This is a genomic window from uncultured Paracoccus sp. (assembly GCF_947487305.1).
Lineage (GTDB): Bacteria > Pseudomonadota > Alphaproteobacteria > Rhodobacterales > Rhodobacteraceae > Paracoccus.
Window position 1 is genome coordinate 1 of the sequence record NZ_CANKWH010000001.1, and the last position, 53,027, is coordinate 53,027.

Below are 53,027 nucleotides of genomic sequence, written 5' to 3' on the forward strand. Positions count from 1 at the left end.
GGGTTGAGTTCCGCGACGGCGTCCGCCACATTCAAGCTGCCGCCTGATCAAGCGTCACCAACTTTCGAGCATATCTCACCGGCGAATTCGACTGACCCGAAGGCGGCCTAAGCCGCCTTGTCCTCGGCCCGGGTCAGCATCCCGAAGAGGTCGCGCGGATCATCGGGGTCGGCCAAGAGGTCCAGCTCCTGGTAAAGCCCGGTCCCCTGCAACTGATCGCGGATATATCGCAGGGCCGAAAAATCCTCGGTGGCAAAGCCCACGCCGTCGAAAAGTGTGATCTGGCGTGCATCGCGGCGGCCTTGGGCGGTGCCGCTGACGACCTGCCAGAATTCGGTCACAGGGAAATCCTCGGGCATCTGCTGGATCTCGCCCTCGATCCGGGTCTGCGGCGGATATTCGACGAACACATCCGAACGGGTCAGAATACCCGGATGCAGTTCCGTCTTGCCCGGGCAGTCGCCGCCGATGGCGTTGATATGGACGCCTGCCCCGACCATGTTGTCGCTGAGGATCGTGGCATATTGCTTGTCGGCGGTGCAGGTGGTGATGATCTGCGCGCCCAGGATGGCCTCTTCCGCGGTCTTGCAGGCGGTCAGTTCAAAGCCCCGACCGGCCAGGTTGCGCATCGCCTTGGCGGTGGCGCGCGGGTCGATGTCGTAAAGCCGCAGCTTGGTCACGCCGCAGATCGCCTGCATCGCCAGCGCCTGGAACTCGGATTGCGCGCCATTGCCGATCAGCGCCATGGTATCGGCCCCTTCGGGCGCCAGGTATTTGGCCACCAGCGCCGAGGTCGCGGCCGTGCGCAAGGCGGTCAGCAGCGTCATCTCGGTCAGAAGCACCGGGTAGCCGGTCGCCACATCGGCCAGTAGGCCGAAGGCAGTGACGGTCTGCAGCCCCTCGCGGGTGTTCTTGGGATGGCCGTTCACGTATTTGAAGCCATAGGTCTCGCCATCCGAGGTGGGCATCAGTTCGATCACGCCTTCCTTGGAATGGGCGGCGACGCGGGGGGTCTTGTCGAACAGCTCCCACCGGCGGAAATCATCCTCGATATAGCCGGCCAGACCGGAGAGCATCTCGGCCACGCCGATCCGGTTCACCAGCCGCATCATGTTCTCGACGCTGACGAAGGGCACGAAGGCCAGTTCAGAGGGTTTGGGGGCGGTCATCTTGGGTCTCTTTCTCGGGTTACGCCTATCATCCACCACGCAGATTGCAGGCGACATATCGAACCTGATGGATTTTCGCGGGTTTGCTGTGCATATTGCGGGCGTTGTCTGTACAAATTGCAGGAAACCCGCATGCACCGCAGCGCTGCCAAGCCGATTTTCGACGATCTCGACCGCCAGTTGATCGCGCTGTTACGCAAGGACGGCCGCGCCCCGGTGGCCAAGCTGGCCGAGATCATGGATGTCTCGCGCGGGACGGTGCAGACCCGGCTGGACCGCCTGTTATCCTCGGGCGCGCTTCTCGGGTTCACCGCCCGCGTGCGCGAGGATTACGACGACAATGCCGTGCGCGCGGTGATGATGATCGAGGTGGCGGGCCGCAACACCAGCCATGTCATCAACCGTCTGCGCGGCCTGCCCGAGCTGCACACGCTGCACACCACCAGCGGCAAATGGGATCTGGTGGCCGAGATCGTGGTCGAGAACCTGACCGAATTCGACCGCATCCTGCGCGAGGTGCGGCTGGTCGACGGGGTGATGAACAGCGAGACCAGCATCCTGCTGTCGAGTATCTGAGAGAAAATTCTTCTCTTTTGCGTCGATATCCCCGGGAATCGCCGCCCCTCATTGCGATTTATCAACCGAACCGCCACCTCTCCTGCTGCGTTTCCTCGGTGGAGGTCACCATGCGTTACCATCAGGGCCGGTTGATCGACCATGTTCATCTGCGGGTCAGCGATTTCGACAGGTCGGTTGAATTTTACACAGCGATTTTCGAAGCACTGGGCGTGGCGGACCATGCCCATGTCGGGCGCGACTGGATGGAGCTCGACGAGCTTTACATCGATGTCGCCGGCTCGCGGCAGATCGTCTCGCAGGTCCATATCGCCCTGCAGGCCGCAGACCGCGCGGCAGTGGATCGCTTCCACGCCGCAGGTCTGGCAAACGGCGGGCGCGACAATGGCCCGCCGGGGCTGCGCGACTATCACCCCGATTACTACGCCGCGTACCTGCTGGACCCCGACGGCAACAATATCGAGGCCAAGGTGGATGGCCGGGTGCGCCGACGCTCGGCCGGCTCGGTCGATGTCGAGACCGACTGATCCTCAGCCCAGATCGGCGCCGAGGCCCTGCATCAGCGGGATGAAATCGGGGAACGAGGTCATGATCGGGCTGCCGTCATCGACGCTGACCGGCTGATCGGTGGCGAGGCCCAGAACAAGGAAGGACATGGCGATGCGGTGATCCAGATGCGTGACCGCGCTGGCGCCGCCCGGCACGCGCGGCGCGCCATGGACGGTCATGCTGTCCGGGGTTTCCTCGACGGTGACGCCATTGGCTTCAAGACCCCGCGCCATCGCATCGATCCGGTCGCTTTCCTTGACCCGCAACTCCGCCACCCCGTTCATCACCGACTTGCCTTCGGCAAAACTGGCGATGACCGAGAGGATCGGGAATTCGTCGATCATGCTGGCGGCGCGATCGGCGGGCACCTCGACGCCCTTCAGCGGGCCGTGGCGCACCAGCAGATCGGCCACCGGCTCGCCGCCTTCCTCGCGCGGGTTCTCGAAGGTGATGTCCGCGCCCATCTCGAGCAGCGTGACGTAAAGCCCGTCCCGCGTCGGATTGCGGCTGACGCCCGGCACGCGGATTTCAGACCCCGGCACAATCAGCGCCGCCGCCACCGGGAAGGCCGCGCTGGAGGGGTCGCGCGGCACCGCGACAGGCTGACCCTTGAGTTCCGGCCGCCCGGTCAGGGTGATGACATGGCCTTCCTCGGTCTTCTCGGTACGGATGGTCGCGCCAAAGCCGGCCAGCATCCGCTCGGAATGGTCGCGGGTCGGCTCCGCCTCGATCACCACGGTCTCGCCCGGGGCGTTCAGCCCGGCCAGAAGCACCGCAGACTTGATCTGGGCCGATGCGACCGGGGTCTTGTAGCGGACCGGCAGCGGATCGAGCGCGCCGGTGATGGTCACGGGCAACCGCCCGCCCTCGCGCGCGGTGATCTGGCTGCCGAACAGCGCCAGCGGATCGGTGACGCGGCCCATCGGGCGCTTGGACAGGCTGACATCGCCGGTGAACGTGGCGGTGATCGGCGTGGTCGCCATCGCCCCCATGATCAGCCGGACGCCGGTTCCCGAGTTGCCGCAATCGATCACCCCCTCGGGCTCGGCAAAGCCGCCGACGCCGACGCCGTGGACGACCCACTCGCCCTCGCCCACGCGCTGAACGTCAGCACCGAAAGCGCGCATGGCCTTGGCGGTGTCCAGCACGTCCTCGCCTTCCAAGAGGCCGGTGATCCGGGTCTCGCCCACCGACAGCGCGCCAAGGATCAGCGCGCGGTGGCTGATCGACTTGTCGCCCGGCACCTGTGCTTCGCCGGTCAGCGGGCCCGAGCGGCGGGCGGTCATCGGGCGGGGGTCGGTTCCGTGGGACATGGGGATTCCTCGTGATTGCGCGGCTCTTTTACCGCTAGCACCCGGCACCCGCCACCACCTTCTTGCGGCGGGGTGACGCAGTTCCTAGAACCGGGCGAAGAAGGAGATCCCGATGGACGAGTTGAACGCGCTGACCGCGCTGGCCGATCCGCAGAAGGCCGCCGAGATGGCCGCCTATCACAAGGCCGAGCGCCCCTATCTCGGCGTGCCGGTGCCAGCGGTCGAGGTGCTGGTGGCCGAATGGCGGGCGGCGCGCGACCTGGCGGGCCGCGTGGCGCTGGCCGATGCGCTGTGGAAAAGCAATGTCCACGAGGCGCGGGTGGCGGCGGCAAAACTGCTGACGCAGGCGCGGCTGCCCGATGACGGCGCGGTCTGGGAACTGCTCGCCAGTTGGGTGCCCGATTTCGATGGCTGGGCGCTGGCCGATCACGCCATGTCGGCGGCCTCGCGCCGGCTGGTCGCCCATCCCGAACGGCTGGATCAGGTCGAGGGCTGGACCCGCTCGGACCACATCTGGACCCGTCGGGCGGCGCTGGTCGGCACCCTGCCCTGGGCGAAGATGAACAACCCCAAGCCCGATGACCTGACCCGGCGCGAGCGGGTGCTGGGCTGGGCGGGGGGGATGGTGGATGACCGCGAGTGGTTCATCCAGAAGGCCATCGCCTGGTGGCTGCGGGACCTGTCGAAACGCGACGCGCCGCGCGTGCGGGCGTTTCTGGACGAACACGGGGCGCAGATGAAACCCTTCGCCCGGCGCGAGGCCGGGCGGCTGGTTCCGGGCGAGGCGTCCTAGGACTTGAACACCTCGAGCGTCGGCAGGTCGGTCAGCGACACGCCTAGCAATTGCAGCGCGGGCAGCGAGACCTGAGAGCCGGCGCTGGCCGGGCCATCCAGCGGGATCAGATCGACCTTGGCGGATTTGCCATTGGCCGGGTTGACGATCCGCCCGACGCCGCGCGACTTGACCAGCGGGGTCTTGATCCAGAAGCCGGGCTCGGTCGCATCGCCAAGCGAGGCCACGGTGCTGCCCAGCTTGGTTTCCGCTTCGGCTGACGGCGCGGCGGCGGCGGCGCGCTGTTCGGTGGTGGTGGTGTTCAGCGAGGCGGCACTGGCCCGCGCGGCCGGGCGCGGGGCGGGCGCGCGGGTGATGGCGGCGGCGGCCTCGATCTTGGCGGCGGTGGCGGCATCGACCGGGGCGTCGGTCTTTGCCGTGGTGGTCGCGGTGCCGACCGGGCGGGATGCGGTGGTGCTTTGCAGACCGGTGCAACCGGCCAGCGCGATCGCCGGCGTCAGCAGCAGCAGGGTGCGGAACGGGGTCATCTGTAACCTCCTCCAGAGTGTTTTGCCGGCAGCCTAGATGTGCCGCGGCAAAGCGTCCACTGGCGGCTGCGTCATCGGCGGAACCTTGTGCCAAGCCTGCCACGCGACTACATGTCAGCTTATGGACATGATGCCGCTGATCGATCCCTTTGCCCGCCCGATCACCTATCTTCGGGTGTCGGTCACCGATCGCTGCGATTTCCGCTGCACCTATTGCATGACCGAGCACATGCAGTTCCTGCCGAAAAAGGAACTGCTGACGCTGGAAGAGCTGGACCGGCTCTGTTCGGCCTTCATCGGCTTGGGTGTCCGCAAGCTGCGCATCACCGGCGGAGAACCGCTGGTCCGGCGCGGCATCATGGATTTCTTCCGCCAAGCCTCGCGCCACCTGGGCGAGGGTCTGGACGAGCTGACCCTGACCACCAACGGCAGCCAGCTGGCGCGTTTCGCGGGTGAGCTGGTCGATTGCGGCGTGCGGCGGATCAATGTCTCGCTGGATACGCTCGACCCCGACAAGTTCGCCGCCATCACCCGCTGGGGCCGGCTGGCGCAGGTTCTGGACGGCATCGAGGCGGCCAAGCGCGCCGGGATGCGGGTCAAGATCAATGCCGTGGCGCTGAAGGGTTTCAACGAACCGGAACTGTTCGATCTGGTCGCATGGTGCGCCGAGAACGACCACGACCTGACCTTCATCGAGGTCATGCCGATGGGCGAGATGGGCGAGGAACAGCGGCTGGACCAATATTGGCCGCTGTCGGACCTGCGGACCCGGCTGGCCGAACGCTTTACCCTGATCGATCTGGCCGAGCGGACCGGCGGGCCGGCCCGCTATGTCCGGCTGCAGGAGAGCGGGCAGAAGATCGGCTTCATCACGCCGCTGACGCATAATTTCTGCGAAAGCTGCAACCGGGTGCGAGTGACCTGCACCGGCGAGCTTTACATGTGCCTCGGACAGGAAGACCGCGCCGACCTGCGCGCGCCCCTGCGCGCCAGCAACGATGACGCGGCGCTGGTTGCGGCGATCCGCGAGGCGATCACTCGCAAGCCCAAGGGCCATGATTTCGACTATTCCCGCCAGACCGTCGCCGGCCAGGTCAGCCGCCACATGAGCCATACCGGCGGCTGAAGCCACGCAGAAGAAAGGTCACCCCACGAGAGCCCCCGAGGGGGAACCGGGGGCCGTGGGGTGCCTCGCTTCGAAGGGTGCGGGGAGTGCGCCCCCGCCCCTGCCACCGTCTTCGCACAGCCGGATTAAGATCAGGTAAAGCCGCGCGCGCCCTCAGAGGTTCGACGGTGCCAGCATCCCCTGCCCCAGGATGTGATCGGCCGCCTTCTCGCCGGTCATGATCGAGGGCGCATTCAGGTTGCCATTGGTGATCCGCGGGAAGATCGAGCTGTCGGCCACCCTGAGCCCCTTGACGCCGATCACCCGCAACTCGGGATCGACCACCGCATCCGGATCATCTGACGAACCCACCCGCGCGGTGCCGCAGGGGTGATAGGCCGATTCGGCGTGCTCGCGGATGAAGGCGTCGATCTGGGCATCGGTCGTGACCGCCGCGCCCGGCTGGATCTCGTCGCCGCGATAGTCGTCAAAGGCCGATTGACCGAAGATCTCGCGGGTCAGGCGGACGCAGGCGCGGAACTCGGTCCAGTCATCGGGATGGGACATGTAGTTGAAGCGGATCTCGGGCGCGGTCTCGGGATCGCCCGAGACCAGCCGCACCGTGCCGCGCGATTTCGACCGCATCGGCCCGACATGGGCCTGAAACCCATGCCCCTCGGCCGCCGCCTTGCCGTCATAGCGCACGGCCAGGGGCAGGAAATGGTACTGGATATCGGGATAATCCACCTGGTCCGACGAGCGGATGAAGCCGCAGCTTTCGAACTGGTTCGAGGCGCCAAGACCGGTTCGCCGCAACAGCCATTCGGCACCGACCCGGCCCTTGCCGAAAAAGTTGTAATAGGAGAACAGCGTGACCGGCTTGGTGGCGCGGTATTGCATGTAGATCTCGAGATGGTCCTGCAGGTTCGCGCCGACCCCCGGCCGGTCGGCGCGCAGCGCGATGCCGTGATCCTTCAGATGCGCGGCCGGGCCGATGCCCGAAAGCATCAGCAGTTTCGGGGTGTTGATCGAACTGGCCGACAGGATCACCTCGGCCCGCGCGCGGATCACCTCGGTCCGGCGACGGCGGGTCAGCTCGACGCCCACAGCCCGATCCCCCTCGAACACCACGCGCCGGGCGAAGCCGGTGATCACCTGCAGCCGCCCCGAGCGCATCGCCGGGCGCAGATAGGCATTGGCGGCTGACCAGCGGCGACCGTTCCAGATGGTCGCCTCCATCGGCCCGAACCCCTCCTGCTCGGCGCCGTTATAGTCGGGGGTCAGCGGGTAGCCGGCCTGTTCCCCCGCCGAGATGAATGCATCGAACAGCGGGTTCTTGCGCGGGCCGCGCGTCACATGCAGCGGGCCGTCGGTGCCGCGATAGTCCGAGGGACCGTTGCCGCCGTGCCATGTCTCCATGCGTTTGAAATAGGGCAGCACGTGGGCATAGTCCCAGCCCTCCGCCCCGCTGTCGGCCCAATGGTCGAAATCGGCGCGGTTGCCGCGCACGAAGACCATGCCGTTGATCGAGGAGGACCCGCCCAGCACCTTGCCGCGCGGCGTCGCCAGTCGGCGATTGCCGAGATGCGGCTCGGGCTCGGACGAGAAACCCCAGTCATAGCGCGCCATGTTCATCGGATAGCTGAGCGCGCCCGGCATCTGGATGAAGGGGCCGTAATCGGTGCCGCCGAACTCGATCAGCGCGACCGAACGCCCGGCCTGAACCAGCCGATAGGCCAGCGCACAACCGGCCGAACCGGCGCCGACGATGACATAATCCGCCTCTGCCATCATGCCCTCAACGCGTCATAGGAGACCATCACATGCTGGCGATAGGCCGGGCGGTCCTGCAACCGTGCATACCAGCCCTCGACCACCGGGCGCGGTCGGCGCGGCAGGTCCAGCGTGAACCAGCGATAGAGATAGTGGCCGGCGATGATGTCGGCGAGGGTGAAGTCCGGCCCGGTCAGCCAGTCGTGCTGGTTGAGCTGCGCCTCGATCATGTCGAGCGACTGTTCCCACCGGGCGATATTGGTGTCCAGTTGCTTGGCGTCCCGCTCGGCCTCGGGGGTGCGGACGGAAAGCCAGAAGACCGGGTAGGTGAAATGGTTGGCGCCCTCGTGCTTGGCCCATTCGGCCCACATGTCCACCCGCGCCCGCGCCACCGGATCGGCCGGCCAGAAGGCCCCGCCATCGCCATAGCGGCTGGCGAGATAGCGCAGGATGGCGCAGCTTTCCCACAGCACCAGATCGCCGTCCTTCAGCGTCGGCACCCGGCCATGCGGGTTCATCGCCCGGTAGTCGGCCGTGTCCAGCTTGCCGAAGCGATGGCCCGCATCGATGCGGTTGACCGGCAGGCCCAGCTCGGCCGCGCCCCACATGACCGCCTGAACATTGGAACTGTCGGCGCGGCCCCAGACGGTGATCGGCTCAGTAGGGCGCATCGACGCCCCCCATGCCGACATAGACCGATTTCACCTGCGAGTAATGCTCGATGGCGGCGGCGGAATTCTCGCGTCCCAGACCCGAGAGCTTCACCCCGCCAAAGGGCGCCTCGACCGGGGTGAGGTTATAGGCGTTGATCCAGCAGGTCCCGGCCTCGAGCCGCGCCGCGACGCGATGGCCACGGGAAAGATCGCGGGTAAAGACCCCGGCGGCAAGACCATAGGGCGTGGCATTGGCGCGGGCGATCACCTCGTCCTCGTCGCTGAAACTCAGCGCGGTCAGCACCGGGCCAAAGATTTCCTCGCGGGCAATCGCCATCTCATCGGTGGCGTCGGCAAACACCGTCGGCGGAACAAAGGCTCCCTCGCCCGGGCCGCCCGCCACCAGCCGCGCGCCCTCGGCCTGACCGGCGGCAATCGCCTCGCGGATCTTGGCGGCCTGCGCGGCATTGATGATCGGGCCGAACTGCGTTTGCGGGTCGCGCGGGTCGCCGATGCGGACGGTGGCGATACGTTCGGCCAGACAGTCCAGGAACCGCTCGCGGATGCCCTCCTGTACGAAGACCCGCGTGCCGTTCGAGCAGACCTGGCCCGAGGAATAGAAGTTCGCCATGATCGCGGCGCCGACAGCGGCCTCGAGATCGGCATCGTCGAAGACGATCAGCGGCGACTTGCCGCCCAGTTCCAGCGTCACGTGGCGCAGTCCCTCGGCGGCGGCGGCATAGACGCGCTGGCCGGTGGCGACCGAGCCGGTCAGCGAGACCTTGGCCACCCGCGCATCCGTGGTCAGCGCCGCGCCCACCGCGCCGCGCCCCTGCACCACGTTGAAAAGCCCGGCGGGCAGCCCGGCCTCGGTGAAGATCTCGGCAAGTTTCAGCGCGCCGAGCGGGGTTTCCTCGGAAGGTTTGAAGACCATGGCATTGCCCATGACCAGCGCCGGGGCCGATTTCCAGCAGGCGATCTGGCTGGGATAGTTCCACGCCCCGATCCCGGCGCAGAGGCCAAGCGGCTCGCGGATGGTATAGACCCAGTCGCGGCCAAGCGGAATCATCTGGCCGGTCAGCGTCGCCGCCAACCCGCCGAAATACTCCAGCGCCGCCGCCCCGGATTCCCAATCCGCCACCAGCGTTTCCTGCAGCGGCTTGCCGGTGTCCAGCGTCTCGAGCATCGACAGTTCTTCGTTGCGTTCCCGGATGATCGCCGCCGCGCGTTGCAGCACCCGGCCACGCTCCACCGGGGCCAGCGCCGCCCATGCGGGCTGGGCGCGGCTGGCGGCGGCGCAAGCCTCGGCCACCTGCGCAACGCTCGCCTCGTGCAACAGCGCGATCTGGCTGCCGTCATAGGGGAACAGCACCGGCAGGGCGGCGCCCTGCCCCTCGACAAAGGCGCCGTCGATGTAGAGGCTGGCCCTGGGCTGGGTCTCAATGGTCATTTCAGGATCTCGTTCAGATAATCATCGATCATGCGGATCGCCGCCGCGCCATCGGCAGGGCCACGGCCAAGGGCGGCGCGCAGGTAAACCCCGTCGATCAGCGCCGCCAGCGTGTCGGCCACGCGCTCGGGCCGGTCGGTCAGCGGTCGCAAGGCCACCAGAAGGTTCGAGCGCAGCCGGCGGTGATAGACCGTCAGCAGCCGCGCGGCCTGATCGTTCACCCGCGACAGCGCATAGAAGTTCAGCCAGGCGCTGATCACCTCCTGGTGAAAGTTCGGCTCGTCGAAGCTGGCGGCGATGATCGCGTCCAGCCGCTTGCGCGGCGCCACCGCCGGCAACCGCTCGCGCACCGAATCGCGGTATCCGTTCAGCACATGGCGCATCGCGGCAAGGAACATCTGGTCCTTCGAGCCGAAATAATGATGCGCCAGCGCCGAGGACATGCCGGCCTCGCGGGCGATCTGGGCCACCGTCACATCAAGACTGCCCGCGCGGCCCACGGCCGCAATTGCCGCGTTGATCAGCGCGGCTTTTCGGATAGGCTCGGCCCCGAGCTTGGGCATGGGATCACACCCCTCGCTTAAGAAAAAAGTTGCGTCTTTAGCGCGTATCAGGTTTTTAATTGACTGGTCAATCAACAAAACAGGGAGATAAACATGACACTCACCCGCATCATCGCCGCCGCACTGGCCGCCACCGCACTGGCCGGCCCGGCGCTGTCGCAGGAAGCCGAGGACTGCAAATCCATCGTCTTCTCGGATGTCGGCTGGACCGACATCACCGCCACCACGGCGGTGGCGACGACGATCCTGCAGGCGCTCGGCTATGATACCGAGATCAAGGTCCTGTCGGTGCCGGTGACTTACACGGCGCTGTCGACGGATGATGTGGACGTGTTCCTTGGCAACTGGATGCCGACGATGGAGGCCGACATCGCCCCCTACCGCGATGCGGGCACGGTCGACACGGTGCGCACCAACCTGACGGGCGCGAAATACACGCTGGCCACCAACAAGGCCGGCAAGGACCTGGGCATCGACAGTTTCGAGAAGATCGCCGAGCACAAGGATGCGCTGGACGGCAAGATCTATGGCATCGAGCCGGGCAATGACGGCAACCGCCTGCTGCTCGACATGGTGGCCGGGGACAAGTTCGGTCTGGGCACCTTCGAGGTGGTCGAGTCGAGCGAACAGGGGATGCTGGCGCAGGTCACACGCGCCGATCAGGCCAGCCAGCCGATCGTCTTTCTGGGCTGGGAACCCCATCCGATGAACGCCGCGCATGAACTGACCTATCTGGAAGGCGGCGACGAGGTCTTCGGCCCCAACCTCGGCGGTGCCGAGGTGGCGACGAATACCCGCGCCGGCTATGTCGCGGCATGCCCCAATGTCGGGAAATTCCTGCAGAACCTGGAATTCACCCTGGCGCTGGAGAACGAGGTGATGGGCAAGATCCTGAATGACGGTGCCGACCCGGCCGATGCCGCCAAGGACTGGCTGACCGCCAATCCCGATGCCGCCACCCCTTGGCTCGACGGCGTGACCACCTTCGACGGCGGCGATGCCAAGGCGGCGCTGACCGAGGCGCTGGCCGGATGATCCGGCGCGCGGCATGGCTTGCGGTGGCGCTGGCTGTGCCGCTGCCGGCAACTGCATGGGCCGAGGTGCCGGATCAGGCGGGCTGGAACGCAGCCCGCCAATCCGTCGATCTGGGCGATGGGCTTGTCGCCGGCTATGTGGAGCTTGGCGCCGATCCGGCCGCGGCGATCGGCACGCCCATCGTGCTGATCCACGGCTATACCGACAACAGCCGCAGCTGGTCGCTGATGGCGCCGGCGCTGGCCGAGGCCCTGCCCGGCCGGCGCATCCTCGCGCTGGACCTGCGCGGGCATGGCGCATCTTCCGCGCCCGACTGCTGCTATGCGCCGGACAGTCTGGCTCATGACGTAGGTCGCACGCTGGACGGCCTGGGGATCGAACCCGCCGACCTGATCGGTCATTCGCTCGGCTCGATCACCTCGGCCTATCTGGCGGCGACCGAGCCCGAGCGGGTGAACCGGCTGGTGCTGATCTCGACCACCGTGAAAATGCCCGCCGAGCCGACCCAATGGCTGTGGGAGAACGTCCCCGCCCTGCCCGCCACCATCGATCCCGACAGCCAGTTCATGCGGGACTGGTTTTCGAACCCCAACCCGGTCCCGGACGCGTTTCTCGATATCGAGCGGGCCGAGGGTGCCGCCGTGCCGAAGCAAGTCTGGATGGGCGTGCTGCAGGGGCTGACCATGCTGGACTGGAGCCTGCTTGCCCCGCGCATCACCGCCCCGGTGACGGTGATGTGGGGCGATCAGGACCCGCTTTTCGGGCCTGAAAGTCAGGACTGGGTCAAGGCGGCCCTGCCCAAGGCTGACCATCGCACCTATGCCGGGGCCGGGCATAATATCTTCTGGGAACAGCCGCAGCAGGTTGCCAGTGATCTGGCCGCACACCTGACAGACTGACGGCACAACACCGAACGGGACAGAGATGAAAAGGCGCGCTGAATGGAGCAACTGACCAATCTGGTGACCGATCACAAGATCCCGGTCGGCAAGGGGGCAAAGGCGGTTTTCGACTGGCTGAACGCCCATGCCGCTTGGCTGTTTCAGGCCATCTCGGACGGGCTGAACGCGCTCATCGCCGGCATCCTCTGGCTGTTGGAAACGCCGCATCCCTTCGTGCTGATCGGGGTCTTCGTAGCGCTGACCTGGTTCCTGCAGAAGAACTGGAAGACCTGCCTCTTGGTGTTGCTGGGCCTCCTCTTCATCCTCAACCAGGATTACTGGGAAGAGACCATGCAGTCGCTGACGCTGGTCCTGTCTGCCTGCGTGGTCTGCATGGCGGTGGGGGTGCCCATTGGCATCGCGGTCGCGCATCGACCAAGGCTCTATGCCTGGGTGCGGCCGGTCCTTGACCTGATGCAGACGCTGCCCACCTTCGTCTACCTGATCCCCGCGATCGTCTTCTTCGGCATCGGCATGGTGCCGGGACTGATCGCCACGGTGATCTTTGTCCTGCCCGCGCCGATCCGGCTGACCCATCTGGGCATCTCCTCCACCCCGATGTCGCTGATCGAGGCCGCCACCGCCTTTGGCGCCACACCGCGGCAACTCTTGTGGAAGGTGGAACTGCCAAGCGCCCTGCCGCAGATCATGGCGGGGCTGAACCAGACCATCATGCTGTCGCTGTCGATGGTCGTCATTGCCGCGCTGGTCGGCGCATCGGGGCTGGGCGTGCCGGTGGTCCGGGCGCTGAACAGCGTGAACACGGCGCTTGGCTTCGAATCCGGTTTCATCATCGTGATCGTGGCGATCATGCTGGACCGGATGCTGCGGATGGAGGATCGGTGATGACCGGGATGGGCGAGAATGCCGTCGAATTCGACCGGGTCTGCATCGTCTTCGGCGACAGGCCCGAAAGCGCCCTGCCGCTGATGGATCAGGGGCTGGAGCGCGGGCCGATCAAGGCCGAGACCGGGCAGGTGCTGGGCGTGCATGATTGCAGCCTCGAGGTCAAGCAGGGCGAGATCCTGGTGCTGATGGGCCTCTCGGGCTCGGGCAAGTCCACGCTGCTCCGCGCGGTCAATGCGCTGAACGATGTCTGCCGGGGCGAGGTGCGGGTGCGCACCGACCAGGGCATGACCTCGGTCACTGGCGCGGGCAAGCGGGCGCTGCGCGACATCCGCCTGCGTCAGGTGGCGATGGTCTTCCAGCAATTCGGCCTTTTGCCCTGGCGCACCGTGCGCGAGAATGTCGGGCTGGGGCTGGAACTGGCCGGTCTCTCGCCCGCCGAGCGCGCCGAGAAGGTGGACCGGCAACTGGCCACCGTCGGACTGACCGATTGGGCCGATCGCAAGGTGGGCGATCTTTCGGGCGGGATGCAGCAGCGCGTGGGTCTGGCTCGCGCCTTCGCCACCGAGGCGCCGATCCTGTTGATGGACGAGCCGTTCTCGGCGCTGGACCCGCTGATCCGCACCCGGCTGCAGGATGAATTGCTGGAGTTGCAGGCCAAGACCCGGCGCACCATCGTCTTCGTCAGCCATGACCTCGATGAGGCCTTCAAGCTGGGCAATCGCATCGCCCTGATGGAGGGCGGGCGCATCGTCCAGATCGGCACCGCGCGCGAGATCATCGCCAACCCTGTCAATGGCTATGTCGCCGATTTCGTCGCCCATATGAACCCGCTTGGCGTGTTGACCGCCGAGGACATGGTCGAACCGGGCGAAGCCGAGGGGGACCCGCTGCCCCGCGACCTGCCGGTGCGCGAGGTGATGGGGCGGCTGGCCGAACACGCCTCGCTGCCGGTCGAGGGCGGCGGTCGCGTCACCCGCGACGGGGTGCTGGCCCGGCTGATCGCGCCGCGTGGTTCGGACCGGCTCTAGCCGGGAAAGATGACAGATTTGCGATATTTTGCGCAGCGGGCCACCGGCCCGGCTGCCGAGGTTGCGGTGCCCGGACCGCGGCGATAAGCATTCCCCAGCACCACAGCCGGAGCCTTGCGCATTGCCCTTTGCCTTGCCCCATCGGTCCCCGAGACCCGCCCGGTTGAACAAGGAACCCCATTCATGAAGATTGTTATCCTCGGCGGCGACGGCTTTTGCGGCTGGCCCTCGGCCCTGCATCTCTCGGCCCGCGGCCATGACGTGGTGATCGTCGACAACCTCTCGCGCCGCAAGATCGATGTCGAGCTTGAGGTCAGCTCGCTGACCCCGATCCGCCCCCTGGGCGAGCGCATCCGGGCGTGGAAGGAACTCACCGGTCGCGAGATCCGGTTCGAGAATTTTACCGTGGGCGAGCATTACCACCGCCTGCTGACGCTCTTGCGCGAGGAAAAGCCCGATGCGGTGATCCATTTCGCCGAACAGCGCGCCGCGCCCTATTCGATGAAATCGAGCTGGCACAAGCGTTACACCGTCAACAACAACCTGAACGCCACCAATGACGTGCTGGCCGCCATCGTCGAGTCCGGGCAGGACATCCACCTGGTCCACCTGGGCACGATGGGGGTCTATGGCTACGGCACGGCGGGGATGAAAATTCCCGAGGGTTATCTGGATGTTATGGTGGAAACCGAGAACGGACCTCACCGGCAGGAGATCCTCTATCCGGCGAATCCCGGCTCGATCTACCACATGACCAAGACGCAGGATCAGCTGTTCTTCTTCTATTATAACAAGAATGACGGGGTGCGGATCACCGACCTGCATCAGGGCATCGTCTGGGGCACCCAGACCGAAGAGACCCGGCTGGATGAACGGCTGATCAACCGTTTCGACTATGACGGCGATTACGGCACGGTGCTGAACCGTTTCCTGATGCAGGCGGCGGTGAACTATCCGCTGACCGTCCATGGCACGGGCGGCCAGACCCGCGCCTTCATCCACATTCAGGACACCTGCCGCTGCATCGAGCTGGCGCTGATGAACCCGCCGCAGAAGGGCGAGCGGGTGAATATCCTGAACCAGATGACCGAGACCCACCGGGTCCGCGATCTGGCGCAGATGATCGCCGATCAGACCGGGGCCGAGGTAGCCTTCCTGAAGAACCCGCGGAACGAGGCCGACGAGAACGATCTACACGTCGCCAATGACCGTTTCCTCGGACTGGGGCTGGAGCCGATCAAGCTTCAGGACGGGCTTCTGGCCGAGGTGCAGGAGATCGCCCGGAAATATGCCGAGCGCGCGGACCGGGAGAAGATCCCCTGCGTGTCGCAGTGGCGCAGCTGACAGCGGACCACAGGGCCAGCGCCGGCCCGTGGGTAGGCGCTGCAGGGGCCGGAACGATGTGCTTTATGGTGCCAAGCCCCTCTTCTGCCTGAACGCAGGACCAGCGGCACCAAAGCGCCTGCCCGGGGGACGGGCCGGCGCTGGCCCGGCGGGCTTCGCCCTTGCTCCCGGGCCGGGATTGCGGGCGAACCGTGCCTCACTCCACCAGCCCCTGCGGCTCCAGCACCAGGATCGTCGGCTGCGGCGGCAGGGTGCCAAGCGAAACCGTCACCTCGCTGATCCCCGGCCGCTCGACCCGGAACTCGCCCGACATGCCGGCCAGAAACGCCTCGAGCCGGCCATCGTTGAACCAGTGCATCGGGATGACCAGCGAACTGTGCAGCCGCTCGACCACGCGCATCATAACCGATTGCGCCATGGTCATGCTGCCATCGACCGGCACCATCAGCACATCCACCCGGCCAAGCGCGGCATATTGGGCGTCGCTCGGCTCCTGATGCAGATGGCCCAGATGGGCGACGCAGAGATTGGCCAGCTCGAAGACGAAGATGGAATTGCCGTTCTCCTCGACCGCGCCAAAGCTGCGGATATCGGTGGTGACATTGCGGATCAGCACGTCTCCCAACTCGGCATGATGATCCGCACCGATGCCGAACTGGTCTGACCAGCCGCGGAACACATGCTCGATTCCGTCGAGATTTTCCGACCAATGGCTTGAATGTGCACGATTCATCGTCACTGCATCGGGGCGGAAATCAGTCGGACCCAGATAACCGTTATAGTCGGTAACGATGTCCACGCCGCCCTCGCTCTGGATCAGGAACATCGAATGGCCGACATAGCTGATGCGCAGGCTGCGTTCGGGCACCGGGTCGGTCCAGCTTGCCTGGTGCAGATAGTCGATCCCCGGCGCGGCCTCGGCGATGGCGATGCAATGGCTGTAGCGCCGATCCTGCGCGGCGGCGGGCAGGGCCAGAAGGCAGGCGAGGAAGGCGATGACGGCGGATGTCTGGGGCATGGGCGTCACTCCGGCTTTCGGGGATGATAGCCCGAAATCTGCGCCCTGCCCCTCAACCAGAGGTCGCGTTGCGGCTCACTTCCGCGTGAGGCTCAGCCCTCGCGCAAGGCTGCCCGCGCCGCCGCCTCGCTTTCATAGATGGTGGTGCGCCGCCGCGCCTCCAGCGTCTCGCCCAAGCGGCGACGCAGGAAGGCCGAGCCGGAATAGCGCGTCACCCGCCCGTAAAGCCGGTCCTCGAGATCGCCGACCATCGCCGCCCAGTCATGCTGGATGCGCTCGTCGATGCGGGTGAAGTCGTAGTTCACCACCGCATCGACCCGGTGGCCGAGGCCCGCCACCGCCTGTTCCACAGCCTGCTTCACCGCCGCCACGTCGCCCGCGTCGCGGATCGCCATGCGGGCGAGGTTGATGAACAGGATCTGCCGGTCGGGGTCCAGGTGGATGCGGCGCGTGAGCGGGATCTCCAGCATCTCCTCGCGCAGGCCCATTGGCGCGTCGGTGAAGATGCGCGGGTCCATCGGCAGGGGTTCCCCCACGATCGGGGCGAAACCCATTTGCGACAGGATATCCCGTCCGGCATCGACGCCCGGCGCGATCTCGGTCAGGTGCACCCCGTCGGGGCGCAACTCGAAGACGCAGCGCTCGGTCACGAACATCACCGGCTGGCGCAGGCGGCCCGCCCGCGCGCCCGAGAAGGTGATCTGCTCGACCGCCTCGATGAATTTCCGCGACCGGCCCTCGGTGTCAATCTCCAGTCGGCCATCGCCGATCCGCGCGGCCAGCCCGCCCGCCCTGAAGGTGCCGGCAAAGACCACGCGGCGGGCGTTCTGGCTGATGTTGATGAAGCCGCCCGCACCCGCGAGCTTCGGCCCGAAGCGGCTGACATTCACGTTGCCCTGCCCATCGACCTCGGCCATGCCAAGGCAGGTCATGTCCAGCCCGCCGCCATCGTAGAAGTCGAATTGCTGGTTCTGGGCGATGATCGCCTCGGTATTGATCGCCGCGCCGAAATCCAGACCCGAGGCCGGCTGGCCGCCGATCACCCCCGGCTCGGCGGTCAGGGTGACATGGGACAGAAGCCCCTCTTCCGCCGCCACCGCCGAGACGCCTTCGGGCATGCCGATGCCCAGATTGACCACCCCGCCGATGGGCAGCTCGAAGGCGCAGCGCCGGGCGATGACCTTGCGCAGGTCCAGCGCCATCGGTGCCGCCCCACCCTCGGGCGCGCGGTAGCGGCCGGTGAAATAACGGTTATACTGGCTGGCATAGGTCTGCGGGTGCAGTTCCGCCGGGGCCTGCACCACGGCATCGACCAGCGCGCCGGGGATGACCACCTCGCGCGCGGGCAGGCTGCCGCCCGAGACGATCTGGTCGACCTGCACGATCACCACCCCGCCCGAGTTCCGCGCCGCCATCGCCTGCGCGAGATTGTCGAGGATCAGCGCCTCGCGCTCCATTGTGATATTGCCGCGCTCGTCGGCGGTCGAGCCGCGCAGCAGCGCCACATGGATCGGCAGGGCGTGATAGAACAGCCGCTCGACCCCGCCAATCTGGATCAGTTCGACCAGATCATCCCGAGCCGCCGCGCTGACCCGACCGCCACCGAGACGCGGATCGACAAAGGTCTCCAGCCCGACATGGCTGATGGTGCCGGGCTTGCCTGCCGCGATGTCGCGGAACAAATGGCTGATGACGCCCTGCGGAAAGTTCCAGCCCTCGATCTCGCCCCGGACGGCCATGGCGCCGAGCTTGGGGATCAGCCCCCAATGCCCGCCGATCACCCGTTTGACCAGCCCGGGCGCGGCCAGCCGGTCCAGCCCGCGCCCCTTGCCATCACCCTGCCCGGCGGCAAAGAGCAGGGTCAGGTCGCGCGGCTCACCGTCTTCTGCGAAACGGTCGCCAAGCGCCTTCAGCAGCCCATCCGGCACGCCCGCGCCCACGAAGCCCGAGGTGGTGACGGTATCGCCGGAATGAACCAGCGCCGCGGCATCGCGGGCGGAAACGACCTTGTTCGACATGGGCAGCCCTTTCGCTTGCCCGCCGGAACTAGACCGAGCCGAGCAGAATCACGCAGATGGTCGCAAGGACCGGAATCGCCACGGCGACGACGAAGATATCAGCATAGCTTTGCCTGTGCGTCAGCCCGCAAATCCCCAGCAGCGTGATGACCGCCCCGTTATGGGGCAGCGCGTCGAACCCACCTGACGACAGCGCCGTCACCCGGTGCATCAGTTCCATGCTGATCCCCTGCGCTTGCCCCATCTGGGCAAACTGCTCGCCAAGCGCATTCAGCGCGATGGACATGCCGCCCGAGGCCGAGCCGGTGATCCCCGCCAGCACGTTCACCGCCACCGCCAGCGAGGCGACCGGGTTGTCGGGGAAAAGCCCCAGCACCGCATCGCGGATGATGGCAAAGGCCGGCAGGCTGGCGATGACGGCGCCGTAACCCACTTCCGAGGCGGTGTTGAAGATCGGCAGCAGCGAGCCCATGGTGCCGGCGTTCACCGTCTCCTTCACCTCGGTGAAGCGCGACCAGTTCAGCGCCAGCGCCAGAAGGATCGCCGCCAGCAGCGCCACGATGATCGCCCAGATGCCGGCGACGGAAGCGATCGTGGTCGCGCCATATTCGGGCTGTGCCAGGTAGGCCGTTTCCATGTTCGGGATCACCAGATAGGTGAAACTCGCGTTCAACAGAATCACCAGCACCACCGGCGCGATGGCCAGCGCAAAGCCCGGCAGCGTCGCATCGTCGGACAGCGAACTGTCAGCCGCCATGCGCGGATGGGTGCCATAGCCCTCGGTCCCCGCCCAGGCCGCGCGGCGATTGAGCCACAGGATCCCCCCGGCGATCATGATCGCACCCGCCAGCGTGCCCAGAAGCGGCGCGGCAAAGGCATTGGTGCCGAAGAAGGGCATTGGAATGGCGTTCTGGATCGCCGGCGTGCCGGGCAGCGCGGTCATGGTGAAGGTGAAGGACCCCAGCGCGATGGTCGCGGGCAACAGGCGCTTTGGAATATCCGCGCGGCGGAACAGCGCATTGGCGATGGGATAGATGGCGAAGGCCACCACGAACAGCGACACCCCGCCATAGGTCAGCACGCCGCAGGCCAGCACCACGGCGGTGATCGCCTGACCGGCGCCGACCCGCTCGACGATCTTCTCGGCAATGACCCGGGCCGAGCCGCTGTCGGCCATCACCTTCCCGAAGATCGCGCCCAGAAGGAACAGCGGGAAATAGAGCACGACATAGCCGCCAAGCGCCTTCATGAAGACCTGCGTATAGGTCGCCAGCAGCGGTAGATCGCCCGCCATCAGTGTCGCCAACAGCGCCAGCAGCGGCGCGAGGATCAGCACGTTGATGCCGCGATAGGCCAGGTACATCAGCAGGCCAAGCGACAGGAAAATCCCGATGAGCCCCATGAAACACTCCCTCGTTACACCCCGCCCCGAACGGGCGGTCCTTAACGGTCATGTCTCGCAGATCGCCGACCCGTGCAAGGCGAGTCTGCCGCAATTCGCTCGCTCCGGAAAGCAAAACGGCCCCCGAAGCGGGGGCCGTCGGTCAGGATCGCTGGCCGCGATTACTGGATTTTCACCCAGGTCTGGCTCTTGCAGATCAGCCCGCCGGCGACGCAGCCCGCGAGGCTCATCTGGTTGCCGCTGACCGTGGCCTTGCCGTTATAGACCTTGTCATTCGCCGGGCGCCAAACCTGACCCTCGTAATTGCCGTCGCCCTTGGCGACCATGCTGCGCACGATCTGCTTGCCGACATTCGGCGAGGCATATTCGGCCTTGTCCTTGAAGGCGCGGGTGATGGTGCCGCAATAGGCATTGCCGCAAGGGGCGATGGTCACATGGGCAAAGGCGCCGTCATCGGGCTGGGTCTGCCAGACACCTTCGATCGGGTCGGCATGGGCGGCAACCGCGGCAAGGGCAAAGGCGGCGGCCAAAGCAAAGGTCTTCATCGGGCTATTTCCCCTCCTCAGGAAATGATCTGCCGCGGATCATGCGCGGGCACCCGCCACCGATCAAGCATGACGTGGGGTCCGGCCCTTCACCTTCCGGCGCGCCTGTGCCACACCCGCCGCGAAGCAGCCGGAGTCCCCCATGATCCTCTATCCCGCCATCGACCTGAAGGACGGAAACTGCGTGCGCCTGTTGCGCGGCGAGATGGAGGCGGCGACCGTCTTCGGCACCGATCCTGCGGCGCAGGCACTGGCCTTTCAGGAAGCCGGGGCCGAATGGCTGCACCTCGTCGATTTGAACGGGGCCTTTGCCGGCAAGCCGGTGAACGGCGCGGCGGTCGAGGCCATTTTGAAGGCGACAAGCATCCCGGCGCAGCTGGGCGGCGGCATCCGCGACATGGCGACGATCGAGGGCTGGATTGAGAAGGGCCTCGCCCGCGTCATCCTCGGCACCGTCGCGGTCGAACAGCCCGACCTGGTGCGCGAGGCGGCGATGGCCTTCCCCGGCAAGATCGCCGTCGGCATCGATGCCCGCAATGGCCGCGTGGCCACCCGGGGCTGGGCCGAGGAAACCAATGTCATGGTCACCGATCTGGCCCGGCAGTTCCAGGACGCGGGCGTCGCCGCGATCATCTATACCGATATCGACCGTGACGGCGCCATGCAGGGCCCGAATGTCGCAGCGACCGAGGCGCTGGCCCGCGCCGTCACCATCCCGGTCATCGCCTCGGGCGGGGTTTCCTCCATGGCCGATCTGAAGGCGCTGCACGACACCCGGATCATCGCCGGCGCCATCTCGGGCCGCGCGCTTTACGACGGTGCCATCGATCTGTCCGAGGCGCTGAGGTCGCTTCGCTGATCGCGTCCTTCATCTTGGCAGAAATATCCCGGGGAGTCGCCGGGACGGCGACGGGGCAGCGCCCCCCTTCCCCGGCCAGTGAATGCGCGCTATGACCGCGCCATGCTGAAGACGCGCATCATCCCCTGTCTCGATGTCGCCGATGGCCGCGTGGTCAAGGGCGTCAATTTCGTCGATCTCGTCGATGCCGGCGACCCGGTCGAGGCCGCCCGTGCCTATGACGCCGCCGGCGCGGACGAGATCTGTTTCCTCGACATCCATGCCACCCATGAAAACCGCGGCACCATGTTCGATCTGGTGACACGCACCGCCGAGCAATGCTTCGTGCCGCTGACCGTGGGCGGCGGGGTGCGCAGTCATCAGGATGTGCGCGCGCTGCTGCTGGCCGGGGCCGACAAGGTCAGCTTCAACTCGGCCGCCGTCGCCAACCCAGATGTGGTGGCCGAGGCCGCCGACCGCTTCGGCAGCCAGTGCATCGTCGTGGCCGTCGACGCCAAGACCGTAGCACCGGGCAAATGGGAGATCTTCACCCATGGCGGGCGCAAACCCACCGGCATCGATGCGGTGGAATTCGCCCGTCTTGCCGAGGCCAAGGGCGCGGGCGAGATCCTGCTGACCAGCATGGACCGCGACGGCACCAAAGCGGGCTATAACCTGCCGCTGACGCGGGCGATTTCCGATGCCGTCGGCATCCCGGTCATCGCCTCGGGCGGGGTCGGCACGCTGGATCACCTGGTCGAGGGTGTGACCGAGGGCCATGCCAGCGCGGTGCTGGCCGCATCGATCTTCCATTTCGGCACCTTCTCCATTGCCGAGGCCAAGGCCCATATGGCCGCCGCCGGCATCCCGATGAGGCTGACATGAGCGCGCTCGACCGCCTCGCCGCAACCATCGCCGCGCGCAAGGGTGCCGACCCGGACACGAGCTGGACCGCCAAACTGCTGGCCCAAGGCCCGGAGAAATGCGCCGAGAAATTCGGCGAGGAATCGATCGAGGCGATCATCGAGGCGGTGAAGGGCGACCGCGCCCGGCTGACCTCGGAAGCGGCGGACGTGCTCTATCACCTCCTCGTCATGCTGGCGGCGCGCGATCTGACGCTGGCCGATGTCGAGGCAGAACTTGCCCGCCGCGAAGGCAAATCGGGGATCGAGGAAAGAAATGCGCGCCAGCAATGAGCCGGACGACCGCGCCGTGATCGCAGAGGATCGACTGGCCGGCATGCTGATCGGCCTCGCCATCGGCGATGCGCTTGGCACCACGTTGGAATTCTCGGCCCGCGACAGCAAGCCGCAGCTGACCGACATAATCGGCGGCGGGCCCTTCGGATTGGCCCCCGGTCAATGGACCGACGACATGTCCATGGCGCTGTGCCTTGCCGATGGCCTGATCGCCACCGCCGGAGCGGATGGCAGCTTCGATCCCGCCGACCTGATGCGGCGCTTTGCCCGCTGGTGGCAGCAGGGCGAGAACAGCGTCACCGGCCGCTGCTTCGATATCGGCATCACCACCCGCAGCGCGATCGGCCGCTTCCTTGCGGATGGCGAGCCGCTGGCCGGCAGCAGCGCCCCCGACAGCGCCGGAAACGGCGCGATCATGCGCCTTGCCCCGGTTGCGATCCGCTGGCACCACAACCCCGCCTTGGCCTGTCATGCAGCCGAGGTCCAATGTCGGACCACCCATGCGGCGGCTGAATGCCTCGATGCCGCGCATCTGATGGCCCATGTGCTGATCGCCCTCGCAGAGGGACGTGATCTTGCCGCCGCGCTGGCCGATGCACCAACCCCCTTCGGAACACAGATCGGCGAGTTTCGCAGCGGCGCGTTCACGCGAAAATCGCGCGACCAGATCCGCTCGACGGGCTATGTGGTCCATACGCTCGAGGCCGCGCTCTGGTCGGTGGATCGCGCAAATACGGCTGCCGAGGCGGTGCTTCTGGCGGCCAATCTGGGCGAGGACGCCGATACGGTCGCCGCCGTCACCGGCCAGTTTGCCGGGGCGATCTGGGGCGCGTCCGGCTTTCCCGCGCATTGGCTGGAACGGCTCGCCTGGCGCGATGAAATCGGGCAGCGCGCCGCCCGATTGAGCGCCGCCGCCCGCGCCGACCGAGAACACTAGCGGAAGCGGCCCGTTATCCCTTCCCCTTGGGTCATCGAAGCGGCTATAAGCGACTGAACCGCCGCGACCGGAAACAGGGGCGGCATGATACACACGGCAGAGGTCCGCATGAGCAACGACTCCAAAGAAAGCAAGCATCACGAGGGCGACCTGGCCTTCATCCAGTCCCTGGCCGAGCTTCTGAACGCCAGCGAGTTGAGCGAGCTTTCGGTCAAGCGGGAATATGGCGAGCATGACCGCCTGACCGTCAGCCTGTCCAAGCAGGGCAAGCAGGTGGTGGTCCAGGCCGCCGCCCCCGCCTATGCCCCCGCCGCCGCGCCGATGGCGGCCGCTGCCGCCCCGGCGGCAGGTGCTGCCCCCGTGGCCTCCAGCGATGATCCGGCCAGCCTGCCCGGCGTCGTCACCTCGCCCATGGTCGGCACCGCCTACCTGTCGGCCGAGCCGGGTGCCGCGCCCTTCGTCACCATTGGCCAGCAGGTCGCCGAGGGCGACACGCTGATGATCGTCGAGGCGATGAAGACGATGAACCACATCCCCTCGCCCCGCGCCGGCACGGTGAAGCGCATCCTCGTCGACGATGGCAACCCGGTCGAGTTCGGCGCGCCCCTGATGGTCGTCGAGTGAGGCCCTGATGTTCGACAAGATCCTGATCGCCAACCGGGGCGAGATCGCCCTGCGCGTGATCCGCGCCTGCCGCGAGATGGGCATTCAGTCCGTCGCCGTGCACTCCACCGCCGATAGCGACGCGATGCATGTGCGCATGGCCGACGAATCGGTCTGCATCGGCCCGGCGCCCTCGACCGACAGCTACCTGTCGATGCCCGCGATCATCTCGGCCTGCGAGATCACCGGGGCGCAGGCGATCCATCCGGGCTATGGCTTCCTGTCGGAGAACGCCAATTTCGTGCAGATGCTGGAAGATCACGGTATCACCTTCATCGGCCCCCGCGCCGAGCACATTCGCATCATGGGCGACAAGATCACCGCCAAGGAAACCGCCAAGGAGCTTGGCATTCCGGTGGTTCCCGGCTCGGCCGGCGGCGTCGATGACATGGAGACCGCCAAGGCCGTGGCGCAGGAGATCGGCTATCCGGTCATCATCAAGGCCACGGCGGGCGGCGGTGGTCGCGGCATGAAGGTGGCGCAGGACGAGAAGGGCCTCGAGGTCGCCTTCCGCACCGCCCGCGCCGAGGCCAAGGCGGCCTTTGGCAACCCTGATGTCTATATCGAGAAATACCTGCAGCGCCCGCGCCATATCGAGATCCAGGTCTTCGGCGATGGCCGTGGCAAGGCCGTGCATCTGGGCGAGCGCGACTGTTCGCTGCAACGGCGTCACCAGAAGGTGCTGGAAGAGGCTCCCGGCCCGGCCATCACCCCGGAAGAACGCGCCCGGATCGGCAAGATCTGTGCCGATGCCGTGGCCAAGATCCAGTATGCCGGCGCCGGCACGATCGAATTCCTTTATGAGGATGGCGAGTTCTATTTCATCGAGATGAACACGCGCCTGCAGGTGGAACATCCGGTGACGGAAGCCATCTTCGGCGTCGACCTGGTGCGCCAGCAGATCCTCGTCGCCGCCGGCGAGGAAATGGAATTTACTCAGGACGATCTTAAGATCAACGGCCATGCCATCGAGGTGCGGATCAATGCCGAGAAGGTGCCGGGCTTCACTCCCAGCCCCGGCCGGATCAGCCAGTATCACGCGCCGGGCGGTCTGGGCGTGCGGATGGACAGCGCCATCTATGACGGCTACCGCATCCCGCCCTATTACGACAGCCTGATCGGCAAGCTGATCGTCCATGGCCGCGACCGGCCCGAGGCGCTGGCCCGGCTGTCCCGCGCGCTTGGCGAGCTGATCGTGGACGGGGTGGACACCACCGTGCCGCTCTTTGACGCGCTGCTGCAAGAGCCCGACATCCTCGCCGGCAATTACTCGATCCACTGGCTGGAACGCTGGCTGGACAAGCATTACGGCTGAGGTGCTGACGCCACGGCAATTGCTGGCGGGCTATGCCCAGGGCATTTTCCCGATGGCCGCCAGCGCCGACGACCCGACGCTGCACTGGTTCGATCCGCTGCGCCGGGGCGTCCTGCCGGTGGGCGGCGTCCATGCCTCGCGTTCGCTGCTCAGGGATCTGAGGCGCGGCGGCTGGTCGGCGCATCTCGATGGCGATTTCGATGCCGTTGTGGCTGCCTGCGCTGCGCGGGACGAGACCTGGATCAACGCGCCGCTCTCCGAGCTTTACAGCCAGTTGCACCAGGCGGGCCATGCCGCCGCGCTGGAGGTGCGCCATGACGGGCGTTTCGCCGGCGGCGTCTTCGGGGTCACACTGGGGTCGGCCTTCTTCGGCGAATCCATGGTCTCGGCCCGGACCAATGGCTCGAAAATGGCGCTGATCTGGATCTCGTCACACCTGTCGCGCTGCGGCTTCACGCTGTTCGACACGCAATTCCTGACGCCGCATCTGGCGCGCATGGGCGGGACCGAGATCCCCCGCGCCAGCTATCGCCGGCAATTGGCACAGGCACTGAAGCATCAGGCCGAAATGACTGCGCGACCTCTTCTGTCAGCCGATCAGCTCTGGCAGGAGATCACCCAGACATCGTAGCGGGCATCGTCCAGCGCCGAAAGCGCGGGCGACGAAGCGATCATCCAGCCGCTGAAGATGGTGGTGTTCTCGCTGGTGTCGGTGATGCTCAGCTGCGCATAGGCATCCGAACTGGGGTCGCCCGCCGGATAGCGGCATTCCCCCAGGCGCACCTCGAGCCGGCCATAGCGCGCGGCCTCGCCCACGGCGACCATCAGGTCGGTGGTCTGGCCCGACACCTTGTCGAGCCCGCGCAACAGCGCGCCATTCCCGCGCGCGACTTCCTGCGCAGCTACGGGCAGGCTCAGGGCGGCAAGCGCGGCGGAAAGAAGGGCGAAACGGCGGATCATTGGCTGGCCTCGCTGTCGCCTTCGCCATCGCTGGCCTGGCTGTCGACGAATTTCATCATCAGCGAAATCAGGCTGACAGCGCCCTGCACATCCTCGATCTCGTCCCCGGGGGCGAGGTTGTCCATGCTGCCGCCGGGCTGAAGCTGGATATAGGCCCCGCCCAGCAACCCGTCGGACTGGATCAGCGCAGCGCTGTCGGCAGGCAGAAGCACATCCTCGGGCACGCGGATCACCGCATCGGCCATATAGGTCTGCGGGTTCAGGTTGATCTCGGTCACACGACCGACACGGACGCCGGCCAGCCGCACCTCGGTGCCGACCTCGACCCCGTCCACATCGGGAAACGAGGCCGTCAGGTCATAGCCGCCTCCGCCGCCCGGAAGCGCGTCGCGTCCGAGGGACCAGAGCAGAAACCCCAGCGCCACGGCCAGAACAGCCGCGCCGGCGATCAGCTCGGCCCGATGCTCGGCGGAAGCAGACATCTTATTCCGGCTGCCAGGCGTCGTAATCGCTGCGCTTGGCGGGATCCGTGCGATAGATCGAGCCATCGGGACGATAGGCCTCGCCCGTACCGGTCAGGTTCGGCAGATGCGGCTTTTCCCAGGGGCGGTGCGGCAGGGGCGCCTTGGTCGGCGGCTCGGCCCAGGTGTGGTGCAGCCAGCCATGCCATTCGGGATCGACCCGGCTGGCCTCGGCCTCGCCGTTATAGATCACCCAACGACGCGCGCCGGTCTTGTCCTGGTAGAAGATATTGCCCTGGCTGTCCTCGCCCACCTTCTGGCCATAGCGCCAGGTCCAGAATTGCGTGTTCCAGGTTTCGCTGTTCCACCAGGTGAAAAAGCGAAGCGCGAGGGATTTCACGGACATGGGTCGGATGCTCCAAGGAATATCCCGTTTGGTATGGCGCAATCACAGCCAAAGGTCCAGAGCCGAGCCGGTGCCTGCGACCTTCCGGGTTCACTTTGGCAGCAGCGCCGTCACCTCGATCTCGATGCGGTATTTCGGATCGATCAGCCCGCATTCGATCATCGTCGCCGCTGGCGGATTGGGACCAAAGGTCTCGGCCAGAACGGGCCAGCAGGGTTCGAAATCGGCCCGGTCGGGCAGCATGTAGGTGACGCGGATCACTTGGTCGAAACCCGATCCGGCCTCGGCCAGCGCCCGCCCGATCACGTCCAGCGCCGAGCGGCATTGATCGACCACGTTTTCAGGCACCGGATCGCCCGTGGCCACCGTGCCCGCGACATGGACCATGCCATTGGCCACCACCGCCCGGCAGTAGCCGATCTTCTGCTCGTAGACACCGCCCGAGGATATGCGTCGGATCATTGCTTTCTCCCAAACACCGCTGTGCGACCCAGTTCTTCAATGCATATGATGTGCGTAGTCGAGATATACGGGATCTTTGACGCCTTATAGAGCAGAAGCTCTCCAAGAAATCTTCGGAAGCTGGATATGAAGGCTGGCAACGCGGGACGAAGTCGCTATTGGTCTCCGCAAAAAATCTCGCACATTCCACATCGGCATTCCGGGCGTTTAAAACGCGATGCGCTTGCCAAGCTGAATCTGGACGCCACCGCTTTCGTCAATTTCGTAGGAATGAATCTCGTAGACGGCAATCAACTTACCCGACCCAAACAGCTCTTGGTTTTCGTCTTTTCCACCATGGCGGACGATAGCATGTTCACTTGACTTAAGAGCTTCTATAAATTGCTCATATTTTTTTGAGAAACCGTGCCGAGATCCCTTGAAAGGGTCCTGATAGAGCTGTTGGGAGTTTATGCGCGCGCTGTGTAAAATAGGGGCGTTAATGATATTGAGACCCCGACCCTTAGCGTAGCCGGTCCACGAAGAGCGATATGAAAAACCGGTGTTCAAATCTCTCATCTTGATTGTCACGTTTATCTGTGCTCCCTTTGCCTATTCGCTGATATTGATCGCACAAAATAGTGCATTCTGATATTTAAGTGGCTGATTAGGATTCTAGCTGACGCACATCAGTAAACAAGCTCAAGCGGTGCACGGCAACGCAGCTTTCCCGATGTCGCATAAGACATTGATGTCGCCGATGGGCCACGAGCAAACATTCCCCTCCCGGCCCCGCAACCTCCCACCCGCATCACTCACGAAAAAGGGCCGCCCTGCGGCGGCCCCCTGTATCTCGTCCGCCCCCCAGCCTCAGCCGGCGGTCGCGGTTTCCTTTTTCTGGTCGGCATGGATCAGAAGCGGCTTGGCGGCGGGGTTGTCGACCGCCTCCTCGTTCACCACCACCTCTTCCACGCTGGTCAGGCCGGGCAGTTCGAACATGGTATCCAAGAGGATGTCTTCCATGATCGAGCGCAGGCCCCGTGCGCCGGTCTTGCGCTGGATGGCGCGCTTGGCGATGGCGGTCAGCGCATCCTCGGTAAAGGTCAGCTGCACGTTCTCCAGATCGAACAGCCGCTGATACTGCTTGACCAGGGCGTTCTTGGGCTTGGTCAGGATGATGATCAGCGCCTCTTCGTCCAGATCGGTCAGCGTGGCGATGACCGGCAGGCGGCCGACGAATTCCGGGATCAGGCCGAATTTCAGCAGATCCGCGGGCTCGAGCTCCTTGAAGGTCTCGCCCACGCCGCGATCGTCGTTTTCCTTGACCGCCGCGCCGAAGCCCATGGCGCTGCCCTTGTTGCGCTGCTGGATGATCCGCTCCAGCCCGGCAAAGGCGCCGCCGCAGATGAAGAGGATATTGGTCGTGTCCACCTGCAGGAATTCCTGCTGCGGATGCTTGCGCCCGCCCTGCGGCGGCACCGAGGCGACCGTGCCCTCCATGATCTTCAGCAGAGCCTGCTGCACGCCCTCGCCCGAAACATCGCGGGTGATCGAGGGGTTGTCGGATTTGCGGGTGATCTTGTCCACTTCGTCGATATAGACGATGCCGCGCTGCGCCCGCTCGACATTGTATTCCGACGCCTGCAGCAGCTTCAGGATGATGTTTTCCACATCCTCGCCGACATAGCCGGCTTCGGTCAGTGTCGTCGCATCGGCCATGGTGAAGGGCACATCGAGGATGCGCGCCAGCGTCTGCGCCAGCAGGGTCTTGCCGCAGCCCGTCGGGCCGATCAGCAGGATGTTCGACTTCGCCAGCTCGATATCCGATTTCGAGCCGTGGTTCAGCCGCTTGTAATGGTTGTGCACCGCGACCGAGAGCACGCGCTTGGCATGTTCCTGGCCGATGACGTAATCATCCAGAACCGCGCAGATCTCGCGCGGGGTGGGCACGCCCTCGCCCGATTTCAGCCCCGAGGACTTGGTTTCCTCGCGGATGATATCCATGCACAGTTCGACACATTCGTCGCAGATGAAGACGGTCGGGCCCGCAATCAGCTTGCGCACCTCGTGCTGGCTCTTGCCGCAGAAGCTGCAATAGAGCGTGTTCTTGCTGTCTCCGCCGGACTGGTTGGCCATCGACTTTATTCCTTCCATCGCCTCGGGGCACCCCCGCCCCTTGGCCCGTGCAGGCGGATCCTGATCCGCCCGAATTGCCCCCGACCGGCCCGCAGAACGACCGGGCCGGGCCTTGCGTCTATGTTAGGGTTCGCCGCGTCGCGTCACAATCCCCAATACGTCGAGCATTCGGGCCTATTTCTTCTCGGGTTCGGCCTTGCCGCGCGGCGCCAGAACCTCGTCGATCAGGCCCCAGTCCTTCGCCTCTTCCGGCGACATGTAGCTGTCGCGGTCCAGCGCGGTCTCGACCTCTTCCAGGGTGCGGCCGGTATGCTTGACATAGATCTCGTTCAGCCGCCGCTTCAGGCTTTCGGTCTCCTTGGCCTGGATCAGCAGATCGGTCGCCGTGCCGCGGAAGCCGCCCGAGGGCTGGTGCACCATGATCCGGCTGTTCGGCAGCGAATAGCGCAACCCCTTCTCGCCCGCCGTCAGCAGAAGCGAGCCCATCGACGAGGCCTGACCCACCACCAGCGTCGAGACGCGCGGGCGGATGTATTGCATCGTGTCATAGATCGACAGGCCCGAGGTCACGACACCCCCGGGGCTGTTGATGTACATGCTGATGTCCTTCGAGGGGTTTTCCGCCTCGAGAAACAAAAGCTGCGCCGAGATCAGCGTGGCCATGCCGTCATGCACGGGACCCGCCACGAAGATGATCCGTTCCTTCAGCAGGCGCGAGAAGATGTCATAGGCCCGTTCCCCGCGCGAGGTCTGTTCGACGACCATGGGGACAAGGGTGTTCATGTAGATTTCTGCCGGATTGCTCATCTGTCTTCCTTGCCTGATTGTCCGTTCCGCACGATTCGCCCCGGGTCGAGGTCCAAAGGCATAGACGCGAAAGGTTGACAGAGTCTTAGTAACGGGCGAGGTCCGCTGCAAGGGACGGATGTGAATTGCCCCGCGACCGGGGCCGGAGGTTTGGATGAAACTGTTCGTGGGGCTGGGCAATCCCGGCGCGAAATATGCCGCGAACCGCCACAATATCGGCTTCATGGCGCTGGACCGGATCGCCGGGGATCACGGCTTCGGCCCGTGGAAGCCGCGCTTCCAGGGGCTGTTCTCTGAAGGCCGGCTGGGGTCCGAGCGGGTGGCGCTGTTGAAGCCGCAGACCTTCATGAATCTCTCGGGGCAATCCGTGGGCGAGGCGATGCGCTATCTGAAGCTGGAGCCGGCGGATGTGGTGGTCTTCCATGACGAGCTGGACCTTGCGCCGGGCAAATGCCGGGTGAAGCAGGGCGGCGGCCATGCCGGGCATAACGGGCTGCGCTCGATCCACCAGCATCTCGGCGCCGACTATGGCCGGGTGCGGCTGGGGATCGGCCATCCGGGGCACAAGGACCGCGTGGCAGGCTACGTGCTGTCGGATTTCGCCAAGGCCGAGCAGGACGGGCTCGATGACCTGCTGCGCGGCATCTCGGACGGTGCGGCCGATCTGGCGGCGGGCGATGGCGGGCGGTTCCAGAATGCCGTGGCGCGACGCGTGGCACCCTCGCGGAATGACGAGGCGGCGGCGAAGCCTGCGGCGGAGGGGAAGACCCCTGCCCCGCCAAAGCCTGCCGAACCCGAGGCTCCCGAGGCGCCGCAGAGCTTCGGCGACAGGCTGAAATCGCTGGCCGATCGCTTCCGGTGACGGTCCGCAGCGCCTTTGCCGATCAGGCGGTCTCCTGCCGCACGCTCGGATCGGAACTGACGGCGCGGGTGGTCGAGCGGCTTGGCACGGCGCTGCAGGTTTCTCAGGGGCCGGTGGCGGCGCGGGTGCTGGGCTGGCCGGGCGATGCCTCGTCGCGCGGGGCTTCGGTGCCCTTGCGGCTGGCCGGGGCGCTGCATCACCTGGTCCTCTCGGGTCGCACACCGGCGCTCGCCGCCGCCTATGCGGTGGGCGATCCGCCGGTCGAGACCATGCTGGCCGCCATAGCCGCGCATGAGGCGCTGGTGCTGGACTGGCTCGACAGCCCGCCTCAGACGAACGAGGTCGGGCGCTCGGCCGTCCTGATCGCGGCGGCGCGGTTTCTGACCGGGTTGCATCCCCTGCCCTTCGAACTCTTGGAACTGGGGGCTTCGGCGGGGCTGAACCTGAATTTCGCGCGCTATCGGCTGGCGCCGGACCGGGGCGCTGCCCGTCGCCGATTGGTTCTCGAACCAGTGGCGCACCAATCGGCAACCCCCGAGATATTTCTGCCAGGTGAAGTTGTGCTTTCGCCTCGGTGGACCGGAGAGTTCCCCGAGACAGAGTTTGTGGTTGCTGCCGCCGAAGGTGTCGACCTGCGGCCCGTCGATCCGGTGACGGGCGCCGAGCGTCTCCTGGCCTATTGCTGGGCCGATCAACCGGAACGGCTGGCCCGGCTGCGGGCGGCGCTGGCGGTTGCCAAGGTGCATCCGGTGCCGGTCCATGAGGGCGATGCCGCCGGCTGGCTGCAGGCGCGGCTGGTAGACCCCGCGCCCGGGCGGCTGCGCTTGGTCTATCACACCGTCGCCTGGCAATATTTCCCGCCCGAGACGCAGGCGGCTTGCGAAGCCAGCCTGCAGGCGGCGGGGGCGCGGGCATCCGTGAATGCACCCCTGGCCCATCTGTCGATGGAGGCGGATGGCGGGCGCGGCGCGGCGCTGCAATTGCGGCTCTGGGACGGGGCGTTTCATGGCTGGTCGCTGGCGCGCGCGGATTTCCATGGCCGTTGGGTCGACTGGCAGCCTCGGCCACATTGATCCCTTGGCGGCAGGGCGGTGGCGGGGTAGCCTCGCAGCATGAAACACCCATCCGTCAACGTGCTGGGCGGCGAGTTGCACCCCTGTTCCAGCGATCCGCTGACCGGCTTCTACCGGGACAGCTGCTGCAATACCGGCCCCGAGGATGCGGGCAGCCACACGGTCTGCGTCGTGGTCACTGCCGAATTCCTCGCGCTGTCGAAATACTTGGGCAACGACCTGTCGACACCCCGGCCCGAATACCGTTTCGCCGGGCTGAAGCCGGGCGACCGCTGGTGCCTCTGCGCCGCACGCTTCCTGCAGGCGGCCGAGGAGTTCGCCGCCCCCAAGGTGGTGCTCGAGGCGACCCATGCACGGGCAGTTGATATCGTGCCGCTGGAACTGCTGAAGGCCCATGCGGTTGAACCGGGACCCCACCCGGAGGACTGACATGCCCCGCCTGACCGCCCTCGCCCTGCTGGCCGCGCTGGCTGCACCCGCCCATGCCCAATCCTCGGGCGATGCCAACCCCGAGGCCGCTGTCGCCGAGGACCAGACGCAGCGGCAACTGCCCGATGGCTCGACCCTGCGCGCCGATGACCTGCGCCGGCTCAACGGCGCCGATCGCGCCTATGGCGCGGCGCTGCGGCAGGCGATGGCCGATGCCGCGCCCGGCGATCTGGACCGGCTGCTGCCCGCCCTGCGCGGCGCGCCAATGCCGGCGGCCGAGGCGCTGGCAGCGATGCCGGGGGACTGGTCCTGCCAGATGATGAAGGTGGGCGGCGGCCTGGCCCTGACCATCTACCAGCCCTTCGCCTGCCGCGCCGACGATCAGGGCGGGTTCCAGAAACTGACCGGCTCGCAGCGGACCAAGGGCAAGCTGTTCGAGCGGGAGGGCCGGCTGATCTATGTCGGCACCGGCTATACCTGGGACCGCGAGCCGATCCCCTATGCCGATCTGCCCGAGGTGGTGGACGGCAGCAGTGATGTGCAGATGCTGCCCGAGGTTGGCGTGGTGGAACTCACCGGCGCGGACCGCGGGCGGATCCTCTTTCCCGACCCCTACCTGGAATCGGTCATGAATGTTCTGGTGCTGCGGCGCTGATCGCGGCCCGATCCGGCGCTGAAACGGCGGCGGGCATCAGGTCGGGGTCGAACATGTCCTCGATGAAGAGGCTCAGCAGCTGGTGGCGGTTGGCGACCCCGGCCTTGCGGTAGACCGCCACCGCCTGCGCCTTGATCGTGCCCTCCGAGGTGCCGCGCAGCCCGGCGATCTCGGCCACCGACAGGCCCTTGATCGAGAACAGCGCCACCTCGCGCTCGGCCGGTGACAGGCCCCAGTCGGCAAAGCGCTCCAGCGCCAGATCGGCGAAGGCGGTACGCGCCCGGCGCAGCTTTTCCTCGGCCCGCTGGCGCTGGCGCAGGGATTGAACCAGCATGTGCCCGCCAAGCGCGATGCCGGCGATCAGCCCCAGCGCCGCGCCAATATCAAGATATTCCAGGTATTCCCAGGCCAGCGGCTCGTAATAGATGCCCAGCACCGACAGCACCATGTCGCGGACCAGGTAGATCGCGCAGAGCGATTGCAACGCCAGGATCGCGATCAGGGGGGCGTGCTTCAGCAGGTGGCCCGATGAGGAGACCCGGTCAGTCATCGTCCCCATCGTCGCTGTCACTGTCGCTGTCACTGTCGCTGTCGCTGTCGCCACCGCCGCCGGAACCGGAACGGTCGTCGTCATCGCCGCCACCGCTGCCCGAGCCGGAACGGTCGTCATCCTCGCCGTCGTCACCGCCGCTGCCGGACCCGGAACTGTCGTCGCCGTCATCCTTGTCGTCGTCCTTGCCGTCGTCGTCCTCGCCGTCGTCATCTCCGCGGTCGCCGACCCGGGCGATGCTGACACCGTGGTCGCCGCCGTTATCCTCGCGCACCAGATCGCGCAGCAGCGCCCCGTTGCGCGGGTCGATGACGATCTCACGCTCATGCCCGTTGCCGCGCGCGGTGACGACGACCTTGCCCAGAAGGGTGCGCCGCACCTCGATCTGGCGATAGCCCTGTGCCCGCAGCTGCTGGCTCACCTGCGCCGCGACATCCGGCGGTGCCGCCACCAGCTGCGCCGGCGGAAGCGCCAGCGCCACGGCCAGAGACAGAGCCTTCATGCCGGTCAAAATGGTCTTGTGCCGCCTCACGCTCGGTATCCTCGTCTGGTGAAGGATCGGGGCGGCAGGCGCCGCCCCTCTCCATTCTCTGCTCTGACAGGTTCTGCCGCAAGTCTCGATCCGGAACGGCAGGCCTGTTGCCGCCGGATCATCGCTCTGCCGCGCTCAGTCCCGGTCGTCATCCCGGTCGTCATCCCGGTCGTTGCGGTCATCATCGCGGTCATCGCGGTCGTCATGATCGCCCCGGTCGTCGTCGCGATCATCGCGGTCATCGTCCCGGTCGTCATGGTCGTCGCGATCATCCCGGTCGTCATCGCGATCATCGCGGTCGTCATCGCGGTCATCGTCACGATCATCCCGATCATCGCGATCATCCCGGTCATCGCGATCATCGTACCAGTCGTCGCGGTCATCCGCCGCCTTGCCGCCCGGCACGCGCTCGCGTTCCTGCTTCACCACCGCGCCGGTGGCCGGGTCATAGGTCACTTCCAGCTTTTCCTCGCCGCGCCAGCCCTCGATCTCCAGCCGGCCATCGTCGCGCTTCACCTCGATATTGGTGAATCCCTGATCGGTCAGCGACCGGACAGCGTTGTCGGTGTTCATGGTCTGGGCCGAGGCCGCCGTCACGCCACCGACCAGTCCGGCGGTCAGCAGTGCGGTGGTAAGGGTCAAAATCCTGCGCATCGTCTCGCTCCTTCTTTTTCGCGGGCCGGGTCATCCCGGCATGGGCAAGACTAGGCAGGCTGTCGCGGACCCCGCTATTGGTCGACGGTCGGAAATTCGGCCAATAAACTTAAGATTAGTGTTCGGTTCCGGCCTTTGCGGGAGCGGATTCCGGGTGAACCCTGGGGGTTTGGCCGTTCATTGCCCACAGATGAACTGGCAAGGTGCGGGGTCATCGACTGTCTTCGGCCTTCGCCGGGCGTTGCGGCGCTGCCGTGAAGAATCACACCCAGGGCGCGTCGGTCCAGTCCGAGGACAAGACCGCATCCCCAAATTCCGGGATCGGACGGCAGGTATCTCAGGCGACGCTGCGGGAGGGGTTTCCCGCAGCCTCGGAGGCAGGCTTGCCCAGGCTAAGCGGGTCGTCGTCGCGCATCAACTCTTCGATGAAAAGGCTCAACAGCTGCGTCCGGCCACTGACGCCGGCCTTGCGATAGATCGCGTTGGTCTGCGCCTTCACCGTTCCGTCCGAAGTCTCGCGCAGGGTCGCGATCTCGGCCGTGGACATGCCCTTGATCGCGAACATCGCCACATCGCGTTCGGCCGGGGTCAGCCGCCATTCGGCAAAGCGCTGGTTCAGGATCTCGGCAAACGCGCCCGAAGCCCGGCGCAGCCGTTCCTCGACCGCGTTGCGTTCGGCCACGGCCATGCGCAGCGCCCAGGCCCCCAGCGCGATCCCGATCACCAGACCAAGAGCGGCCCCCAGTTCCAGCATCTCGCGGGACCGCCAGCTGAGCGGTCTGGTTTCCAGCCCGATCACCGAGGACAGGATATCCGCGATGAAAACAGCGGCGCAGAGAACCTGGAACAACAAAAGCAGTGTCAGGCCCAACCGCTTTCTGGTCAGGAACCTGCGCAAGCCGGACGTTCTCGACCTCATTTGGGCTCCGTCAGATCGATTCCATCTTCGATCGATGCCTCGAGGTCGCGTGTCATCCCGATCGCACCAGTCTCGTCTTCCTGCCCGACCGCCTCGACATCACTGCCATCCCTGAGGCGGTGGGTCTCCTCGCCCCCCGTTTCATCATCATGGTCGTCCGAGGCCAGCTGGCTGAAATTGCTGCGCAGGTCGCGCAGGATCTCGCCGGTCTTCGGATTGATGACGATCTCGCGGTGCATGTCGCCGCGTTCCGCCGTGAAGCGCAGCCGGCCCAGCCATGTGCGCGAGGCCTCGATCTCGTCATATCCCTGATCGCGCAGTTGCGAAACGACCTGGCTGCTCAGGCGGTTGTCGCCGGCCTGTGCCAGCGCCGGCGTCGCCACCATTGTCGCCATCAAGGAAGCCAAGACGCAGAACCAACGTTTCATGTTACCTCCGGTCCCAACGGAAGAACCGGGGCAAGTTCGTGCCCCGGCGTTGAAATTTTCCCGAGTCTGTTGATCGGGAAAGACAGCGTCAATCTGCCTTTTCAGCACAGTTAGTGGCTGAGATCTTCCGTCTTGAGACGGAGGAACGCGGCCGGCAGGTCATCATTGGAGACCGAGCCAGACTGATACCCTGCCTGCTCATCCGCCCCGACCTCGCGTCTCAGCCATTCCTTGGGGATATCGCCGGAATCGTCCATTTGCATGACGCTGTCGTCCGTCGGCTCAACGAATCCGTCGGAGGTGTCGATGAACCCGTCCGCGGGATCTGCGGTTTCGTCCATCGTCTCGACGAAACCGTCGGTGGTATCAACGAAGCCGTCCGCAGGATCGCCCAGTTCGGGATCGATCCCGTCATCGTCGCCATCGACCTCGACCGCGATCGTTCCGTCTCCGTCTTCCTCGATCACGCCGCCCTCGATGACGTCCACATCGATCTCGGTCACATCGGAGGGTTCATTCTCGTCGGGAATTTCCGGAACAATCTCGTCCTCGCCCGCCGCAGCCAGCCAGATCTGCCCCGGCCCGGAAGCATCCGTCGGCATAACCAAATTGCGCGGCATCGGCGTCGCATAGCCGGCCCCTGCGATCAGCACAGAGGCCGCGACACCCGCAAGCAGCCTTTGCTTCTTCTTTCCGATCATTCTGTCTCTCCGAGAATATGGGCTTCGCCACCCTGGCGATCGCCGTGAGAGCAACTGGCCACCGCGACGGGAGACAGTCCATCCGAGGCGGGTTTAGGGATGCTGGCCAAGCGTTTATGCGGCGGCCCTAAACGGAAGTTTAGGCCTGTGCGCGGCGCGAAATCCCGGCAAATGCTGGGCTTGACCAAGTGCCAAGGAAAACGGCCGGGGCGAGAGGTTCGCCCCGGCCGTTCCGGTTCAATGGATCAGGTCAGGCCGAAATCAGCCGTTGGTGCCATCGCTGTCCGAGCCGCCGGTGCCGTCCGAACCGCCGTCCGAGCCCGAATCCGAACCGGAATCGGCGCCCGAGTCAGCGCCCGAGTCGGTGCCAGAATCGGTGGCGTCATCGGTGCCCGAATCCGTGCCGGTGTCGGTGCTAGCATCGGTACCGGTGTCGGCATCGGGTGCATCGGTCGCGCCATCGTCAGTCGCACCATCGGTCGCACCCTCATCGGTCGCGCCGTCGGTGGCGCCATCGGTGGCCTCGTCCGTCGCACCTTCCTCAGTCGCCTCTTCGGCGGGTTCGGTCGGGGCTTCCTCGGTCGCGGTGGGCTGCTCGGCATCGGGCGACGGGTCCAGCGTGCGCTCTTCCTCGGTCAGGACGCGCTCGCCATTCACCTCGATCAGGCGACCCTCGACCAGGTTGTAGACCAGCTTGATGTCATCGCCGTCGCGGGTGGCGGTGACGGTCATCAGCGAGCCGTCGCGCAGGATGTAGATGTCGCTGAAGCCCTGGGCGATCAGCGTCTCGGCGATGGCCTCGTCATTGGCGTCCTGGTTGAACACCGGATAGTCCGACTCGACCACGGTGGCGATCGGCGACACACCGTCGGATTCGACCGCGGCACCGGGGACGACCACGGTCTGACCATCGGGGGTCTCGACCTCGGTCGCGGTCTGCGCCAATGCGCTGGTGCTCATCGCGGCCGTCAGAATCATGGCCAATTTCATGTGCTTCGTCAGCATTCTTCATGCCTCCAGTAAGGTTGCTGGCAAGAGAACGCCCCGGATCAGCGGGGGTTCGGCCTCCTCACGGAAACGTCAGAATGGTTAACCGGCCGCTCAGGTCTTGATGTCGACGCCGAGGTGCTTGGCGACGGTGAAGATGTCCTTGTCGCCGCGCCCGCACATGTTCATCACGATCAGATGGTCCTTGGGCAGATCGGGGGCGATCTTCGCCACATGGGCCAGCGCATGGCTGGGCTCCAGCGCCGGGATGATGCCCTCGGTCGCGCAGCAAAGCTGGAAGGCCGCCAGCGCCTCGTCATCGGTGATCGAGACATAATCGGCGCGCATCTGGTCCTTCAGCCAGGCATGTTCCGGCCCGATGCCGGGATAGTCCAGACCGGCGCTGATCGAATGGCCCTCGAGGATCTGGCCCTCGCTGTCCTGCAGCAGATAGGTGCGGTTGCCATGCAGCACGCCGGCGCGCCCGCCGGTCAGGCTGGCGCAATGCTGCATCCGGTCATCGACGCCCTTGCCGCCGGCCTCGACGCCGATGATCCGGACGGATTTGTCGTCGAGGAAGGGATAGAACAGCCCCATCGCATTCGAGCCGCCGCCGATGGCCGCGACCAGCGTGTCGGGCAGACGACCCTCACGCGACAGGATCTGTTCCTTGGTCTCCTTGCCGATGATCGACTGGAAGTCGCGCACCATGGCCGGATAGGGATGCGGACCGGCGACGGTGCCGATGCAGTAGAAGGTGTCGCGCACATTGGTGACCCAATCGCGCAGCGCATCGTTCATCGCGTCCTTCAGCGTGCCACGGCCCGACGTGACCGGCACCACCTCGGCCCCCAGAAGCCGCATCCGGAACACGTTCGGCGCCTGCCGCTCGACATCATGCGCGCCCATGTAGACGACGCATTTCAGCCCGAAGCGGGCGCAGACCGTGGCGGTTGCCACGCCATGCTGCCCTGCCCCGGTTTCGGCGATGATCCGGGTCTTGCCCATGCGCATCGCCAGCAGAATCTGGCCCAGCACGTTGTTGATCTTGTGCGCGCCGGTATGGTTCAGCTCGTCGCGCTTCATGTAGATCTTGGCGCCGCCCAGATGATCCGACAGGCGTTCGGCATGATAGAGCGGCGAGGGCCGGCCGACGTAATGGGTCCAGAGATCGTCCATCTGCGCCCAGAAGCTCGCATCGGTCTTGGCGCGCTCGTATTCGGCCTCGAGGTCAAGGATCAGCGGCATCAGCGTCTCGCTGACGAAGCGGCCGCCATAGATGCCAAAGCGCCCCTGCTCGTCCGGGCCGTTCTTGAAGCTGTTCACGAGATCATCGGCCATGGCGCTGCCTTTTCGGTGCTGGACTTGGATATCTGGGCGAGAAAGAAACCTAGAGGGACTTCTTATAGCCGATATGGGACGGGGTGAAGCCCATGCGGTCATAGAAGCGGTGTGCGTCGGTGCGCGCCTTGTTGGTGGTGAACTGGATCAGGCTGCAGCCGGCGGCGCGGGCGCGGTTCTCGGCATCCTGCATCATCGCCTCGCCGATCCCCTGCCCGCGATGGCTGGCGGCGACGCGCACGCCCTCCAGAAGGGCGCGACGGGCAGCGGTCAGCGACAGGCCGGTGATGAAGGTCAGCTGATAGCAGGCCATCACCTCGCCCGCGTCATCGCCGACGATGATCTGGTTGCCGCCCTCGGCCCGCATGGCGTCGAAGGCGGTCAGGTAGGGGCTCATATCGGCACTTTCGCGGGACTTGCCCAGCATGTCATCGGAAAGCATGGCAACGATGGCGGGCACGTCTTCGCGCCGGGCCTCGCGCCAGATCACCGGCCGGCTCACGAGGCGGCCGCGATGAAATCGCGGATCAGGTCGCTGTCCTTCTGCCCCGGCGCGGTTTCGACGCCCGAGGAGACATCGACCCCGGCTGCGCCGGTGAGGCGGATCGCCTCGGCCACATTCTCAGGCGTCAGCCCGCCCGCCAGCAGCCAGGGCTTCAGCCATTTGCGCCCGGTCAGAAGCCGCCAGTCAAAGGCCAGACCATTGCCGCCGGGCAGCACCGCGTCCTTGGGCGCCTTGGCATCGACCAGAAGCATGTCGGCAACGAGGCCGTAATCCCAGAGCGCTTCCAAGTCCTCGGGCCCGGCCACGCCGAGGGCCTTCATCACCGGCAGCCCGGTCAACGCCTTGATCTCGGCCACCCGGGCGGGGCTTTCCTTGCCGTGCAGCTGGATCATGTAGAGCGGCGCGACCGCCAGCGTCCCGGTCAGCAGCGCATCATCGGGATCGACGAACAGCCCGACGCGGGCGATGCCGGCGGGGATGTCCTGCATCAGCCGGGCGGCCTCGTCAGGACTGACGGCGCGCGGGGATTTCGGGAAGAAGACAAAACCCAGATAGCGCGCCCCCGCCTCGACCGCCGCCGCGACATGTTCGGGCTGGCTGAGGCCGCAGATCTTGACCTGGGCCATTCAACGTCCGCCGGGGCTCGGCAGCGTGGTTCCCGGCGCAGGCGAGGGCGAGGCGATGGGGCGCGGCGGGTTGCCGGTGCTCGTCGCGGCGCGCGGGCCGTCGACGATGGCCAGAACCTCGTCGCGCGGGCCGGCATGGCGATCACGCAGATTGCCGACCTCGCGTTCCAGCTGGGCGACCTGGCTGGCGCGCTGGCGCGATTCGCGGCGGATATGCGCCTCGCGCAGCCATTCCCAGATCAGCCCGATCACCACGCCGAAGAGGATCGCCAGAAAGATCACCAGGAACAGCGGCAGGCTGATCGACCATGTGCCGCCCAGGTATTGGCCGAAATTCGCCGGGAAGGCGGTCAGCGTCACCATCTCGCGGTTGGCGAGCGCGATGGCGATCAGAACGATGGCCAGCACGGCGACGAAAAGCAGGCGGATAAAGCGCATCTGGTATCCCTTCTTCCGGCCCGGAAGGTCCGGGCGCGCGCGGCCTTTCTACGGCGATCAGGCCTCGCCGTTCAACCGGTCACGCAACAGCTTGCCGGTCTTGAAGAAGGGGACATGCTTTTCCTCGACATCGACCGCATCACCGGTGCGCGGGTTGCGGCCGGTGCGGGCGTCACGCTGCTTGACCGAAAACGCACCAAAACCGCGCAGCTCGACCCGGTCGCCGCGCGCCATGGCATCGACGATCTCTTCGAACACCGTGTTGACGATCCTCTCGACATCACGGCGGAACAGGTGGGGGTTCTCTTCGGCGATCTTCTGGATCAGTTCTGACCGGATCATGTTTTCTACCTGCAAATAGCCTGGACCACGAGGACGGACGGTCGGTGCTTGGCCCACCGTTCGCACGAGTATAGCGCCCAACGCAAGACAAGTCATTTGGTTGCATCGGTTTGATATGCCCGTCTTTTCCGACCGGGGCCGAAAGTCGCTTGCAAGCCCGTCAAAGGCCAGGGTCCGGGCGCGCGGCCAGTCGGGCACGATTGCGCGGCAGGCGGGCCAGAGGTTGCTGCGACGTGCCGCTCCGGCATGGGCATTGACGAATTAGGTCATCCGTCCTAGAAATCGATGTGAACTAGGACAGATGACCTAACATGCCAACGCCCACCACGCGCGAGTTGATTGTCGAACAGGCGGATTTGCTCTTCTACGAGGGCGGATACGAGGCGACATCCTTTGCCGAGATCGCCGCAGCGCTCGGCATCTCGCGCGGAAATTTCTATCACCATTTCAAGACCAAAGACGATATTCTTGAGGCTGTGATCACCCGCCGCATCGAGAAGACGCGCGCCATGCTCGACGGCTGGCAGGCCGAGGGCGTCGACCCGCGCGCCCGCATCCTGTCCTTCATCCGCCTTCTGATCGCCAATCGCGCCAAGATAATGGCCTTCGGCTGCCCGGTCGGCACGCTGTCCCTGGAACTCGCCAAGCTTGATCACGTCGCGCAGGATCGCGCGGCCGAGGTCTTCGGCCTCTTCCGCGACTGGCTCGTCCGCCAGTTCCGGGCGCTTGGCGCGGGCGAGCGCAGCGAGGCCTTGGCGCTGCATCTGTTGGTCTGGTCCCAGGGCGTGGCAGTGATGGCCTCGTCCCTGCGTGATGAAACCATCATTCCCCGCGAGGTGGAGGGCATCGATCACTGGCTCGCCACGCTGCCCGACCTCGCCCCCGCCCGCTGACCGAGAGGAGCGCCGATGTTTGTCACCCTGTTGAAATTCGCCGGTAATGGTGCCGTGGCGCCTGAATTCATGGCGGCACATAATGACTGGATCGCCCAGGGCTTTGCCGATGGCGCCTTCCTCTGCGTCGGCGCGCTCGCGCCCAATGCCGGAGGCGCGATCCTTGCCGCTGGCGAAAGCCGGGCCGATCACGACGCCCGGATCGCCGCTGACCCCTTCGTCACGCAGGGGATCGTGAGCGCCGAAACCCATGAGATCGATCCGAAGCGCACGGTGCCCGCGCTGGATTTCCTGAAGCTGCCGGCATGAGTGGCACCATCCCCGGCCCGGACGGCCGCCCGCGCTGCCGCTGGTGCGCCGCAGCCCCCGAGTTCTTCGCCTATCACGACCGCGAATGGGGCTTTCCCGTCTTGGACGACATCAGGCTGTTCGAGAAACTGTGCCTCGAAAGCTTCCAGTCGGGCCTCAGCTGGCGCACGATCCTCGCCAAGCGCGAGAACTTCCGCGCTGCCTTTGCCGGCTTCGACTTCCGCAAGGTGGCGCTGTTCGACGAAACCGACGTGGCGCAGCTGATGGCGGATGCCGGCATCGTCCGGCATCGCGGCAAGATCGAGGCCGTGGTCAACAATGCCCGGCGCGCCTGTGACATGGTTGAGACCGAGGGCTCGTTGGCCGCGTTTCTCTGGCGGTTCGAACCAGAGGAGAACGAGGCGTCACCCCAAAGCCGCTCCACCTCGCCAGCCTCCGAAAAGCTGTCGAAGGAGCTGCGCAAGCGGGGATGGAAGTTCGTCGGCCCCACCACGGTCTACGCCTTCATGCAGGCGATGGGGCTGATCAACGATCACGCCACGGACTGCGCGATCCGGCCCGAGGTCGATGAGGCGCGCAAGGCCATGCACCGCCCGGCCTGAGCAAACTCAACCGCCCCGCCAACGAAAAGCCCCGCCCCTGCGATCTGCAGGGACGGGGCCAGGTCTCGTGGCGTACCGCCGTCCGCTTAGTTGTTGCGGTTCAGCGCGGCGCCGAGGATGTCACCCAGCGAGGCACCCGAATCCGAGCTGCCGTACTGGTCGATCGCCTCTTTCTCTTCGGCGATCTCGCGGGCCTTGATCGACAGACCCAGACGGCGGGTCTTGGTGTCGATATTGGTCACACGGGCATCAACCTTGTCACCGACCTGGAAGCGCTCGGGGCGCTGGTCCTGACGGTCGCGGGCCAGATCGCTGCGGCGGATGAACGACTTCACGCCGTTATACTCCACTTCGATCCCGCCTTCCTCGATCGAGGTCACTTCTGCGGTGACGATCGTGCCGCGCTTCACGCCATCCACGGCCTCGGCCATGTTGTCGTTTTCAAGCGCCTTGATCGACAGCGAGATGCGTTCCTTGTCGATATCCACGTCCTGGACAACGGCTTTCACCACGTCGCCCTTGCGGAAGTCCTGGATCGCGTCTTCGCCACGGGCATCCCAGCTGATGTCCGACAGGTGAACCATGCCGTCGATGTCGCCCTCGAGCCCGATGAACAGGCCGAATTCGGTGATCGACTTCACTTCGCCTTCGATCTGGGTGCCGGCCGGGTGGGTCTCGGCGAAGACTTCCCACGGGTTGCGCTGCGTCTGCTTCAGACCCAGCGACACGCGGCGCTTGGCTTCGTCGATTTCCAGAACCATCACGTCAACCTCTTGCGAGGTCGAGACGATCTTGCCCGGATGGACGTTCTTCTTGGTCCAGCTCATTTCCGAAACGTGGACCAGGCCCTCGACACCGGCGGCCAGTTCAACGAACGCGCCGTAATCGGTGATGTTGGTCACGCGACCCGAATGCACCGAACCGATCGGGAATTTCTCGATCACGGTATCCCACGGATCGGCCTGCAGCTGCTTCATGCCCAGGCTGATGCGGTGGCTGTCCTTGTTGATCTTGACGACCTGGACCTTGACGGTCTCGCCGATCGACAGGATCTCGGACGGGTGGTTGACGCGGCGCCAGGCCATGTCGGTGACGTGCAAGAGGCCGTCAACACCGCCCAGATCGACGAAAGCGCCGTATTCGGTGATGTTCTTGACCACGCCGTCGACCGTCTGACCTTCGGTCAGGTTCGCGATGACTTCGGCGCGCTGTTCGGCGCGGCTCTCTTCCAGGATGGCGCGGCGCGACACGACGATATTGCCGCGGCGACGGTCCATTTTCAGGATCTGGAACGGCTGCTTCAGACCCATCAGCGGGCCGGCATCGCGCACCGGGCGGACATCGACCTGCGAACCGGGCAGGAAGGCCACGGCACCGCCCAGATCGACGGTGAAGCCGCCCTTGACGCGACCGAAGATGGCGCCTTCGACGCGCTCTTCATCGGCATAGGCTTTTTCCAGACGATCCCAGGCTTCCTCGCGGCGGGCTTTCTCGCGCGAGATCGAGGCTTCGCCGCGGGCATTTTCCACGCGGTCCAGATAGACCTCGACTTCGTCGCCAACCTTGATGCTGGCTTCTTCGCCGGGATTTGCGAATTCTTTCAGATCGACGCGGCCTTCCATCTTGTAGCCGACATCGATGATGGCCTGGCCCGCCTCGATGGCGATGACCTTGCCCTTGACAACGCTGCCCTCGTCGGGCGTGTCCATGTCGAGGCTTTCATTCAGCATCGCCTCGAAGTCTTCCATGGTCGCTTTTTCAGCCATGTGTATCCGTTTCCTTTACAATGTTGTGTCTGGCCATGCGGTTGGCTCCGCCGGTCTTTGGCGTCTCCCGGGAATGACAAAGGGTCGCGGCAATCTGCCCGACCCAAGTTTCAGCGGTCTGTTCTGACCATGTCGCCCGTTTGACTTGGGCGCGATATAGGCTTGTTTTGCAGGCATGGCAAGGGTCCGTGATTGACCCCGCCACGCGCTCGCCCCTATTCTGCGAACGTATTCGTTCCTTGTGACATGGTTGACCCGACATGACGACCGAAGCCGATTTCGACCGCGAGATTTCCACGCTGAGAGGAACCGTGGCGGCGGCGGGTGCCGGTTTGGGTTGGGATGCGTCGCTGCGAGAGCGATACGCCCGGATGATCGCCGAGATGTCACGCGAAATGAAGGCGGAAGTCCGGGCAGGCCGCTTGACCTGGGACCAAGCCGCGCGCCTGGCAAGCGAACAGCGCAACGTGATCCTTGATCTCATCCGGGGACGCAGTACGCCCGTTGGCCGAGCCTTCGCCGAATCCCTGAAAGCCAAGGGCAAATCGCTGGCGACCCTGCTGCAGGAAAAAACCATGCAGCTCTATGGCAACAAAGCAAATTTTGACCAACTGCCTTCAGGACAACGTGATGCCGTCCTGCGCGCCGTAGTCGAAAGCTCTGGAAAGTCGCGCGCGAGCGTCAATGCGCTGATGCGCCGCCTGTCGCGCGCCGGACGCGGCCTGCTGATCCTGTCGCTTGGCGTGGCGGTTTATAACGTCGCCTCGGCCGAGGACAAGGGTGCGGCCGCGATAGAGGAAGGCGCGGTGCTGGGTGGCGGTGTTCTGGGCGGCCTTGCGGGCGGGGCCGCTGCCGGATTATTTTGTGGTCCCGGCGCGCCAATATGTTCCAGCGTCGGCGCCTTCGCCGGCGCGGTTGCAGGCGCCTTCGGCGTCAGTCTGTTCTTCTAGCGCGTGGCAATCTCATGAAAGCGTTGTTGGCAGATCAGCTCAACTTCACACCGATTTCTGGCGAGATCCCGCGCGGTCGACTGTTTCTGGACGGGCATGAGGTCGAACTTGCAGGGGTCTGGATGAGAGCGGCTTTCGCTCTGGATCGCCACGATCCGATCACCGGCTATCTGTTCGTCACCAATGATGGCAATCCCTTCGAAGAAGTCGTGTCAATCACGCTGACCGACAGCTTCCTGCATATCCTCGACCGCGCATCGCTCGGGGCACCCTATGATACCGCGCTCTGGCAGGGTGCTGAAGTCACCGGACCGGGCAAGATCGAATTCAGCCTCGATCGGGACGGGACTTGGCGGCTGACGGTCCTGCCCCGCAGGCAATGGCGCCTGCCCTTGCCGACCAGTGACGCATGGGTCTGGCGCGGTTTCAGCCCGCGCCGGCATTTTCGGATCGAGCGGATCAAGGCGCCTGACTAGGGCAGCCCGTAACCATCCTCTCCGTTTCATTGATAGTGAATTCGGCATTCGCGGGATTGCAAAGCCCTGCCCGGCGCGGCTTTCTTCTGGCAGACATCAGCAAGGAGCCCGCCCCATGCGCTACAGCCGCGACCTGCGAGGATATGGCGAACAGACCCCCGATCCGAAATGGCCGGGCGGCGCGCGGATCGCCGTGCAGATCGTCGTCAATTACGAAGAGGGCGGCGAGAACAGCATCGAGCATGGCGACGCGGCCTCGGAGGCCTTTCTGTCCGAGATCATCGGCGCCCAGCCCTGGCCCGGCCAGCGGCACTGGAACATGGAATCGATCTACGACTATGGCGCCCGCGCCGGCTTCTGGCGGCTGCACCGGATGCTGAAGGACATTCCCGTCACCGTCTACGGCGTCGCCCATGCGCTGCAGCGCAGCCCCGGGCAGGTCGAGGCCATGCAGGCCGCTGGCTGGGAGATCGCCACCCACGGGCTGAAATGGATCGACTATCGCAACATCCCCGCCGAGGTGGAGGCCGAGCATATCGCCGAGGCCATCCGCATCCATACCGAGGTCACGGGCGAGCGGCCGCACGGCTTCTATCAGGGCCGCACCTCGATGAACACGGTGGCGCTTGGCTGCGAGGAAGGCGGGTTCGAATATCTGGCCGACACCATCGCCGACGACCTGCCCTATTGGCATGTCCACAAGGGCAAGCCGCAGCTGATGGTGCCCTATACGATGGACGCCAATGACATGCGCTTCTCCTCCGGTCAGGGCTTCGGCACCGGGGTCGAGTTCTTCGATTACCTGCGCGACAGCTTCGACGTGCTTTATGCCGAGGGCGCGGCGGGGGCGCCGAAGATGATGTCGATCGGGCTGCATTGCCGTCTGGCCGGGCGTCCGGGCCGGGCCAAGGCGATCCAGCAGTTCCTGGACCATGCCCGCAGCCATGAAGGGGTCTGGTTCGCCTCTCGCCTCGACATCGCCCGGCACTGGGCGCGCGAACATCCCTACCAGCCGCGCCCGCGCCCTTCGCAACTGGAGCGCGATGCCTTCGTGCAGGCCTTCGGCGGCATCTACGAGCATTCGCCCTTCATCGCCGAACGGGTCTGGGAGGGTGAGTTGGGCGCGGTCCATGACAGCGCCGAGGGTCTGGCCGCCCGCATGGCGCAGGTCTTCCGCAGCGCCAGCGACGAGGAACGGCTTGGCGTGCTGATCGCCCACCCCGATCTTGCCGGCAAGCTGGCAGCAGCGAAACGGTTGACCGCCGAAAGCACCTCGGAACAGGCCAGTGCGGGTCTTGACGCGCTGACCGACGACGAGAAGGCCGAATTCACCCGAATGAACGACGCCTATACCGCCAAGCACGGATTCCCCTTCATCATTGCCGTGCGCGACCATGACAAGGCGGGCATCCAGCGCGCCATGGCCCGCCGGGTCGAGAACGACACCGCCACCGAACGCGCCGAGGCCGAACGTCAGGTCATGCGCATCGCCGAACTTCGCCTGCACGAGGCCCTGAAATGACCACCACCCCCCCGACCCGCACCTATACCGGCCCGATCGCCGGCCTGCCGCCGCAGACCGACCTGACCACCGACACCGCCGTCTTTACCGAGGCCTATGCCGTCATTCCGCGCAGCACCATGCGCGATATCGTCACCAGCTATCTGCCGGGCTGGGACGGGATGCGCATGTGGATGATCGCCCGGCCGCTCTCGGGTTTTGCCGAGACCTTCAGCCAGTACATCGTCGAACTGGCACCGGGCGGCGGCAGCGATGCGCCCGATGGCGATCCCGAGGTGCAGCATGTGCTGTTCGTCACCGATGGCGAATTGCGCGCCACCATCGACGGCAAGGATCACGTCCTGACGCCGGGCGGCTATGCCTATATCCCCGCCGGGACCGCATGGTCGCTGCGCAATGCGACAGATGGCAAGACCGGCTTTCACTGGTGGCGCAAGCGCTGGCAGCCGGCACCGGGCATCGGCAAGCCCGATGTGATCGTGACGCAGGAACAGGACGTCCCCCCCAACGCCATGCCCGACACCAACGGCGCATGGGCCACGACCCGCTTCGTCGACCCGACCGACCTGCGCCATGACATGCATGTCACCATCGTCACCCTTCAGCCCGGCGGCAGCATCCCCTTTGCCGAGACCCATGTGATGGAGCACGGGCTGTTCGTCCTCGAGGGCAAGGCGGTCTATCGCCTGAACCGCGACTGGGTCGAGGTCGGCCCCGGCGATTTCATGTGGCTGCGCGCCTTCTGCCCGCAGGCCTGCTATGCCGGCGGTCCGGGGCCGTTCCGCTATCTGCTCTACAAGGACGTGAACCGCCACGCGGCCCTTTGGCCGAACCGCTAGGGCGCTCCTCCCGCAGCTGTGCATTGAACCTTTGCCGCTGGCCCGTCAGGCTGGCGGCATCTGGTTTTGCCCGCGCAAAGGAGGTCTCATGCCTCGCACCCTGCCCGCCTTGCTTCTCATCGCGCTCTCCGGTCCGGCGCTGGCCGAGACACAGCCCAATGTCTTCATGGACGACCGCTCCTCGCCCGAAAGCGTGGTGATCTCGTTCTACAATGCCATCGACCGCCACGAATACCTGCGCGCCTGGAGCTATTACGATCCCGACGATGCGCCCGACTATCCGGGGTTCCGTGATGGCTATGCCGGGACCGACAGCGTCAAACTGCGCGTCGGCGAAGTCCAGTCCGAGGGCGCGACAGGCAGCATCCATTCGTCCGTGCCGGTGGCGTTGCGGGCCACCGCGACAGATGGCACGGAAACGGTCTATACCGGCTGCTACCGCCTGACGCAGGTGCAGCCTGCCATTCAGGACATGCCGCCCTTCCGCCCGATCCAGATCGACGCGGGCGAGATGGCGCTCAGCGACCAGCCCTTCGCCAGCGCCATGGGGGTCTGCGCGGAGTAGGGATTACGCCTTGGTGGCGTTCACCGGCGGGGTGACGGTGCGGGCCCGCACCCGCGCCTCGCGCCAGGTGATATAGCTGATTGCCCCGATCATCATCGCACCGCCCACGAGCACCCAGGCATCGACCGGCTCGCCGAAGACGAAGACGCCCAGAAGGCTGGCCCAGACCAGTTGCAGGAAGGTGACGGGCTGGGTCACGGTCAGGGGGGCTGCGGCAAAGGCGCGGGTCATGGTGTAATGCCCGGCGGTGGCAAAGACCGCAACCAGCCCCAGCCAGGCGATCTGCTCCAGCGTCGGCGGCACCCAGTCCATCAGCGCCAGCGGTGCCAGCCCGATCGAGACGGTCAGCGACATCATCGCCACCACCACCGTCGCCGGCACGCGCTCGGCCAGTTGCTTGGCGATGAGATAGGAGAGGCCGAAACAGACCGCCGCCGCCACCTGCGACAGGTGGCCGGGATCCATCGGCCTCAGGCCCGGACGCAGCACCACCAGCGCGCCGACCAGCGCGACCGCGATGGCAAGGATACGGCGGACCGCCAGCTTCTCGCCAAAGATCAGCGCCGCGCCGATGGTCACCATGATCGGGTTCAGGAAGCCGATGGCCGTCACCTCAGCCACGGTGATCCGCGACATGGCATAGAACCAGGCGATCACCGCCGCGACATGCAGCGCGCCGCGCAGAAGGAACAGCCGCCAGACATCAGCGGGAAAGCCTTGCTTCAGCGTCGGCACGATCACCGGCAGCAGGAAAGCCAGCCCGAAGAGAAAGCGGATGAAGGCCGCCTGCGGGGCGGGCAGCGCGCCCTCGAGCCCGCGCACGATGCCGTTCACCGCGACAAAGCACAGCCCGGTCAGCAGCATCCAGCCGATGCCCTGCAGGTCTTGCCGTGTGCTCGTGTCGAGTTGCATCATCTGCAAATGAACGCATTCCAATCCGGGCGCAAGCAGGATCGCTTGTGGGCCGCACTGGCCTACTACCCCAACAGCAGCTTGGCGGCGATGGCCCACATGATGCAGCCGATGGCGAATTCCAGCACCTGCCACGAGCGCGGCCGGGCGAAGACCGGGGCCAGCAGCCTTGCGCCATAGCCGAGCGCAAAGAAGAAGGCGAAAGAGCCGGTGATGGCGCCGGCGGCGAAGGCGGTTTTCTGGGTGAACTTGGCCGAGACCGCGCCCAAGAGGAACACCGTGTCCAGATAGACATGCGGGTTGGCCCAGGTCAGCATGGCGATGGTCGCCAGCGTCGCGGCCAGCCCCGCCCCCGCGCCATTGGCCCGCGCCTGCAGCGCCTCGCCCCCGCGCGAGGCCGCCAGAAAGGCCCGCGCGCCATACCAGATCAGGAAGGCCGCGCCGCCGTATTTCATCGCCACCATCGCCCAGGGCGCCAGTTCTGCGATCTTGCCCATGCCGCTGACACCAAGCGCGATCAGCAGGGCGTCCGAGGCCGCGCAGAACAGGCAGACGGCAAAGACATGCTGCCTCAGCAGGCCCTGCTTCAGCACGAAGGCGTTCTGCGCCCCGATGGCAACGATCAGTGACAGTCCCGTGGCAAATCCGGTGAGATAGGCGTGCATGGCGGTCTTTCCTTTGCTTGCAAAGCCTCTTGCCATGCGGCGTCACATAAGTGAAATTCATTCATCTGCATCAGCATTAGCCAGACTTATCACCCCATGCTCGACTACCCTGCCCTTGCTGCCCTCGCCCAGGTCATCCGTCGCGGCTCGTTCGAGGGTGCGGCCTCGGCACTTGGCGTCACGCAATCGGCCATCTCGCAACGCATCCGCGGGCTCGAGGATCGCATGGGCGTGGTGCTGGTCCATCGCGGACCGCCGCCCGTGCCGACCGAGGCCGGGGCGCGGCTGATCGCCCATTTCGATCGGGTGCGCCTCTTGGAGTCGGAACTGGGCGAGGACGGCACGGGTGCCGTGCCGCTGATCCGCGTCGCGGTGAATGCCGACAGTCTCGCCAGCTGGGCCATGCCGGCGCTGGCGGCGGCACCAGGCCTCTTGGACCTGGTCATCGACGATCAGGACCATGCCGATCAATGGCTGCGTGCCGGCCAGGTCGCCGCCGCCATTACCGCCCAGCCCGGCCCCCTGCCCGGCTGCGACAGCCTGTCGCTTGGCGCCATGCGCTACCAGGCGGTGGCCAGCCCGGATTTCATCGCCCGGCATTTCACCGCTGGCGTGACGCCCCAGGCGCTGGCGCAAGCGCCGCTGCTGACCTTCAACACCAAGGACGCGCTGCAATCGCGCTGGCTCATGCAGGTGACGGGACGGCGGATCAGCCCGCCCACCCATCTCGTGCCCTCGACGGAGGCTTTTGCGGCGGCGACCCGGTTGGGGATGGGCTGGGGGATGAACCCGGATGTGCTGATCGGGGATGACCTGGCAGCGGGGCGGCTTGTCCCGCTGATACCCGGCACCGCGCTCGACATCGCCCTGCACTGGCAGGTGGCGCGGGTGACGGCAAACGCCTTGAAGCCGTTGACCCGCGCGATCCGCGCAGCAGCGGCAGGCGCCTTGGCACAGGGCTGACGCACCCTCAGATGCCGCAAATCTCCGAGCGGGTCAGGAACCGCCGCTCGCGGCCATTGTCGAGGCTGAACATCCCGCCGCGTCCAGCCACCACGTCGATGATCAGATCGGTGTGCTTCCACGCCTCGTGCTGGCTCGCGGAGATATAGAAGGGCGCGCCGCCGATCTCGCCGATCTTCACGTCGCGCTCGGACAGGCGAAACTCGCCCTGCGCATAGCACATGGGCGAAGACCCGTCGCAGCAGCCGCCCGACTGGTGGAACATCACCGGGCCATGATCGGCGACGATCTCGGCCAGCAGATCCAGCGCGGCGGGCGTGGCGGTGACTGTCGACATGGCTTTCCTCCCAAACTGGAATGGGGGCCGCGCGGCCCCCATCCTGTCCCGTGGCTCAGAAGAAGCCCAGCTTCTTCGGGCTATAGCTGACCAGCATGTTCTTGGTCTGCTGGTAGTGGTCGAGCATCATCTTGTGGTTCTCGCGCCCGATGCCGGACTGCTTGTAGCCGCCGAAGGCCGCATGGGCCGGATAGGCGTGGTAGCAGTTGGTCCAGACCCGGCCCGCCTGAATGGCGCGGCCAAAGCGGTAGCAGGTGTTTACATCCCGCGACCAGACACCGGCACCCAGACCGTAAAGCGTGTCATTGGCGATCTCGAGCGCCTCTTCCTTGGTCTTGAAGGTCGTGACCGACAGCACCGGACCGAAGATCT

The 53,027-nt window shown here is 65.8% G+C and carries 64 protein-coding genes (1 of these 64 running past the window's edge); 29 read left to right on the top strand and 35 right to left on the bottom strand.

Annotation, left to right across the window (positions count from 1 at the left end):
* Window positions 1-107: 107 nt before the first annotated feature.
* Window positions 108-1,169, bottom strand: coding sequence for an ornithine cyclodeaminase (locus Q1A36_RS00005; protein WP_299837911.1), 1,062 nt, complete (start codon window positions 1,167-1,169; stop codon window positions 108-110).
* A 132-nt stretch (window positions 1,170-1,301) separates the two neighbouring features.
* Between Q1A36_RS00005 and Q1A36_RS00010 the strand changes: the two genes are divergently transcribed.
* Both Q1A36_RS00010 and Q1A36_RS00015 read left to right on the top strand, forming a co-directional pair.
* Window positions 1,302-1,745, top strand: coding sequence for an Lrp/AsnC family transcriptional regulator (locus Q1A36_RS00010; RefSeq protein ID WP_299837914.1), 444 nt, complete (start codon window positions 1,302-1,304; stop codon window positions 1,743-1,745).
* 110 nt (window positions 1,746-1,855) lie between these two features.
* A complete protein-coding gene (locus Q1A36_RS00015; protein WP_101754120.1) occupies window positions 1,856-2,272 on the top strand; it encodes a VOC family protein in 417 nt (138 codons plus the stop codon).
* A gap of 3 nt (window positions 2,273-2,275) precedes the next feature.
* Here the strand turns inward: Q1A36_RS00015 and aroA are convergent, their stop codons facing one another.
* A complete protein-coding gene (gene aroA, locus Q1A36_RS00020) occupies window positions 2,276-3,607 on the bottom strand; it encodes a 3-phosphoshikimate 1-carboxyvinyltransferase (RefSeq protein ID WP_299837922.1) in 1,332 nt (443 codons plus the stop codon).
* 112 nt (window positions 3,608-3,719) lie between these two features.
* Between aroA and Q1A36_RS00025 the strand changes: the two genes are divergently transcribed.
* Entirely contained in the window at window positions 3,720-4,400 is a 681-nt protein-coding gene (locus tag Q1A36_RS00025) for a DNA alkylation repair protein (protein WP_299837925.1), read from the top strand.
* Here Q1A36_RS00025 and Q1A36_RS00030 read toward each other — a convergent pair.
* On the bottom strand, window positions 4,397-4,927 hold the full coding sequence (locus tag Q1A36_RS00030) for a hypothetical protein (RefSeq protein WP_299837927.1): 531 nt from the start codon (window positions 4,925-4,927) through the stop codon (window positions 4,397-4,399). The two genes, Q1A36_RS00025 and Q1A36_RS00030, sit on opposite strands and share 4 nt — an antisense overlap.
* A 121-nt stretch (window positions 4,928-5,048) precedes the next feature.
* Here Q1A36_RS00030 and moaA point away from each other — a divergent pair, with 121 nt between their 5' ends.
* Window positions 5,049-6,053 (top strand): GTP 3',8-cyclase MoaA, encoded by a 1,005-nt coding sequence (gene moaA / locus Q1A36_RS00035; RefSeq protein ID WP_299837931.1) that lies wholly within the window; start codon window positions 5,049-5,051, stop codon window positions 6,051-6,053.
* A gap of 153 nt (window positions 6,054-6,206) precedes the next feature.
* Here moaA and betA read toward each other — a convergent pair whose 3' ends face one another.
* Genes betA through betI form a run of 4 tightly spaced genes read right to left on the bottom strand, consistent with a single transcriptional unit; the run spans window position 6,207 to window position 10,471 of the window.
* The gene (betA, locus tag Q1A36_RS00040; protein ID WP_299837933.1) at window positions 6,207-7,823 is read right to left on the bottom strand and encodes a choline dehydrogenase; all 1,617 of its coding nucleotides are present in this window, start codon (window positions 7,821-7,823) and stop codon (window positions 6,207-6,209) included.
* Entirely contained in the window at window positions 7,823-8,476 is a 654-nt protein-coding gene (locus Q1A36_RS00045) for a glutathione S-transferase family protein (protein WP_299837936.1), read from the bottom strand. Before Q1A36_RS00045 ends, betA begins: the two co-directional genes overlap by 1 nt.
* Window positions 8,463-9,902, bottom strand: coding sequence for a betaine-aldehyde dehydrogenase (betB, locus tag Q1A36_RS00050; RefSeq protein ID WP_299839289.1), 1,440 nt, complete (start codon window positions 9,900-9,902; stop codon window positions 8,463-8,465). The genes Q1A36_RS00045 and betB overlap by 14 nt, the downstream gene beginning before the upstream one ends.
* A gap of 2 nt (window positions 9,903-9,904) precedes the next feature.
* Window positions 9,905-10,471: a transcriptional regulator BetI gene (betI, locus tag Q1A36_RS00055; RefSeq protein ID WP_299837939.1), complete on the bottom strand. Its 567-nt coding sequence runs from the start codon at window positions 10,469-10,471 to the stop codon at window positions 9,905-9,907.
* A gap of 93 nt (window positions 10,472-10,564) precedes the next feature.
* Between betI and choX the strand changes: the two genes are divergently transcribed.
* The 5 genes from choX (at window position 10,565) to Q1A36_RS00080 (ending at window position 15,668) form a co-directional block, all read left to right on the top strand.
* Complete coding sequence (gene choX, locus Q1A36_RS00060) at window positions 10,565-11,506, top strand: choline ABC transporter substrate-binding protein (protein ID WP_299837942.1); 942 nt, start codon at window positions 10,565-10,567, stop codon at window positions 11,504-11,506.
* Window positions 11,503-12,405, top strand: coding sequence for an alpha/beta hydrolase (locus Q1A36_RS00065; protein WP_299837945.1), 903 nt, complete (start codon window positions 11,503-11,505; stop codon window positions 12,403-12,405). The genes choX and Q1A36_RS00065 overlap by 4 nt, the downstream gene beginning before the upstream one ends.
* A 42-nt stretch (window positions 12,406-12,447) precedes the next feature.
* A complete protein-coding gene (gene choW, locus Q1A36_RS00070) occupies window positions 12,448-13,293 on the top strand; it encodes a choline ABC transporter permease subunit (protein WP_299837948.1) in 846 nt (281 codons plus the stop codon).
* A complete protein-coding gene (choV, locus tag Q1A36_RS00075; RefSeq protein ID WP_299837951.1) occupies window positions 13,293-14,324 on the top strand; it encodes a choline ABC transporter ATP-binding protein in 1,032 nt (343 codons plus the stop codon). The genes choW and choV overlap by 1 nt, the downstream gene beginning before the upstream one ends.
* Before the next feature lie 183 nt (window positions 14,325-14,507).
* Window positions 14,508-15,668, top strand: coding sequence for an NAD-dependent epimerase/dehydratase family protein (locus Q1A36_RS00080; protein WP_299837954.1), 1,161 nt, complete (start codon window positions 14,508-14,510; stop codon window positions 15,666-15,668).
* Window positions 15,669-15,864: 196 nt separating this feature from the next.
* Here Q1A36_RS00080 and Q1A36_RS00085 read toward each other — a convergent pair whose 3' ends face one another.
* From Q1A36_RS00085 to Q1A36_RS00100, 4 genes are all read right to left on the bottom strand, one after another.
* A complete protein-coding gene (locus Q1A36_RS00085) occupies window positions 15,865-16,686 on the bottom strand; it encodes an MBL fold metallo-hydrolase (RefSeq protein WP_299837957.1) in 822 nt (273 codons plus the stop codon).
* A 92-nt stretch (window positions 16,687-16,778) separates the two neighbouring features.
* Window positions 16,779-18,704, bottom strand: coding sequence for a malonate decarboxylase subunit alpha (locus tag Q1A36_RS00090; protein ID WP_299837960.1), 1,926 nt, complete (start codon window positions 18,702-18,704; stop codon window positions 16,779-16,781).
* A gap of 28 nt (window positions 18,705-18,732) precedes the next feature.
* Complete coding sequence (locus tag Q1A36_RS00095; protein ID WP_299837963.1) at window positions 18,733-20,106, bottom strand: GntP family permease; 1,374 nt, start codon at window positions 20,104-20,106, stop codon at window positions 18,733-18,735.
* Between the two features lie 161 nt (window positions 20,107-20,267).
* Window positions 20,268-20,651 (bottom strand): DUF2147 domain-containing protein, encoded by a 384-nt coding sequence (locus Q1A36_RS00100; protein WP_299837966.1) that lies wholly within the window; start codon window positions 20,649-20,651, stop codon window positions 20,268-20,270.
* Window positions 20,652-20,793: 142 nt separating this feature from the next.
* On the opposite strand from Q1A36_RS00100, the gene hisA reads away from it, so the two are divergent.
* From hisA to aat, 7 genes are all read left to right on the top strand, one after another.
* The gene (hisA, locus tag Q1A36_RS00105; RefSeq protein WP_299837969.1) at window positions 20,794-21,510 is read left to right on the top strand and encodes a 1-(5-phosphoribosyl)-5-[(5-phosphoribosylamino)methylideneamino]imidazole-4-carboxamide isomerase; all 717 of its coding nucleotides are present in this window, start codon (window positions 20,794-20,796) and stop codon (window positions 21,508-21,510) included.
* 102 nt (window positions 21,511-21,612) lie between these two features.
* Window positions 21,613-22,374, top strand: coding sequence for an imidazole glycerol phosphate synthase subunit HisF (gene hisF, locus Q1A36_RS00110; protein ID WP_299837971.1), 762 nt, complete (start codon window positions 21,613-21,615; stop codon window positions 22,372-22,374).
* Entirely contained in the window at window positions 22,371-22,685 is a 315-nt protein-coding gene (locus Q1A36_RS00115; RefSeq protein WP_299837974.1) for a phosphoribosyl-ATP diphosphatase, read from the top strand. Before hisF ends, Q1A36_RS00115 begins: the two co-directional genes overlap by 4 nt.
* Window positions 22,669-23,625 carry an ADP-ribosylglycohydrolase family protein gene (locus tag Q1A36_RS00120; protein ID WP_299837977.1) on the top strand — a complete coding sequence of 319 codons (957 nt, stop codon included), beginning with the start codon at window positions 22,669-22,671 and terminating at the stop codon, window positions 23,623-23,625. Before Q1A36_RS00115 ends, Q1A36_RS00120 begins: the two co-directional genes overlap by 17 nt.
* A 108-nt stretch (window positions 23,626-23,733) precedes the next feature.
* Complete coding sequence (accB, locus tag Q1A36_RS00125) at window positions 23,734-24,249, top strand: acetyl-CoA carboxylase biotin carboxyl carrier protein (RefSeq protein WP_299837980.1); 516 nt, start codon at window positions 23,734-23,736, stop codon at window positions 24,247-24,249.
* 7 nt (window positions 24,250-24,256) lie between these two features.
* A complete protein-coding gene (gene accC / locus Q1A36_RS00130; RefSeq protein ID WP_101751357.1) occupies window positions 24,257-25,603 on the top strand; it encodes an acetyl-CoA carboxylase biotin carboxylase subunit in 1,347 nt (448 codons plus the stop codon).
* A 1-nt stretch (window position 25,604) separates the two neighbouring features.
* Window positions 25,605-26,234 carry a leucyl/phenylalanyl-tRNA--protein transferase gene (gene aat, locus Q1A36_RS00135; RefSeq protein WP_299837989.1) on the top strand — a complete coding sequence of 210 codons (630 nt, stop codon included), beginning with the start codon at window positions 25,605-25,607 and terminating at the stop codon, window positions 26,232-26,234.
* Here aat and Q1A36_RS00140 read toward each other — a convergent pair.
* From Q1A36_RS00140 to Q1A36_RS00170, 7 genes are all read right to left on the bottom strand, one after another.
* The gene (locus tag Q1A36_RS00140) at window positions 26,201-26,563 is read right to left on the bottom strand and encodes a DUF2155 domain-containing protein (RefSeq protein ID WP_299837992.1); all 363 of its coding nucleotides are present in this window, start codon (window positions 26,561-26,563) and stop codon (window positions 26,201-26,203) included. The two genes, aat and Q1A36_RS00140, sit on opposite strands and share 34 nt — an antisense overlap.
* Window positions 26,560-27,045, bottom strand: coding sequence for an outer membrane lipid asymmetry maintenance protein MlaD (gene mlaD, locus Q1A36_RS00145; protein ID WP_299837995.1), 486 nt, complete (start codon window positions 27,043-27,045; stop codon window positions 26,560-26,562). Before mlaD ends, Q1A36_RS00140 begins: the two co-directional genes overlap by 4 nt.
* A gap of 1 nt (window position 27,046) precedes the next feature.
* Window positions 27,047-27,430 carry an NADH:ubiquinone oxidoreductase subunit NDUFA12 gene (locus tag Q1A36_RS00150; protein ID WP_101751354.1) on the bottom strand — a complete coding sequence of 128 codons (384 nt, stop codon included), beginning with the start codon at window positions 27,428-27,430 and terminating at the stop codon, window positions 27,047-27,049.
* Window positions 27,431-27,520: 90 nt separating this feature from the next.
* The gene (locus tag Q1A36_RS00155; protein WP_299838000.1) at window positions 27,521-27,892 is read right to left on the bottom strand and encodes a RidA family protein; all 372 of its coding nucleotides are present in this window, start codon (window positions 27,890-27,892) and stop codon (window positions 27,521-27,523) included.
* Between the two features lie 207 nt (window positions 27,893-28,099).
* The gene (locus Q1A36_RS00160) at window positions 28,100-28,450 is read right to left on the bottom strand and encodes a hypothetical protein (protein ID WP_299838002.1); all 351 of its coding nucleotides are present in this window, start codon (window positions 28,448-28,450) and stop codon (window positions 28,100-28,102) included.
* 291 nt (window positions 28,451-28,741) lie between these two features.
* Complete coding sequence (gene clpX, locus Q1A36_RS00165) at window positions 28,742-30,007, bottom strand: ATP-dependent Clp protease ATP-binding subunit ClpX (RefSeq protein ID WP_299838005.1); 1,266 nt, start codon at window positions 30,005-30,007, stop codon at window positions 28,742-28,744.
* Between the two features lie 174 nt (window positions 30,008-30,181).
* Entirely contained in the window at window positions 30,182-30,814 is a 633-nt protein-coding gene (locus Q1A36_RS00170) for an ATP-dependent Clp protease proteolytic subunit (RefSeq protein ID WP_101751352.1), read from the bottom strand.
* Window positions 30,815-30,968: 154 nt separating this feature from the next.
* Between Q1A36_RS00170 and pth the strand changes: the two genes are divergently transcribed.
* The 4 genes from pth to Q1A36_RS00190 are packed head-to-tail and all read left to right on the top strand — an operon-like array spanning window position 30,969 to window position 33,833.
* Window positions 30,969-31,676 (top strand): aminoacyl-tRNA hydrolase, encoded by a 708-nt coding sequence (pth, locus tag Q1A36_RS00175; protein ID WP_299838010.1) that lies wholly within the window; start codon window positions 30,969-30,971, stop codon window positions 31,674-31,676.
* Window positions 31,673-32,749 carry a DUF2332 family protein gene (locus Q1A36_RS00180; protein ID WP_299838013.1) on the top strand — a complete coding sequence of 359 codons (1,077 nt, stop codon included), beginning with the start codon at window positions 31,673-31,675 and terminating at the stop codon, window positions 32,747-32,749. Before pth ends, Q1A36_RS00180 begins: the two co-directional genes overlap by 4 nt.
* Before the next feature lie 39 nt (window positions 32,750-32,788).
* On the top strand, window positions 32,789-33,178 hold the full coding sequence (locus Q1A36_RS00185) for a DUF2237 domain-containing protein (protein ID WP_299838015.1): 390 nt from the start codon (window positions 32,789-32,791) through the stop codon (window positions 33,176-33,178).
* Window position 33,179: 1 nt separating this feature from the next.
* On the top strand, window positions 33,180-33,833 hold the full coding sequence (locus tag Q1A36_RS00190; protein WP_299838017.1) for a DUF4893 domain-containing protein: 654 nt from the start codon (window positions 33,180-33,182) through the stop codon (window positions 33,831-33,833).
* Here the strand turns inward: Q1A36_RS00190 and Q1A36_RS00195 are convergent.
* The 12 genes from Q1A36_RS00195 to ihfB all read right to left on the bottom strand — a co-directional run bounded on the left by Q1A36_RS00195 (window position 33,805) and on the right by ihfB (window position 41,856).
* Entirely contained in the window at window positions 33,805-34,383 is a 579-nt protein-coding gene (locus Q1A36_RS00195; RefSeq protein ID WP_299838019.1) for a helix-turn-helix transcriptional regulator, read from the bottom strand. The genes Q1A36_RS00190 and Q1A36_RS00195 overlap by 29 nt on opposite strands.
* Window positions 34,376-34,885, bottom strand: coding sequence for a hypothetical protein (locus tag Q1A36_RS00200; protein ID WP_299838022.1), 510 nt, complete (start codon window positions 34,883-34,885; stop codon window positions 34,376-34,378). The genes Q1A36_RS00195 and Q1A36_RS00200 overlap by 8 nt, the downstream gene beginning before the upstream one ends.
* Window positions 34,886-35,050: 165 nt before the next feature.
* Window positions 35,051-35,569: a PepSY domain-containing protein gene (locus tag Q1A36_RS00205; protein ID WP_299838026.1), complete on the bottom strand. Its 519-nt coding sequence runs from the start codon at window positions 35,567-35,569 to the stop codon at window positions 35,051-35,053.
* A 337-nt stretch (window positions 35,570-35,906) separates the two neighbouring features.
* On the bottom strand, window positions 35,907-36,419 hold the full coding sequence (locus Q1A36_RS00210) for a LuxR C-terminal-related transcriptional regulator (RefSeq protein ID WP_299838028.1): 513 nt from the start codon (window positions 36,417-36,419) through the stop codon (window positions 35,907-35,909).
* 65 nt (window positions 36,420-36,484) lie between these two features.
* Window positions 36,485-36,883 carry a hypothetical protein gene (locus Q1A36_RS00215; protein WP_299838031.1) on the bottom strand — a complete coding sequence of 133 codons (399 nt, stop codon included), beginning with the start codon at window positions 36,881-36,883 and terminating at the stop codon, window positions 36,485-36,487.
* 143 nt (window positions 36,884-37,026) lie between these two features.
* The gene (locus tag Q1A36_RS00220; RefSeq protein WP_299838034.1) at window positions 37,027-37,617 is read right to left on the bottom strand and encodes a hypothetical protein; all 591 of its coding nucleotides are present in this window, start codon (window positions 37,615-37,617) and stop codon (window positions 37,027-37,029) included.
* A gap of 261 nt (window positions 37,618-37,878) precedes the next feature.
* Complete coding sequence (locus Q1A36_RS00225; RefSeq protein WP_299838037.1) at window positions 37,879-38,595, bottom strand: hypothetical protein; 717 nt, start codon at window positions 38,593-38,595, stop codon at window positions 37,879-37,881.
* 123 nt (window positions 38,596-38,718) lie between these two features.
* Complete coding sequence (gene trpB, locus Q1A36_RS00230; protein WP_299838039.1) at window positions 38,719-39,945, bottom strand: tryptophan synthase subunit beta; 1,227 nt, start codon at window positions 39,943-39,945, stop codon at window positions 38,719-38,721.
* 49 nt (window positions 39,946-39,994) lie between these two features.
* A complete protein-coding gene (locus Q1A36_RS00235; protein WP_299838042.1) occupies window positions 39,995-40,447 on the bottom strand; it encodes a GNAT family N-acetyltransferase in 453 nt (150 codons plus the stop codon).
* Window positions 40,444-41,076: a phosphoribosylanthranilate isomerase gene (locus Q1A36_RS00240; protein ID WP_299838045.1), complete on the bottom strand. Its 633-nt coding sequence runs from the start codon at window positions 41,074-41,076 to the stop codon at window positions 40,444-40,446. Before Q1A36_RS00240 ends, Q1A36_RS00235 begins: the two co-directional genes overlap by 4 nt.
* Window positions 41,077-41,514, bottom strand: a complete 438-nt coding sequence (locus tag Q1A36_RS00245; RefSeq protein ID WP_299838048.1) for a lipopolysaccharide assembly LapA domain-containing protein — start codon at window positions 41,512-41,514, stop codon at window positions 41,077-41,079.
* Window positions 41,515-41,571: 57 nt separating this feature from the next.
* Window positions 41,572-41,856: an integration host factor subunit beta gene (ihfB, locus tag Q1A36_RS00250; protein ID WP_101751336.1), complete on the bottom strand. Its 285-nt coding sequence runs from the start codon at window positions 41,854-41,856 to the stop codon at window positions 41,572-41,574.
* Window positions 41,857-42,167: 311 nt separating this feature from the next.
* Here ihfB and Q1A36_RS00255 point away from each other — a divergent pair, with 311 nt between their 5' ends.
* Genes Q1A36_RS00255 through Q1A36_RS00265 form a run of 3 tightly spaced genes read left to right on the top strand, consistent with a single transcriptional unit; the run spans window position 42,168 to window position 43,660 of the window.
* Entirely contained in the window at window positions 42,168-42,749 is a 582-nt protein-coding gene (locus tag Q1A36_RS00255) for a TetR/AcrR family transcriptional regulator (protein ID WP_299838054.1), read from the top strand.
* Between the two features lie 15 nt (window positions 42,750-42,764).
* Complete coding sequence (locus Q1A36_RS00260) at window positions 42,765-43,058, top strand: YciI family protein (protein ID WP_299838057.1); 294 nt, start codon at window positions 42,765-42,767, stop codon at window positions 43,056-43,058.
* A complete protein-coding gene (locus Q1A36_RS00265) occupies window positions 43,055-43,660 on the top strand; it encodes a DNA-3-methyladenine glycosylase I (RefSeq protein WP_299838060.1) in 606 nt (201 codons plus the stop codon). Before Q1A36_RS00260 ends, Q1A36_RS00265 begins: the two co-directional genes overlap by 4 nt.
* An 86-nt stretch (window positions 43,661-43,746) precedes the next feature.
* On the opposite strand, the gene rpsA is transcribed toward Q1A36_RS00265, so the two are convergent.
* Window positions 43,747-45,426, bottom strand: a complete 1,680-nt coding sequence (gene rpsA, locus Q1A36_RS00270; RefSeq protein WP_101751332.1) for a 30S ribosomal protein S1 — start codon at window positions 45,424-45,426, stop codon at window positions 43,747-43,749.
* 260 nt (window positions 45,427-45,686) lie between these two features.
* Between rpsA and Q1A36_RS00275 the strand changes: the two genes are divergently transcribed.
* The 5 genes from Q1A36_RS00275 (at window position 45,687) to Q1A36_RS00295 (ending at window position 49,778) form a co-directional block, all read left to right on the top strand.
* Window positions 45,687-46,376 (top strand): hypothetical protein, encoded by a 690-nt coding sequence (locus tag Q1A36_RS00275; RefSeq protein WP_299838065.1) that lies wholly within the window; start codon window positions 45,687-45,689, stop codon window positions 46,374-46,376.
* Window positions 46,377-46,498: 122 nt separating this feature from the next.
* The gene (locus Q1A36_RS00280) at window positions 46,499-46,852 is read left to right on the top strand and encodes a hypothetical protein (protein ID WP_299838068.1); all 354 of its coding nucleotides are present in this window, start codon (window positions 46,499-46,501) and stop codon (window positions 46,850-46,852) included.
* 115 nt (window positions 46,853-46,967) lie between these two features.
* A complete protein-coding gene (puuE, locus tag Q1A36_RS00285) occupies window positions 46,968-48,374 on the top strand; it encodes an allantoinase PuuE (protein WP_299838071.1) in 1,407 nt (468 codons plus the stop codon).
* Entirely contained in the window at window positions 48,371-49,213 is an 843-nt protein-coding gene (locus tag Q1A36_RS00290; RefSeq protein ID WP_299838073.1) for a bifunctional allantoicase/(S)-ureidoglycine aminohydrolase, read from the top strand. The genes puuE and Q1A36_RS00290 overlap by 4 nt, the downstream gene beginning before the upstream one ends.
* An 88-nt stretch (window positions 49,214-49,301) precedes the next feature.
* Entirely contained in the window at window positions 49,302-49,778 is a 477-nt protein-coding gene (locus Q1A36_RS00295) for a hypothetical protein (RefSeq protein WP_299838076.1), read from the top strand.
* Between the two features lie 3 nt (window positions 49,779-49,781).
* Here Q1A36_RS00295 and Q1A36_RS00300 read toward each other — a convergent pair whose 3' ends face one another.
* A complete protein-coding gene (locus Q1A36_RS00300; protein WP_299838079.1) occupies window positions 49,782-50,690 on the bottom strand; it encodes a DMT family transporter in 909 nt (302 codons plus the stop codon).
* Between the two features lie 65 nt (window positions 50,691-50,755).
* Window positions 50,756-51,355, bottom strand: a complete 600-nt coding sequence (locus Q1A36_RS00305) for a LysE/ArgO family amino acid transporter (protein WP_299838082.1) — start codon at window positions 51,353-51,355, stop codon at window positions 50,756-50,758.
* 96 nt (window positions 51,356-51,451) lie between these two features.
* Here Q1A36_RS00305 and Q1A36_RS00310 point away from each other — a divergent pair, with 96 nt between their 5' ends.
* The gene (locus Q1A36_RS00310) at window positions 51,452-52,318 is read left to right on the top strand and encodes a LysR family transcriptional regulator ArgP (RefSeq protein ID WP_299838085.1); all 867 of its coding nucleotides are present in this window, start codon (window positions 51,452-51,454) and stop codon (window positions 52,316-52,318) included.
* Between the two features lie 7 nt (window positions 52,319-52,325).
* Here Q1A36_RS00310 and Q1A36_RS00315 read toward each other — a convergent pair whose 3' ends face one another.
* The gene (locus Q1A36_RS00315; protein WP_299838088.1) at window positions 52,326-52,655 is read right to left on the bottom strand and encodes a DUF779 domain-containing protein; all 330 of its coding nucleotides are present in this window, start codon (window positions 52,653-52,655) and stop codon (window positions 52,326-52,328) included.
* A gap of 55 nt (window positions 52,656-52,710) precedes the next feature.
* A protein-coding gene (gene adh, locus Q1A36_RS00320; RefSeq protein ID WP_299838091.1) for an aldehyde dehydrogenase crosses the window boundary here: on the bottom strand, window positions 52,711-53,027 show its 3' end. 1,210 nt of this gene lie beyond the right edge of the window; 317 of the gene's 1,527 nt are visible here — the last part of the coding sequence; its start codon lies beyond the right edge, outside the window; the stop codon is at window positions 52,711-52,713.

What these genes read in the sequence shown, in the direction of transcription:
- accC (WP_101751357.1), top strand. Translation starts at nt 24,257, where the DNA reads ATGTTCGACAAGATCCTGATCGCCAACCGGGGCGAGATCGCCCTGCGC.
- mlaD (WP_299837995.1), bottom strand. Translation starts at nt 27,045, where the DNA reads ATGTCTGCTTCCGCCGAGCATCGGGCCGAGCTGATCGCCGGCGCGGCT.
- Q1A36_RS00200 (WP_299838022.1), bottom strand. Translation starts at nt 34,885, where the DNA reads ATGAAGGCTCTGTCTCTGGCCGTGGCGCTGGCGCTTCCGCCGGCGCAG.
- Q1A36_RS00255 (WP_299838054.1), top strand. Translation starts at nt 42,168, where the DNA reads ATGCCAACGCCCACCACGCGCGAGTTGATTGTCGAACAGGCGGATTTG.
- Q1A36_RS00005 (WP_299837911.1), bottom strand. Translation starts at nt 1,169, where the DNA reads ATGACCGCCCCCAAACCCTCTGAACTGGCCTTCGTGCCCTTCGTCAGC.
- Q1A36_RS00015 (WP_101754120.1), top strand. Translation starts at nt 1,856, where the DNA reads ATGCGTTACCATCAGGGCCGGTTGATCGACCATGTTCATCTGCGGGTC.
- Q1A36_RS00310 (WP_299838085.1), top strand. Translation starts at nt 51,452, where the DNA reads ATGCTCGACTACCCTGCCCTTGCTGCCCTCGCCCAGGTCATCCGTCGC.
- Q1A36_RS00150 (WP_101751354.1), bottom strand. Translation starts at nt 27,430, where the DNA reads ATGTCCGTGAAATCCCTCGCGCTTCGCTTTTTCACCTGGTGGAACAGC.
- Q1A36_RS00280 (WP_299838068.1), top strand. Translation starts at nt 46,499, where the DNA reads ATGAGAGCGGCTTTCGCTCTGGATCGCCACGATCCGATCACCGGCTAT.
- Q1A36_RS00240 (WP_299838045.1), bottom strand. Translation starts at nt 41,076, where the DNA reads ATGGCCCAGGTCAAGATCTGCGGCCTCAGCCAGCCCGAACATGTCGCG.
- pth (WP_299838010.1), top strand. Translation starts at nt 30,969, where the DNA reads ATGAAACTGTTCGTGGGGCTGGGCAATCCCGGCGCGAAATATGCCGCG.
- Q1A36_RS00155 (WP_299838000.1), bottom strand. Translation starts at nt 27,892, where the DNA reads ATGATCCGACGCATATCCTCGGGCGGTGTCTACGAGCAGAAGATCGGC.
- Q1A36_RS00290 (WP_299838073.1), top strand. Translation starts at nt 48,371, where the DNA reads ATGACCACCACCCCCCCGACCCGCACCTATACCGGCCCGATCGCCGGC.
- Q1A36_RS00065 (WP_299837945.1), top strand. Translation starts at nt 11,503, where the DNA reads ATGATCCGGCGCGCGGCATGGCTTGCGGTGGCGCTGGCTGTGCCGCTG.
- moaA (WP_299837931.1), top strand. Translation starts at nt 5,049, where the DNA reads ATGGACATGATGCCGCTGATCGATCCCTTTGCCCGCCCGATCACCTAT.
- aroA (WP_299837922.1), bottom strand. Translation starts at nt 3,607, where the DNA reads ATGTCCCACGGAACCGACCCCCGCCCGATGACCGCCCGCCGCTCGGGC.
- Q1A36_RS00195 (WP_299838019.1), bottom strand. Translation starts at nt 34,383, where the DNA reads ATGACTGACCGGGTCTCCTCATCGGGCCACCTGCTGAAGCACGCCCCC.
- Q1A36_RS00315 (WP_299838088.1), bottom strand. Translation starts at nt 52,655, where the DNA reads ATGTCGACAGTCACCGCCACGCCCGCCGCGCTGGATCTGCTGGCCGAG.
- Q1A36_RS00090 (WP_299837960.1), bottom strand. Translation starts at nt 18,704, where the DNA reads ATGTCGAACAAGGTCGTTTCCGCCCGCGATGCCGCGGCGCTGGTTCAT.
- choV (WP_299837951.1), top strand. Translation starts at nt 13,293, where the DNA reads ATGACCGGGATGGGCGAGAATGCCGTCGAATTCGACCGGGTCTGCATC.
- Q1A36_RS00010 (WP_299837914.1), top strand. Translation starts at nt 1,302, where the DNA reads ATGCACCGCAGCGCTGCCAAGCCGATTTTCGACGATCTCGACCGCCAG.
- Q1A36_RS00085 (WP_299837957.1), bottom strand. Translation starts at nt 16,686, where the DNA reads ATGCCCCAGACATCCGCCGTCATCGCCTTCCTCGCCTGCCTTCTGGCC.
- hisA (WP_299837969.1), top strand. Translation starts at nt 20,794, where the DNA reads ATGATCCTCTATCCCGCCATCGACCTGAAGGACGGAAACTGCGTGCGC.
- Q1A36_RS00190 (WP_299838017.1), top strand. Translation starts at nt 33,180, where the DNA reads ATGCCCCGCCTGACCGCCCTCGCCCTGCTGGCCGCGCTGGCTGCACCC.
- Q1A36_RS00185 (WP_299838015.1), top strand. Translation starts at nt 32,789, where the DNA reads ATGAAACACCCATCCGTCAACGTGCTGGGCGGCGAGTTGCACCCCTGT.
- clpX (WP_299838005.1), bottom strand. Translation starts at nt 30,007, where the DNA reads ATGGCCAACCAGTCCGGCGGAGACAGCAAGAACACGCTCTATTGCAGC.
- Q1A36_RS00095 (WP_299837963.1), bottom strand. Translation starts at nt 20,106, where the DNA reads ATGGGGCTCATCGGGATTTTCCTGTCGCTTGGCCTGCTGATGTACCTG.
- Q1A36_RS00220 (WP_299838034.1), bottom strand. Translation starts at nt 37,617, where the DNA reads ATGATCGGAAAGAAGAAGCAAAGGCTGCTTGCGGGTGTCGCGGCCTCT.
- Q1A36_RS00080 (WP_299837954.1), top strand. Translation starts at nt 14,508, where the DNA reads ATGAAGATTGTTATCCTCGGCGGCGACGGCTTTTGCGGCTGGCCCTCG.
- Q1A36_RS00205 (WP_299838026.1), bottom strand. Translation starts at nt 35,569, where the DNA reads ATGCGCAGGATTTTGACCCTTACCACCGCACTGCTGACCGCCGGACTG.
- Q1A36_RS00260 (WP_299838057.1), top strand. Translation starts at nt 42,765, where the DNA reads ATGTTTGTCACCCTGTTGAAATTCGCCGGTAATGGTGCCGTGGCGCCT.
- hisF (WP_299837971.1), top strand. Translation starts at nt 21,613, where the DNA reads ATGCTGAAGACGCGCATCATCCCCTGTCTCGATGTCGCCGATGGCCGC.
- Q1A36_RS00045 (WP_299837936.1), bottom strand. Translation starts at nt 8,476, where the DNA reads ATGCGCCCTACTGAGCCGATCACCGTCTGGGGCCGCGCCGACAGTTCC.
- Q1A36_RS00215 (WP_299838031.1), bottom strand. Translation starts at nt 36,883, where the DNA reads ATGGCGACAATGGTGGCGACGCCGGCGCTGGCACAGGCCGGCGACAAC.
- Q1A36_RS00305 (WP_299838082.1), bottom strand. Translation starts at nt 51,355, where the DNA reads ATGCACGCCTATCTCACCGGATTTGCCACGGGACTGTCACTGATCGTT.
- Q1A36_RS00025 (WP_299837925.1), top strand. Translation starts at nt 3,720, where the DNA reads ATGGACGAGTTGAACGCGCTGACCGCGCTGGCCGATCCGCAGAAGGCC.
- choX (WP_299837942.1), top strand. Translation starts at nt 10,565, where the DNA reads ATGACACTCACCCGCATCATCGCCGCCGCACTGGCCGCCACCGCACTG.
- Q1A36_RS00140 (WP_299837992.1), bottom strand. Translation starts at nt 26,563, where the DNA reads ATGATCCGCCGTTTCGCCCTTCTTTCCGCCGCGCTTGCCGCCCTGAGC.
- betA (WP_299837933.1), bottom strand. Translation starts at nt 7,823, where the DNA reads ATGGCAGAGGCGGATTATGTCATCGTCGGCGCCGGTTCGGCCGGTTGT.
- accB (WP_299837980.1), top strand. Translation starts at nt 23,734, where the DNA reads ATGAGCAACGACTCCAAAGAAAGCAAGCATCACGAGGGCGACCTGGCC.
- Q1A36_RS00030 (WP_299837927.1), bottom strand. Translation starts at nt 4,927, where the DNA reads ATGACCCCGTTCCGCACCCTGCTGCTGCTGACGCCGGCGATCGCGCTG.
- Q1A36_RS00295 (WP_299838076.1), top strand. Translation starts at nt 49,302, where the DNA reads ATGCCTCGCACCCTGCCCGCCTTGCTTCTCATCGCGCTCTCCGGTCCG.
- Q1A36_RS00265 (WP_299838060.1), top strand. Translation starts at nt 43,055, where the DNA reads ATGAGTGGCACCATCCCCGGCCCGGACGGCCGCCCGCGCTGCCGCTGG.
- Q1A36_RS00120 (WP_299837977.1), top strand. Translation starts at nt 22,669, where the DNA reads ATGCGCGCCAGCAATGAGCCGGACGACCGCGCCGTGATCGCAGAGGAT.
- Q1A36_RS00100 (WP_299837966.1), bottom strand. Translation starts at nt 20,651, where the DNA reads ATGAAGACCTTTGCTTTGGCCGCCGCCTTTGCCCTTGCCGCGGTTGCC.
- Q1A36_RS00160 (WP_299838002.1), bottom strand. Translation starts at nt 28,450, where the DNA reads ATGAGAGATTTGAACACCGGTTTTTCATATCGCTCTTCGTGGACCGGC.
- Q1A36_RS00115 (WP_299837974.1), top strand. Translation starts at nt 22,371, where the DNA reads ATGAGCGCGCTCGACCGCCTCGCCGCAACCATCGCCGCGCGCAAGGGT.
- Q1A36_RS00225 (WP_299838037.1), bottom strand. Translation starts at nt 38,595, where the DNA reads ATGATTCTGACGGCCGCGATGAGCACCAGCGCATTGGCGCAGACCGCG.
- puuE (WP_299838071.1), top strand. Translation starts at nt 46,968, where the DNA reads ATGCGCTACAGCCGCGACCTGCGAGGATATGGCGAACAGACCCCCGAT.
- Q1A36_RS00170 (WP_101751352.1), bottom strand. Translation starts at nt 30,814, where the DNA reads ATGAGCAATCCGGCAGAAATCTACATGAACACCCTTGTCCCCATGGTC.
- Q1A36_RS00300 (WP_299838079.1), bottom strand. Translation starts at nt 50,690, where the DNA reads ATGCAACTCGACACGAGCACACGGCAAGACCTGCAGGGCATCGGCTGG.
- betI (WP_299837939.1), bottom strand. Translation starts at nt 10,471, where the DNA reads ATGCCCAAGCTCGGGGCCGAGCCTATCCGAAAAGCCGCGCTGATCAAC.
- Q1A36_RS00275 (WP_299838065.1), top strand. Translation starts at nt 45,687, where the DNA reads ATGACGACCGAAGCCGATTTCGACCGCGAGATTTCCACGCTGAGAGGA.
- rpsA (WP_101751332.1), bottom strand. Translation starts at nt 45,426, where the DNA reads ATGGCTGAAAAAGCGACCATGGAAGACTTCGAGGCGATGCTGAATGAA.
- trpB (WP_299838039.1), bottom strand. Translation starts at nt 39,945, where the DNA reads ATGGCCGATGATCTCGTGAACAGCTTCAAGAACGGCCCGGACGAGCAG.
- Q1A36_RS00245 (WP_299838048.1), bottom strand. Translation starts at nt 41,514, where the DNA reads ATGCGCTTTATCCGCCTGCTTTTCGTCGCCGTGCTGGCCATCGTTCTG.
- choW (WP_299837948.1), top strand. Translation starts at nt 12,448, where the DNA reads ATGGAGCAACTGACCAATCTGGTGACCGATCACAAGATCCCGGTCGGC.
- ihfB (WP_101751336.1), bottom strand. Translation starts at nt 41,856, where the DNA reads ATGATCCGGTCAGAACTGATCCAGAAGATCGCCGAAGAGAACCCCCAC.